Source organism: Streptomyces sp. NPDC093018 (assembly GCF_040684035.1).
GTDB lineage: Bacteria > Actinomycetota > Actinomycetes > Streptomycetales > Streptomycetaceae > Streptomyces > Streptomyces murinus.
In genome coordinates this window covers 516679-571560 of the sequence record NZ_JBFBFF010000001.1, presented here as the reverse complement: position 1 = coordinate 571560, position 54882 = coordinate 516679, and the positions used below count along the sequence as shown (strand labels likewise).

Here is a 54882-nt window from a genome sequence, read left to right as displayed (position 1 = left end):
GGCAAGGACCGGCCCGTGACCGATCTGTCGGTGCTCAGTGTGACCGAGCTGTTCCCCGGGTGTCTGCATCTGCTGGTGCACGCCTCGCACGCGCCGGTGCCCACCCCCGGCGGCACTCCCCCGCCGGGCGACTGCTACCAGCTGCTGCTCGGGGTGCGCGAGCAGCTCGCGCCGCGTCTGGAGCGGGCGTTCATCGGGCGGGCCACCGCGGGCCCGCTGGCCGGACTCGCGGTCTACGACGCGCTCTACGACCCGCGCGCGGCGAGCCTGCTCCTGGAGCGGCTGCGCCGGCCGGGCAGCGCGGGCCCGCTGCGCTTCGCGGCGGACCCCGCCGCCCCGGTGCCCGGGGGCCTGCCGCCGCGGCTGCTGGACGCCGAGCAGTCCAACACCTCGCTGGTGTACGGCGACGCGTACATCCTCAAGCTGTTCCGCCGTATCCAGCCGGGCGTCAACCCCGATCTGGAGGTGTCGGCGGCGCTCGCCGCGCAGGGTTGCACCCGGGTGCCCGCGCCGGTCGCCTGGTTCACCACCAGCGCACCGCGTCCGGCCACACTCGGGGTGCTCCAGCCGTTCCTGCCGGACGCCACCGACGGCTGGACGCTGGCGCTGGGCGCGCTCGCCGCGGGCGACGACTTCACCGCCGAGGCCCGCGAGCTGGGCCGCGCCATGGCCGAGGTGCACCTCGCGCTGGCCGAGGCGTTCCCGTCGGCCGGGCCCGGCGAGAACGGCCGTACCGCCGACGCCATGTGCGCGCGCCTGGAGGCCGCCGCGCACGCCGTGCCGGGGCTCAAGCCCTTCGTGCCCGGGCTGCGGGCCGCGTTCGGGGCGCTCGCCACCTGCGACACCGGGCCGCCCGCCCAGCGCATCCACGGCGATCTGCACCTCGGACAGGTGCTGCGGGCCGGCCGCGACTGGTTCGTCATCGACTTCGAGGGCGAGCCGTCCCGGCCGCTGACCGAGCGGCGGGCCCCGCAGTCCCCGGTGCGGGACGTGGCGGGGATGCTGCGCTCCTTCGACTACGCGGCCCGGCAGCGCCGCCCCTGGCGACCCGAGTGGGCGCGCCGCTGCCGGGAGGCGTTCTGCGCGGGCTACGCGGCCCGCGCGGGCTGGGATCCACGCAAGAAGCACGCGCTGCTGCGCGCGCACGAGACGGACAGGGCGGTGTACGAGGTGCTGTACGAGGCGAGACACCGGCCGGACTGGCTGCCGGTACCGATGGCGGCGATCAAGCGGCTCGCGGTGTGGGGAGGCTGAGGGCATGGCACTGCGCGACACGTCGCCGCCCGAGACCGCGGGCCCGGGGCAGGCCGCGGCCACCGCACTGGACCCCGCCGAGCGCGACCGGCTGCTGGCCGGGGCGCACCACGATCCGCACGCCCTGCTGGGCGCCCACCCGGTGCCCGGCGGCACCCTGTTCCGGGCGCTGCGCCCGAACGCGCGGGCGGTGAGCGTCCTGGTCGACGGGATGGCCAACCCGCTCGTCTCCGAGGGCGGCGGGCTGTTCGCGGCCGTGCTGCCCTACCCCGAGATCCCGCCGTACACGCTGCTGGTGACGTACGACGAGGAAGAGCGGGAGGTGCACGACCCGTACCGCTTCCTGCCCGCCCTCGGCGAGCTGGACCTGCATCTGATCCGCGAGGGCCGGCACGAGCAGCTGTGGCAGGCGCTCGGCGCCGAGCCGATGACCCATGAGGGCGTGGCCGGCACCCGGTTCACGGTGTGGGCGCCCAACGCCCGAGGGGTGCGGGTGGCCGGGGACTTCACGTACTGGGACGGCACGCAGTACCCGATGCGCTCGCTCGGCGCGTCCGGGGTGTGGGAGCTGTTCCTGCCCGGGATCGGCGAGGGCGACCGCTACAAGTTCGAGATCACCTCCCGCTACGGCCACCGGTTCCTCAAGGCGGACCCGATGGCCAGGCGCACCGAGGTGCCGCCGGACACCGCCTCGGTGGTGACGGTCTCGCACTACGCGTGGGGCGACGAGCGATGGATGGCGCACCGCGGCGACATCCCGGTGCACGAGGCGCCGTTCTCCGTGTACGAGGTGCATCTGCCTTCCTGGCGACCAGGGTTGACGTACCGTCAACTGGCGGACGAACTGCCCGCGTACGTCGAGGAGATGGGCTTCACGCATGTGGAGCTCATGCCGGTGGCCGGGCATCCGTTCAGCGGCTCCTGGGGCTACCAGGTCACCTCGTACTACGCGCCGACCCCCCGGCTCGGCTCGCCGGACGACTTCAAGTACCTGGTGGACGCGCTGCACCGGGCGGGCATCGGCGTGATCATGGACTGGGTGCCGGCGCACTTCCCCAAGGACGACTGGGCGCTGGCCCGGTTCGACGGGGATCCGCTGTACGAGCCCGGGAACGCGAAGCGCGCCGAGCACCCCGACTGGGGGACGTACGAGTTCGACTACGGCCGTATCGAGGTGCGCAACTTCCTTGTCGCCAACGCCGTCTACTGGTGCGAGGAGTTCCACATCGACGGGCTGCGGGTGGACGCGGTCGCCTCCATGCTCTACCTCGACTACTCCCGGGACTCCGGGCAGTGGGAGCCGAATGTGTTCGGCGGGCGCGAGGACCTGGACGCGGTGGCGTTCCTCCAGGAGATGAACGCCACCGTCTACCGGCGCTGCCCGGGGGTGGTGACCATCGCCGAGGAGTCCACCGCCTGGGACGGGGTGACCCGGCCGACCGACAGTGGCGGGCTCGGGTTCGGGCTGAAGTGGAACATGGGCTGGATGCACGACTCGCTCCAGTACATCCAGAAGGAGCCCGTGCACCGCAAGTACCACCACAACGAGATGACCTTCTCGATGGTGTACGCCTACAGCGAGAACTACGTGCTGCCCATCTCGCACGACGAGGTGGTGCACGGCAAGCAGGCGCTGGTGTCGAAGATGCCGGGCGACTGGTGGCAGCGGCGGGCCAACCACCGCGCCTATCTGGGCTTCATGTGGGCCCACCCGGGCAAGCAACTGCTGTTCATGGGACAGGAGTTCGCGCAGGGCGCCGAGTGGGCGGAGCAGCAGGGTCCCGAGTGGTGGCTGCTCGCGGACGACTACCACTCCGCCGGTGACCACCGGGGCGTCAAGGCGCTGGTGCGGGATCTGAACGCGCTGTACCGGGCGACGCCCGCGCTGTGGCAGCGGGACACCGACCCGGACGGCTTTCGCTGGGTGCTGTGCGACGCGGCGGAGGACAACGTCTTCGCGTTCCTGCGCCACGCCGCCGACGGCACCCCGCTGCTCGCGGTGTCGAACTTCTCGCCCGTGGTCCGCGAGGACTACCGGCTGGCCGTCCCGGCGGAGGTCCCGGCCTGGCGGGAGCTGCTGAACACCGACGACATCGGCTACGGGGGCGGCGGCATCCCGGTCGGCGCGCCGGGGGCGCTGAAGCCGGCCGACGGCGGGCTGCGGCTCACGCTGCCGCCGCTGGCCACGGTGTTCCTGGGCCCGCTGCGCTGAAGGCGCAGGTGTCGGCGCCCGCCGCAGGGGCAGTCGGGGTGCATACACAACCCTGGCTGCCCCTGGTCACAGGGCGGAGAGGCGGCATCGAGTGCGCACCGTCGGAGTGGAGGAGGAGCTCCTCCTGGTCGATCCGGACAGCGGCGATCCAAAGGCGCTGGCGGCGCCCGTGCTCGCGCGGGCCGACCGGGACGATCCCGGGCAGGACGTGTTCGAGAAGGAACTGTTCGGGCAGATGCTGGAGTTCGCCACCCATCCGCAATCGGACATGGCGGACCTCGGCGACGAGATCGTGCGCTGCCGCAAGGAGGCGGCCCGGCACGCCGGGCAGATCGGCTGCGCGGTCGCCGCGCTGGCCACCTCGCCGCTGCCGGTGAGCCCCTCGCTCACCGTGAACGAGCGCTATCAGTGGCTGTCCGAGCGCTATGGCATCGGCACCCGGGACCAGTTGGTCTGCGGCTGCCATGTGCATGTGTCGGTGGAGTCCGACGAGGAGGGCGCGGCGGTGCTGGACCGGCTGCGGCCCTGGCTCCCGGTGCTCACCGCGATCAGCGCCAACTCCCCTTTCTGGCAAGGCCATGACAGCGGCTACGAGAGCTATCGCAGCCGGGTGTGGTCGCGCTGGCCGTCGGCCGGACCGACCGAGCTGTTCGGCTCGCCCGAGCGCTATCACCGGCGGGTGGCGGACATGGTGGCCACCGGGGTGATCCTGGACGAGGCGATGGTGTACTTCGACGCGCGGCTCTCCGCGCGCTATCCGACGGTCGAGGTGCGGGTCTCGGACGTATGTCTGTCCGCGGACACCGCGCTGCTCGTCGCGACCCTGGCCCGGGGCCTGGTGGAGACGGCCGCCCGCGACTGGCGGGCCGACCGGCCGGCGCCCGAGCACAGCGTGAGCCTGCTCCGGCTCGCCTCCTGGCAGGCGGCGCGTTCGGGGCTCGAAGAGAAGCTGCTCGACCCCGTGAGCCTGCGGCCCCGGCCCGCCGCGCGGGTGCTGTACTCACTGCTCGACACGGTCGGGGACGCGCTCGACGCCTGCGGGGACACGGACCGCGCCGAGAAGGGCATCGAGGATCTGCTCCGGCACGGCAACGGCGCGCGCGAGCAGCGGCGGATCGTGGAGGGCGGCGGCACCCTGCGGGACGTCGTCACGGAGTGCGTGCGGCACACGCAGGGGTGACCCGGCCCACCGCGAGGCGGGCTGTCGATACCGGAATGTCGATGGGGCCGGATCGGTCAGTGGATCAGGACCAGGGCGTACACCAGGAAGAACGCGGCGAACAACACCACGAGGACCAGGATCAGCGCCAGCGGCGCCTTCCCCCAGCCGCGCTGTGTCGCCCCCGGCTCGCGGACCGCGGCCTGGGGCATGCTGCTCTCCGCGGGCGGGGTCTCGCCGGGCGGCACCGAGCCGCCGGGTTCGAGTCCGGTGGTGCTCTCGGGTTCCGGATCGGGGCTCACATGGCTCATGTCTGGACTCATGTCCCCCGAGTCCCCAGCGTGCGCCCACCTCACCGGTCTTTCCCGCGGGCGGCCGAATCGGCCGACAGGGCGGTGTGCCGCGCCGGGTGTCCCAGGGTCTACGGTGTCCTGCGGAGCCGTTCGCGCCGCGCGACGGGCTGCTCGCAGCCGGTGAGGCCGTGCCATGAGGCGATCAGTCGGACGGATATCCGGCCCGGCTGTGGGAACCCGCAGCACAGCGAGAGATCAGCGACGACGACCGTCCTGGCCGCACGGGGCAGCACAGGGGCCCCTCGTGGCCGAGGCCGGGGGATGCGGAGATGGCGACGGAGCCGCGTGGGGACGAGACACCGCCTTCGGAGGAGACGTACGAGCGTGAGTTCTCCTTCGCGGGGGAGCTGCGCAACGTCACGGAGGCGCGGCTCGCCGCGGAGGACTTCCTGGGCGCACTGGCCCGGGTCGCGCCGCCCGGCGAGCACGAGTACTGGGACGACATCCTGCTGGTGGTGACCGAGCTGGCGGCGAACGTCATCCAGTACGCGCCCGGCCCGTTCGACCTGCGGATGCGACGCACCTTCGACGGGGTGCACGTGACGATGCGCGACACCAGCACCACCAGGCCGGAGCCCCGGCCCTTCCATCCGCGCACGGGCGGCGGCGGCATCGGCTGGCATCTGGTGCACACACTGTGCAGCCAGGTCAGTGTGGTGGTGCACGGCGAGGGCAAGGACATCCATGTGTTCCTGCCCTGGTGAGGGCGGCGAGGTGTAACCCGGCACGGACCGGTTACTCCACCGCGTGCCGCACCCGGCTGGCGCAGCGGCCCGGGTCGCGGTGGTATCGGAGTTGGTGCGCAGCGCTGCGGGGTATGCGAACGGCGTCGAGCCGGATCACCGCCCGCAACCGCGGAAAGGGATGGACACCGTGACACGACCCAGGATCCTCGTGGTCGGCGCCGGCTTCGCCGGAGTCGAGTGCGTCCGCCGTCTGGAGCGGAAACTCGCCCCCGACGAGGCCGACGTCACCCTGGTGACGCCCGTCTCCTACCAGCTCTATCTGCCACTGCTGCCCCAGGTCGCCTCCGGTGTGCTGACACCGCAGTCGATCGCGCTCTCCCTGCGCCGCAGCAGGCGGTACCGCACCCGGATCCTGCCGGGCGGTGCGATCGGCGTGGATCTAAAGGCCAAGGTCTGTGTCGTACGCACCATCACCGGCAAGGTCGTCAACGAGCCGTACGACTACATCGTGCTGGCCCCGGGCAGCGTGACCCGCACCTTCGACATCCCGGGCCTGACCGAGCACGCCTTCGGCATGAAGACGCTCGCCGAGGCGGCGTACATCCGCGATCACGTCATCTCCCAGCTGGACCTCGCCGACGCCAGCGACGACCCGGCCGAACGGGCCGCGCGGCTCCAGTTCGTGGTGGTCGGCGGCGGATACGCCGGCACCGAGACCGCCGCCTGCCTCCAACGGCTCACGCACGCCGCGGTACGACGCTATCCGCGCCTGGACCCCGGGCTGATCCGCTGGCATCTGATCGACATCGCGCCCAAGCTGATGCCCGAACTGGGCGAGAAGCTCGGCCGGAGCGCGCAGGACATCCTGCGGCGGCGCGGCATCGACGTGTCCCTCGGGGTATCGATCGAGAAGGCCGGTGCGGAGGAGGTCACCTTCACCGACGGCCGGGTGGTGCCGACGCACACTCTGATCTGGACCGCGGGTGTGGTGGCCAGTCCGCTGATCGCCACGCTGGGCGCGGAGACGGTCCGCGGCCGGCTCCTCGTCGATCCCGAGCTGACCGTGCCGGGGCAGGACGGGGTGTTCGCGCTCGGCGACTCGGCCGCCGTGCCCGATCTCGCCAAGGAGCAGGAGGGCGCGGTCTGCCCGCCGACCGCGCAGCACGCCTCGCGCCAGGGCAAGCGGGTCGCCGAGAACGTCATCGCGACCCTGCGCGGTGCGCCCCTCCAGCCGTACCACCACAAGGATCTGGGCCTGGTCGTGGACCTCGGCGGCAAGGACGCGGTGTCCAAGCCGCTCGGCATCGAGCTGCGCGGGATGCCGGCGCAGGCGGTGGCCCGCGGCTACCACTGGTCGGCGCTGCGCACGGGCGTGGCCAAGGCCCGGGTGATGACCAACTGGACGCTGAACGCGCTGGCCGGGGACGACTTCGTGCGCACCGGCTTCCAGGCCCGCAAGCCCGCCCGGCTGAAGGACTTCGAGTTCACGGACTCGTATCTGACGCCGGAGCAGGTGCGGGCCCGGGCGGAGAGCGGCGTCAACAGCCCCTGACGTGACCCGGATCACCGAGGGCCGCCGACGCGCTGCCGGCCGCGACCCCGGCCGAGAGCGGGTGAACCGGACCCACGTGCGATGCTGGAGCAAAGATCGGTTTCTGGCACGGGTTCACGGACGGGAGAGCGCGGCGGCGTGAGGGCAGCGGGACGGTCGGGGCGGGTAAGGATCTGGGACCGGGTCGCGGCATGGGATCCCGGACTGCTCAGGCTGACCGCGGGGCTGCGCACGGTCGTCTCGATCGCCCTGACCCTCGCCGTGCTCGCCGCGCTGGGCGCCCCGGTGCCGCTGCTGGTGGCCGGGGCGATCGCGGCGATGGTCGCGACGTTCGCGATCCGCGAGAAGCAACGCCACCGGCAGGCCCTGACCCTCGCGATCGGGCTGCCGGTGGCGCTCGTCTCGGTCACCCTGGGCACGCTGCTGAGCCAGTACGTCGTCGCGGGTGACCTGTTCTTCGTGGCGCTCATGTTCAGCGCGGTCTACAGCCGGCGGTTCGGCGACCGCGGCCATGCGCTCGGGCTGATCGGCTTCCAGACGTACTTCCTCTCGCTGTTCGTGCACGCGACCCCGGCCCTGCTGCCGAAGCTGTACGGCGTCGTCATGGTCGCGTTCGGCTGCGCCGCCCTGGCCCGGTTCGTGCTGCTGCCGCAGACCCCGGCGGGCACCCTGGACCGGCTGCGGCAGGCGTTCCGGGCCCGGCTCGCGCAGCTGATCGACACTCAGATCGAGCTGCTGGACGCGGGGCCCGAGGACGCGGAGAAGGTGCTGGAGGAGCTGCGCACCGGCACCGCGCGGCTGCACGAGACGGCGCTCCTGATCCAGGGCCGGCTGGAGGACGGCACCTCCGACGAGGCGGTGGCCCGGCTGCTCCAGCGCCGGATCGCGGACGCGGAGATCGCCGCCGAGCGGCTCGGTCTGCTGTTGCTCACGGCGCGCAGCGCCGAGCGCACCGACACCCTCACACTGCATCTGCCGGGCGCCCCGCTGCCCTCGGGCGGCGAGCTGCCGGTGCGCGACGAGGCCAGGGCCGAACTGCGCCGGGACCTCAAGGCGCTGCGGCTGCTGGCGCTGCGCCCGGCCGGCGAGGCCGCGGGCACCGCGCTCGCGCATGTGCGCAACCGGCTGCTCGGCTATCGCGAGGAGGAGAACCTGCCGCAGGCCGCCCCGGCGGTGCAGGACGTCTTCCGCGGTCTCGGTGAGACGGCACGCGCCGCGCTCGGCCTGCGGCTCGCGCTCGACGGGCCGCAGGACGAGTCCGAGGACTCCCCCGCCACCGCCCGCTCACGCGAGGAGCTGGACGCGGAGGACGCCGCGATCGAGGTCAGCGAGGAGACCGAGCCGGAGGACACGGAGCCGGGCGGGCTGCGCCGGCCCACCACCCGGGCCGCCGTGCAGATCGCCGTCGGCTCCTCGCTGGCCATCCTCGGCGGCGAGCTGCTGTCCAGCCAGCGCTGGTACTGGGCGGTGCTGACCTGCTGGATCGTGTTCATCAACACCGCGTCCACCGGGGAGATCCTGGTCAAGGGCTATCGGCGGCTCCTCGGCACGGTGCTCGGTGTGATCGCCGGTATCGGGCTCGCCGGGCTGGTCGGACACCACACCTGGACGGCGTTCGCGCTGGTGCTGCTGCTGGTGTTCGCGATGTTCTACACCGCGCCGCTGTCGTACACGCTGATGTCGTTCTTCGTGACGGCCGCGCTGGGACTGCTGTACACCCTGCTCAACACCTACACCGCGGCCGTGCTGGTGCTGCGGATCGAGGAGACGGCGCTGGGCGCGGCCTGCGGGGTGATCGCGGCCGCGGTGGTGCTGCCGATCCACACGGACCGCCGTACGAACGAGCTGCTGGTCACGGTTCTCGACCGGCTCGCGGAGGTCACCCGGGGCGCGGTCGACCAGCTCAGTGGCGGCTTCGGCGGCGATCTGGTGGAGCAGGCGCGGGAGTTGGACCAGGCGCTGGCCGATCTGCGCTCCGCCACGCAGCCGCTGACCCATCCGATCACCCCGATGCGGGCCCGCCGCAACACCGCCCGCTATGTGGTGGCGCTGCTGGAGACCTGCGCGTACCACGGGCGGTCCCTCGCGGCGACGGCGGAACTGCTGCCCACGCACCCCTCGATCGCGGCGGATCCCCGGCTGCGCGGGGCGGGCGCGCGGATCGTGCGGAACATCGAGACGATCGCCGCGCAGGTGGCGGACCCGCGCGCGGAGGGGGAGATCGAGACCGGCCCCAGCATCGCCTCGATGCTGGAGCCGGGAACCCTGCGCACCCCGCGCTACGGCCGGGTCACCGACCGCGTGCTGCGGCATCTGCAACGCCTCGACGAGGCGGTCTCGGGTCTCGCCCGCCCCCTCGGGCTGCGGCCGGAGGCGTCACCGGCGAAGAAGCGGTGACGGGTCGCCCGGCGGACGTCGACGCGGCGGGCACTCATGCGGCGCCACCGGGGCGGCGGCCCACCGCCTCGTCGCGGACGCGGGCGCAGCTGCGGCTGATCAGCCGGGAGACATGCATCTGGGAGATGCCCAGCTGATCGGCGATGCGGCTCTGCGTCATGTCCTCGAAGAAGCGCATGTAGAGGATGGCCCGTTCGCGCTCGGGCAGCCGGCGCAGGCCCTCCTTGGCGGCCTCGCGGTCGACCACGACGTCGTACGACGTGTCGGTGGCGCCGAGGGTGTCGGCGAGGCTGTAGCCGTCGTCGCCGCCGGCCAGTTCGGCGTCCAGCGACAGCGTGCTGAAGCTCTCCAGCGCCTCCAGGCCCGCGGCGACCTCCTCCTCGGTGAGTCCGGTGTGGGCCGCGAGGGCGGCGTTGGTGGGCTCGGGACTGCCCGGGTTCTGGGTCAGCTCGCGGCGGGCCACGCGCACCCGGTTGCGCAGTTCCTGCACCCGGCGGGGCACCCGAAGCGCCCACATCCGGTCCCGGAAGTGGCGCTTGACCTCGCCGGTGATGGTCGGCACGGCGTAGCTCTCGAACGCGCCGCGCGAGGGGTCGTACCGGTCGACGGCCTTCACCAGGCCCAGCGCGGCCACCTGGCGCAGGTCCTCCACGGACTCGCCGCGGTCACGGAAGCGGCCCGCGATGCGGTGCGCCATGGGGAGCCAGGCGGCGACCAGTTCATCGCGTACGGCGTCGCGTTCGGGACCCTCCTCCAGGTCCGCGAGCCGGGTGAACAGTTCCGCGGTCTCCGGGGCGTCGTCGTGGCTCCGGCGTGCGGTGTGGGTGGCGGGGTCGGGTGTGCCGGGACGGCCTGTCGACATGTCGGTCAGCATGCGGAATCGCTCCTGAACGTGGTGTCTGGGCGCGGTCGGAAGCGAGATTCCGACGTGCGGCCCGAACGGTGCTTGTCAGGGTTCGCCGCGGGAATGCCGGGGCCCGCCGGAGGGGGCCCCAGCGGTTGATCTACCCGCTGGGCCTGCGCCTCCGGTCCGAAGCACGAGATTCCGTCTGCCCGCCGCCCCGGTGGGCAAACACCCTTGCCGGAAGGAATCCGGTGAGCGGGGTGAAAGCCGAGGTCACGGGGGTGTGCAAGCGACAAGTGGGGGTGCTCGGGCCGGCTCACGCCAGCGGGATCACCGCGGTGATGCGTTTGCCGCCGCAGGGCAGTTCGCTGACCCGGACGTCGCGGGCGAGGTGGCAGACGATCGGCCAGCCCCGGCCGTGGCGCTGGGAGTGGTCGGGCGGGGCGGTCCGCATGACCGGGAGTTCGGTGCTGCGGTCGCTCACCGAGACGCGGACACCGGCGGAGTCGACGTCGACGTCGAAGCCGGTGATGCCGCCACCGTGCAGGATCGCGTTGGTGGTCAGCTCGGAGGCGACCAGGAGTGCGTCGTCCATGGCCCCCGGCCCGAGCGGCTGGTGACGGGACCGGCAGCGTTCGGCGACCACGCGTCGTACGGTGCTGCGGGCGTCGGCCGGGCGGCGCGGCGGCCGACGGTGGGGTTGATCTATGGACATGGAGTACGTTTCTGGCATCCCTGCCCTCCCTGGACGGTGCCGGAGTCGCGCTCTCTCCCCCTTCGGCTGACCGCGAGCGGCGCCCTCAAACACCGTGTGTGCGGAAGTCATCACCGCGGCCGGTGGAGCATCCGGCGGCGGAAGGCGGCGTGAGACGGGTCACCTGGACCACTGTCCGACTACCGGATCAGACATTGAATGGTTTATCGTTCATCCATACGTGATGACGGCGTGGGCCTCGGAGCCTGCCTCATCACCCTCAGCGGCCCTGGCTGGTTTCCCCCGTCCAGCCAGGGCTTTTTCCTGCCCGGACGACGGCCGTTCCGAAGAAATCCGCCTCCTTCGAGGTGCCCTGCCCGCCGCCAGCGGCTGAAATAGGGGTACGCAACGTACCCGCCCACAGAAGAGGCACCGCAGCACCCGAACCGTCGCCGGCGAGGAGCCCGCGCCATGACCAAAGCGATAAAACTGCTGACCGCCCTGCCCCAGGCGCAGCGCGAACGCCTGATGGAGCTGGCCAAGGAGGTGTCCTTCGCGGAGGACAGCCGCATCTTCGAGGCGGGCGGCACGGCCGACCGGTTCTGGGTGATCCGCTCGGGCGCGGTCCATCTGGATCAGCAGGTCACCTCGCGGCAGCGGGTGACCGTGGCCACGCTGGGCGCGGGCGACCTGCTCGGCTGGTCCTGGCTCTTCCCGCCGTACCAGTGGGACTTCGGCTCGGTGGCCTTCAGCAACGTACGGGCCTACGAGTTCGACGGGCCCTCCGTGCTCGCGCTGTGCGTGGAGGACCCGCTGCTCGGGCTCTCCCTGGTGCGCTCGGTGGCCGAGATCCTCGCCCACCGTCTGGAGACCACCCGCGGCAAGCTGATGGACCAGTACGCGCTGGGCCGCCGCAGCCCGCTGTAGCCCGCGGGGCACGGCGGCCTTCGCGCCCCGTCAGATCCGGTAGCGCCGCAGCGCCGGCACCGCCGCCGCCAGGGCCAGCATCAGTACGACGACCAGCACACCGCCGCCCGCCACCGCCGCGCGCGGGCCGAACACGGCGCCTGCGGTGCCGTGCAGCACGTCCGCGAGGCGGGGGCCGCCGGCCACCACGACCGTGAACACGCCCTGCATCCGGCCGCGCATCTCGTCGGTCGCGGCGGACAGCAGGATCGCGCCGCGGAACACCATCGAGACCATGTCGGCGACACCGGCCGCGGCGAGGAAGGCGAGGGCGAGCCAGAGGTTGCCGCTGAGCCCGAACCCGGCGATGGCCACACCCCAGGCGACGACGGCCCCGATGACCATCCAGCCGTGCCGCCGGGCGCGGGAGAACGCGCCCGAGAACAGCCCGCCGAGCACCGCGCCGACCGGGATGCCGGCGAACAGCACGCCGAGCGCGAGCCCCTCGCCCCAGGAGTGGTAGGTCTGGGCGGCCAGCTGCGGGAACAGGGCGCGGGGCATGCCGAACACCATGGCGACGATGTCGGCGAGGAAGGACAGCAGCAGCACCTTGTGCCGGGATATGTAGCGGAAACCCTCGGCTATCTCGCGCACCCCGGCGCGGCGCGTGGGGGCGTCGCCGAGCGGGGGCAGCGCGGGCAGCCGGAAGACGGCCCACACGGTGACGCACAGCGCGAGGGCGTCGATGAGGTACAGCTCGGGCAGGCCGATGACCGGGATGAGCACACCGGCGAGCAGCGGGCCCGCCACCAGGCCGGTCTGCATCACGGTGGAGCTGAGCGCGTTGGCCGCGGGCAGTTCCCTGACCGGGACCAGCCGGGCGATGGAGGCGCTGCGGGCCGGGGAGTTGAGGCCGAAGAACGCCTGCTGGAGCGCGAGCAGCACCATCAGGACCACGACGGAGTCCAGCTCGGTGACGGCCTGCGCCCAGAACAGCAGCGAGGTGACCGCGATCCCGATGTTGGTCCACAGCAGCAGCTTGCGCCGGTCCACGGTGTCCGCGACCGCGCCGCCCCACAGCGCGAACAGCACCATGGGCACGAGCCCGGCGAGGCTGGCGTAGCCGACCCAGGCGGAGGAGTGCGTGATGTCGTAGATCTGCTTGGGCACGGCGACGGCGGTGAGCTGGCTGCCGACGGAGGTCACGATGGTCGAGGACCACAGGCGCCGGTAGGCGGGGATGCGCAGCGGGCGGGTGTCCATCGCCCAGCGGCGCCAGCCGCGATGGGGCGGTGGGTCGGCCGCCGGGGCGTCGTCGCCGGTCTCGGTACTGCTCTCGCTGGTGTTCACGGATGTCCTGGTTGCTCGTTACATCTTTTCGATTCGAGAGCCTAACTATCTCATCGCACCGGCGGGGGAACGTCTCGCTTCGAGAGACCTGTCTCAGCCTCCGACGAGCAGGGAGACACCCAGGACGAGCATGGTGAGGGCGACCAGGCCGTCCAGGAGGCGCCAGGCGCCGGGCCGGGCCAGAGGGCGGCCGAGCAGCCGGGCGCCGAAGCCGAGCGCGGTGAACCAGCACAGGCTGGCGAGCGCGGCCCCGAGCCCGAACGTCCAGCGCAGCGGGCCCCGGTCGGCGGCGAGCGAGCCCAGCAGGAAGACGGTGTCCAGATAGACATGCGGATTGAGCCAGGTCATGGCGAGGCAGGTGAGCACGGCCCGGCGCCGGGACCCGGCCGCCTCGCCCGTCACGGTCAGTCCGGTCCCGCTGGGCCGTACGACGCGGCGGGCGGCCAGCGCGCCGTAGCAGAGCAGGAAGACGCCGCCGACGATGCCGACCGCCCGGACCGCGCCCGGCCAGGCCACCACGACGGCGCCGACGCCGCCCACGCCGAGCGCGATGAGCACCGCGTCGGACAGGGCGCAGATGCCGACCACGGCGAGTACGGCGTCCCGGCGCACCCCCTGGCGCAGGACGAAGGCGTTCTGGGCACCGATGGCGACGATCAGGGACAGGCCGGTGCCGAAGCCGGCGACCGCGGCGGTCAGGGCGGTGTGGTTCATGGCTCGAAACTAAGGACACCCGGCCCCTCAAGTACAGCTAAAGATTCTTACGTATCCTTAGCGCTTGTGATGGACCTTCCCCTGGATCAGGTGCGGACGCTGCTCGCGGTGGTGGACGAGGGCACCTTCGACGCGGCGGCCGCCGCCCTGCATGTGACGCCGTCGGCGGTGAGCCAGCGGGTCAAGGCCCTCGAACAGCGCACCGGGCGGGTGCTGCTCCAGCGCACCAAGCCGGTACGGCCCACGGAGTCGGGCGCGGTGCTGGTGCGCTACGCCCGTCAGCTCGCCCGGCTGGAGCGGGACGCGTGGGGCGAGCTGGGGCTCAGCGGCGCGGGGGAGCCGACCCGGGTGTCGGTCGCGGTGAACGCGGACTCGCTGGCGACCTGGTTCCTGCCCGCGCTGAGCCGGGCGCCGGGGCTCTGCTTCGAGCTGCACCGCGAGGACGAGGGGCATACGGCGGTCCTGCTGCGCGAGGGCCTGGTGATGGCGGCGGTGACCTCCTCGCCGGACCCGGTGCCCGGCTGCACGGCGCGGCCGCTCGGCCGGATGCGCTATCTCCCGGTAGCGGAACCGGAGTTCGCCCGCACCCGGGTCGCCGGGCGCCCCCTACCGGACGCCCTCGCCACGGAGCCCGTGATCGTCTTCGACCGCAAGGACGATTTCCAGGACGGCTATGTCCGCCGGCTGGGCGGCACTTCGGCGGCCCCGCTGCGCCACTACGTGCCCACCTCGGAGGGCTTCCTCGACGCCGTCGCCGCGGGCCTCGGCTGGGGCATGGTCCCGGAGGTCCAGGCCCACCCCCTGCTGGCCGACGGCCGGCTGTCCCTCCTCGCACCCGGCGAGTGGATGGACGTCACCCTGTACTGGCAGCAGTGGAAGCTCGACTCCCCGGCGCTGGCCGCGCTGGCCGCGGCGGTGACGGCGACGGCGGCCGGGGCGCTGCGCGGCTGAGACCGAAGGGTGGCCGAAGCCCAGTGAGTCATGGCCGAAGTCCGTTGGGCCGTGGCCGAATTCCCCTGGCTTGTCGGCGGGCGCCGTTTCATGCCGCGCCGACCGGTCACCCGCTTCGGAGACACGCGTCCGCCGCGGCGCGGACGACCCCGATCCGAGCGGGAGACTTCCATGGAGAACTGGCGCGAACACGCCGAGTGCCGTTACGAGGACCCCGACTTGTTCTTCCCCATCGGCAGTACCGGGCCCGCGCAGGTGCAGGCCGAGCGGGCCAAGAAGATCTGCGAGCGGTGCCCGGTGCAACAGCAGTGCCTCGACTGGGCGTTGGACACCGGTCAGGGCATCGGCATCTGGGGCGGCACCACCGAACTGGAACGCCGCAAGCTCCGCCGCCGGGCCCGCTCCCGCCCGCGCTCGGGCTGAAGGAGGCTCAGGGCGCTACGACTTCTCGACCGGCTCCTCCCCCGGTGCCCGCGTCGCGGGGAGCCGGAGGGTGAACACCGCGCCCTCGCCGGACTCGCTCGTGGCATGTGCCGTGCCCCCGTGGGCGGCGAGCAGCTGGCGGACGATCGGGAGGCCGAGGCCGCTGCCTCCGGTGCGGCGGCTGCGGGACTTCTCGGCGCGCCAGAACCGTTCGAAGACATGCGGCAGGTCCTCGGCGGCGATGCCGGCGCCGGTGTCCGCGACAGTGAGCACGGCTTCGGTGTCGTCCCGGCGGGCCCGTAGGGTGACGGCGCCCCCGGCCGGGGTGTGCCGCAGTGCGTTGGAGACGAGGTTGCCGAGCACCTGCCGCATCCGTACCGGGTCGGCGTCCAGCCAGACCGCCGGGTCGGCCTCGGTCACCAGTGCGACCCCGGCCGCGTCGGCGGCCACCCGGTGGGCGGCGGCGACCTGGTCGAACAGCTCGCCCGCGGACAGCGGTTCGCGGTGCAGGCGCAGGGTGCCCGCGTCGGCGGCGGCCAGGTCCTGGAGGTCGTCGATGATCCGCTGGAGGACGAGCGCCTCCTCGTGCAGGGAGTCCAGCAGGCCCGGGTCCGGGTCGACGACGCCGTCGCGCATCACCTCCAGCCAGCCGCGGATATTGGTGAGCGGGCTGCGCAGTTCGTGCGCGATGTCGCTGACCATGGCCTTGCGCTGGGCCTCCAGGCGTTCGCGGCGCTCGGTGAGTTCGTTGAACGCCTCCGCGAGGATGCCGGTCTCGTCCCGGGTGGTCACGGGCACCCGGACATGCCGCTCGGGCGGCGCCTGCGCGGCCTCGGTCAGCGCGCGCAGCGGCCGTACCAGCCGGATGGCGACGGCGGCGGTCACCGCGACGGTGACGGCGAGGACCAGTCCGGCCGCGGAGACCACCTTGGACTTGTTCGCCGGCGATATGTCGAAGCGGGACGGGTTCTGGTCGCCGATGCCGAGGAACAGGTCGGCGGCCGGGGCGACATAGGGCTCCAGCTGGGCGCGGCGCGCGCTGAGCACACAGCTCTGGGCCGTACGCACGGTGGCCTCCTGGTCCTTGCCCGCGACCTTGGCGAGCAGCGGACCGCCGCCGAAGTGGTCCTCGGCCCCCGGGTCGAAGGCGAGGAACAGCGGGCCGCCGCCGACGTCGAGGCCCGCCTGCCGCAGACAGGGGCGGGCGAGCCCGGACAGCGTGTCCAGGGCCCGGGTCTCGGTGGGCGTCGGGGCGTCGAGCCCGTCGGTCCCGCAGTCCGCCACGCCGTAGCGGGACGGGTCGGAGCCGTCGGACCCGGTGAGCACGGGACGTCCGCTGGGCGTGCGCCGCACGGTGGTGCGAAGGCCGTAGCGGGCGTAGCACTGCCGGTCCCGGGTGGCCTGCGACTCCAGTGCGGCGCTTTCCTTCGCGGGCAGCTTGTAGGGGCCGACGGCGCGCGGGTCGATGCCGCTGAGCTGGGCGCCGGTCTCGCTGTAGGTGTCGGTGCGCAGCGGGTCGACGCTCGCGGCGGGCCGGGGCGGCAGCGGGGTGCCGCGCGGCGCGGAGTCAGCGACGAGGGCCCGGTCGGGGGTGGTGAGCGCGATCCGCCGGCCGGTCCGCTCCGCCAGGTCCCGTACCGAGCGCTGGACCCCGGACCAGTCGGAATGGGTGGCCGCGTAGCCGCTGAGCTGGGCGAGGATGCTGTTGTCGGCGGCAAGGTCCTGGCCCTGCTCCTCCTTGAGGGCGCTGGTGGTGGTGGTCACCGCGAGCCAGGCGGTGGCCGCCACCGAGCAGACGGCGATCAGGGCGGAGACGGACAGCAGCCGGACCAGGAGCCGCTTGCGCAGCGGGATCCGGCGCCGGGCGCCCTGCCCCCGACTCCCCCGTCCCGTGCGGGACTTCACGGTCGGCCGCTGAGCTTGTAGCCGACGCCGAACACGGTGAGCAGCCGTACCGGACGCCGGGAGTCGGCCTCTATCTTGCGGCGCAGGTTCATGATGTGGACGTCCACGGCCCGTTCGGTCGAGGAACGGTCGAATCCCCGTGTGTACTGGAGGAGTTGGCGCCGGGTGAACACCCGCTCCGGCTCCGCCGCCATCGCCAGCAGGATCTGGAACTCGGCCGGGGTGACGTCCACCGGCGCGCCCTCGCAGCGCACTTCGTGCCGTACCGGGTCGACGCTGAGCCCGGCGGCCCGCACCGCCGGGTCGTCGCCACGCGCGCCGGTGCCCCGTCCGCTGCGCCGCAGCACGGTGCGGATGCGGGCCATCAGCTCGCGCGGGCTGTACGGCTTGGTGAGGTAGTCGTCGGCGCCCAGTTCGAGGCCGAGCAGCAGATCGTCCTCGCCGGAGCGGGCGGTGAGCATCACCACGGGGACGTCCAGCTCACCGTCGTCGCCGCGCAGTTCACGGCAGACGCCGAAGCCGTCGAGGACCGGCAGCATCAGGTCGAGGACGAGGAGGTCGGGCCGCAGCCGGCGGGCCGTGGCGAGCGCGGCCGCGCCGTCGTGCACCACCGTCGCGATGTGTCCCTCGGCCAGCAGGGAGCGACGGATCAGTTCGGCCTGCTTCTCGTCGTCCTCGGCGACCAGCACATGTGCGCACACAGTTGCGGATCCTAAACGGCTCAGACCGCGAGCCAGTCGGCGTACCCCATCGCGACGATCGGATGCCGGGCCGGGTCGAGGGTGCGCAGCAGGTCCTTCATATGGGCCTTGGCGACGCTGACGCAGCCATGGGTGGGGCCGCCGTGGTCGACGTGCAGCCACACTCCTCCGCCGCGCTTGGGGCCGAGGGGGCGGGTCCAGTCCAGCGGGGAGGTACCGGGCCTGCGGTTGTAGTCGATGGCGATGACGTAGTCGAAGCAGCCGTCCAGGGGTTCGCCCTCGAAGCCGGTGCCGGGCGAGCGGAATCCGGCGGACTCGTGGTACGGCAGTCTGCTGCCGGGATCGGGCAGCAGTCCCCCGGCGTCGGAGAGGGTGTACACGCCGAGCGGGGAGCGCAGGTCGCCCAGCATGTGGTGGGAGCTCCAGCCGTGCAGCGCGTTGTGGGCCGGCCAACTCGGGCCCGGCTGCCAGCCGTCGGCGGTGCGCTGGTGCAGGACGACCGTGCACTGGGGGGAGTTGGGCCCGCGCCCGGTGGCGACGACGGCCTGGGTGCACTGCTCCGGTATCGCCGCGGTCCGGGTGGGGCCGAGCCCGGGTATGCCGCGGGGAGCCTGTTCGGCCTGCGAGGTGGTGCCGGTCGCGGGCGCGGGCCGGGTGGGCGGCGTCCGGTGCCCGGCCTCCCCGCCGCTCCCGCCGCAGCCGGTGAGCAGCAGCGGGGAGGCGAGGAGGGGAAGAGCGGTTCTGCGGTTGATCATGCTGTCGAGCTTGGCCGACAGTTATGTGGAATTGGTAAGAACTCAGGCCTTGTTCGGCTTGCCCTTCGTGAACAGCCAGGTGTGGAAGAGGGAGTCCAGCGGCTTTCCGGACTTCTTCTCGGCGAGCCGGACGAACTGCGCGGTGGTGCCGTGTCCGTCCCGGTGCTCGGCGGCCCAGGCGCGCAGGATCGCGAAGAACTCCCGGTCGCCGACCGCCTTGCGCAGCTCGTGCAGGGCCATGGCGCCGCGGTCGTAGACGGGAGTGCCGAAGATGTTCTCGCCGCTGCCCGGGTCGCCGGGCGGGTAGGCCCACAGCTCGTTGCCCGCCGGGCGGGCGTAGAGCTCGTCGAAGGTCTTCTGGGCGCTCGCGCCGCCGTGCTGCTCGGAGTAGAGCCACTCGGCGTAGGTCGCGAAGCCCTCGTTGAGCCAGATGTCCTTCCAGGAGGTCAGCGACACCGAGTCGCCGAACCACTGGTGGGCGCTCTCGTGCACGAGGGTGAGGATGTCGGGCGCGGAGTCGTAGAGCGGGCGGGTCTGCGTCTCCAGGGCGTAGCCGACCTTCGCGTGGTCCACGATGGCTCCGGCGGACGTGAACGGGTAGGGCCCGAACAGCTTGCTCTCCCACTCCAGGACCGAGGGCAGCTGCTTGAGCACCGGGGTCGCGGCCTTGGCCTCGCGGGGGTCGACGGCGTCGTAGACCCGGATGCCGTCACGGGTGGTGTACCGCGTGACCTTGAAGTCGCCGATGGTGGCGGTGGCGAGGTAGGCGGCCATGGGCCGGCTCTCGCGCCAGCGGAAGGTGGTCTCGTCCTTGACGGTGCGCTGTCCGAGCAGGTCCCCGTTGGCGACGGCGGTACGGCCCTTGGGCACGGTGATCGTGAAGTCGTACGACGACTTGTCCTTGGGGTGGGCGTTCGCCGGGAACCAGGTCATGGCGCCCTGGGGCTCATTGGCGACGAACGCGCCGTCGTCGGTGGGGATCCAGCCGTCCGCCGAGCCGTCGGGGTCGGTGACGGGCTTGGGCGTGCCGTGGTAGGTGACGGTGACCTTGAAGTCCTGGCCCGCGCGCAGGGCGTGGCGCGGGGTGATGACGAGTTCCTGGCCGGAGCGCTTGACGCCCGCGGCGGTGCGGTCGACCTTGACGCCGCCGACCGTCAGTCCCTTGAGGTCCAGGTCGAAGCGGGTGAGCGGCTGGGTGGCGCGGGCGGTGAGGACCGCGGTGCCGTCCAGGCGGCCGTCGCTCTGGTAGCGCAGCGTCAGGTCGTAGTGGCGCACGTGGTACCCGCCGTTGCCGCTGAGCGGGAAGTAGGGGTCGCCCGCGCCGGCCGCGCCGGTGGTGCCCGCGCCGGCCGGTCCTGCGGCACCGACGAGCGCGGCCACGGCGACGGGCACGGTGGCGAGCACCGCCCTGCGGCCGAGGACCGTGGTACGACGGCGTGCGGGCTGTCTGCGGGGTGACGTCACGTGCGCTCCTCGGAAGGTGGTCGGCTGGCCCACAGACTAGAGGCGCCGGTGTCTTCGGGTCTCCCCTTTCATTCTGGCCACCTGGTGGCCGGATCGCTGCTCGGCGGGGGTGGACCGGAGCCGCACACCGAAGGACGGGGTCCGGGCCGCCGACCGGCGCCCCCGTGGCCCGCGCAGTACGCTCGCCGGAAGTGGCCGCCGAGGTGGAGGAAGGGCCCGATCGTGAGCGTGCGCGTGCGCCGGATCTATGAATCGCCCGAGCCCGACGACGGACTGCGGGTCCTGGTCGACCGGCTGTGGCCGCGGGGCGTGGCCAAGGAGGCCGCACACGTGGACGAGTGGCCCAAGGGGCTCACCCCCTCGGCGGAGCTGCGCACCTGGTTCCACGGCGGCGGGTCGTACGAGGAGTTCCGTGCCCGGTACGAGGCGGAGCTGGACGCCCCCGAGGCCGCCGGGCTGCTCGACGGCCTGCGGGAGTCGGTCCGTAAGGGCCCGGTGACCCTGCTGACGGCGACGAAGACACCGGAGCGCAGCCATGCCCAGGTGCTCCTGGAGCTGCTCGGCGGCTGAGCTCAGCCGGTGTGCCGGGCCGCGTGCCGGCCCGCGGCGCGACCCGAGAAGAGGCAGCCGCCGAGGAAGGTGCCCTCCAGGGAGTTGTAGCCGTGCACCCCGCCACCGCCGAACCCGGCCACCTCACCGGCCGCGTACAGCCCCTCGATCGGCGCCCCGCCTGCGCCGAGGGCGCGTGAGTCGAGGTCGGTCTGGATGCCGCCGAGCGTCTTGCGGGTCAGCACATGCATCCGTACGCCGATCAGCGGGCCCGCGGCCGGGTCCAGGAGGCGGTGCGGCGCGGCCACCCGGCCGAGCCGGTCGCCGAGGTAGCGGCGGGCGTTGCGGATGCCCTGGACCTGGGAGTCCTTGCTGTACGGGTTGGCCATCTGGAGATCGCGGGCCTCGATCTGCCGGCGCACCTCGGCCGCGTCCAGCAGCGGCTTCCCGGCGAGGCCGTTCATCTTCTCGACCAGCCGCTCCAGGCTGTCCGCCGTCACGAAGTCGGCGCCCTTGTCGAGGAACGCCTGCACCGGTGCGGGCGCGCCCTTGCCGACGAGCCGGTTGCGCACCACGGCCCTGCGGTCCTTGGCGGTGATGTCGGGGTTCTGTTCGGAGCCGGAGAGCGCGAACTCCTTCTCGATGATCTTCCGGGTGAGGATGAACCAGGAGTGGTCGTAGCCCGCGATGTCCTCGGTGGTGCGCAGGTACTTGAGCGTGCTGAGGGTGTCGTAGCCGGGCAGGCAGGGGTCGGGCAGCCGGCGGCCGAGGGCGTCGAGCCAGATGGAGGAGGGGCCGGGCAGGATGCGGATGCCGTGGCCGGGCCAGACGGGGTCCCAGTTCTTGAGCCCCTCCGTGTAGTGCCACATCCGGTCGCGGTTGACCAGGCGGACGCCCGCCGCCGCGCTGATGTCGAGCATGCGGCCGTCCACATGGGCGGGGACGCCGGTGACCATCTGGGCGGGGGGCGTGCCGAGCCGCTCGGGCCAGTAGCGGCGCACGATGTCGTGGTCGGCGCCGATGCCGCCGGTGGTGACGACGACGGCCTGGGCGGTGAGTTCGAAGTCGCCGACGCGCTCGCGGTTCGAGGCGACGCCGCGCGGGGCGTCGTCGGGGGCGAGCACCGTGCCGCGCACGCCCCGCGCGGTGCCGTCCTCGATGATCAGGTCGTCCACCTGGTGGCGGTGGTAGAAGGTCAGCAGTCCGTCCCGGGCGGCCCCCCGGGCGTACCGTACGAACGGCTCGACCACTCCGGTGCCGGTGCCCCAGGCGATGTGGAAGCGGGGCACGGAGTTGCCGTGCCCGTCGGCCCTGAGGTCGCCGCGCTCGGCCCAGCCGACGGTGGGCAGCAGGTCGATGCCGTGCCCCTGGAGCCAGGACCGCTTCTCGCCGGCCGCGAACTCCACATAGGCGCGGGCCCAGCGCACCGCCCAGGAGTCCTCGTCCTCGATCCGGTCGAAGCGCGCGCTGCCGCGCCAGTCGCTCCAGGCCAGTTCGAAGGAGTCCTTGATGCCGATGCGGCGCTGTTCGGGCGAGTCCACGAGGAAGAGGCCGCCGAAGGACCAGTAGGCCTGGCCGCCGAGGTTGGCGGCGTTCTCCTGGTCGACCAGGGCCACCCGGCGTCCCTGGCGGTTGAGTTCATGAGCCGCGACCAGACCGGCGAGGCCCGCTCCGACGACGATGACGTCCGCGTCCATGGCGTGGAGTTTCCTTCCTCAGTGCGTTGTCGAGGGGTCGGTTCGTTGTCGAGGGGTCAGTGCGTTGTCGAGGGGTCAGTGCGTTGTCGAGGCAGCGGCCGGCGCGCCGCCGCCGTCCGTGAGCAGCGCGGTGAGCAGCTGCTTGAGCCAGCTCCGCGCGTGCTCGACGTCCCTGTCCAGCAGCAGCTGGGTGGTGACGCCGTCGTAGGCAGCGACCACGGCGTGCGCGGCGCCGGCCGTGTCGCCGAGCACGGCGGGGAGTTCGGTGTGACCCCGGGCCCGGAAGAGGCGGTCGGCGACGGCCTCCCGGAGCCGGGCGCGGTGGCCGAGCAGGGCGCGGGCGACCTCCGGGTCGCGGGCCGCGTGCACCAGGAAGTCGGTCTTCACCAGCAGCCAGTCCACGTCGAGCAGCAGCACCTCGGTGACGCGGTCCACGGCGGCCGGTACGTCGAGGCCGGGGCCGTCCTCGGCGAGGGCGTCCGCGACCTGGGCGGCGATGAGGTCGGCGCGCTCCTGGTAGAGGGCGAAGAACAGCTCGTCCAGGGTGGCGAAGTTCGAGTAGAAGGCGCCCCGGCTGTACCCGGCCGCCTCGCAGACCTCCTCGATGGAGACCCGCCCGAACCCCTTGGCGGCGAACACCCCGAACGCGGCGTCGAGCAGCCGGGCACGGGTCTCAGCGCGGCGCCGGGTGACGCGTTTGGCGGTGTCCTGCGTGACCATGACGGCACCTCCGTTCGATACATGAATGTATCGGATACGCCGATGTATCGAAAGACCTCGGCGAGCCGACCCGGGCCGGGCCGACCCGGGCCGGTGATCATATTGGAACGTATTTTCGAATACGAGTTACGCTGGCCCCATGGCCACGCACCTCCAGGGCTCCCTGTTCGACCAGACCGACGAGCTGCGCCTGGGCGCCCTGCGCGGGCTGCGCCGGACCGTGCTCGGCGCCGGTGCCTGGATCGATGTCCTGCCCGGCTGGCTGACCGGCGCCGACGCCCTGTTCGAACGGCTCGCGGCGGAGGTCCCCTGGCGCGCGGAGCGGCGGAAGATGTACGACAACGTCGTCGCCGTACCCCGCCTGCTGGCCTTCTACGGCGCCGCGGACCCGCTCCCCCACCCCGTCCTGGACGAGGCTCGCGCCGCCCTGTCCCGGCATTACGCGAAGGAGCTGGGCGAGCCGTTCACCACCGCCGGGCTGTGCTACTACCGCGACGGCCGGGACAGCGTGGCCTGGCACGGCGACCGGATCGGGAAGGGCGCCCGCGAGGACACCATGGTCGCGATCCTCTCCGTGGGCGAGCCCCGCGATCTGCTGCTGCGCCCGGCCGGCGGGGGCGGCGGGACGGTACGGCGGCCGCTCGGGCACGGCGATCTGATCGTGATGGGCGGCTCCTGCCAGCGCACCTGGGAGCACTGCGTGCCCAAGACGGCACGGGCGGCGGGGCCTCGGATCAGCGTGCAGTTCCGCCCGCACGGCGTGCGCTGAGCCATCTCGCCGCCCCCTTGCGCCGCACGGTGGCGGATCTGGTTGGCTGTCCCCCCGAAGATCACTGGCACTCGGGCGCGGAGAAACCATGCGGGCAGAGGTACATCAAGTCGCCGACGGCACCTACCTGGTGCACGGCAACAACGTCAACTGGGTGATCCTGAAGGACGGGGACGACCTCACCCTGATCGACACGGGGTATCCCGGGGACCGGCCGGGAATCCTGGAGTCCCTTGCGGCGGTGGGCGGTTCGCCCGAGGCGGTCTCCGCGGTGCTGATCACCCACGCGCACAACGACCATCTGGGTTCGGCCGAGTACCTGCGCTCGGCCTACGGCACGCCCGTCTACCTCCACCCGGCCGAAGTCCCGCACGCCCGGCGGGAGTTCCTGCACCAGGCCACCCTCGGCGATGTCGTCCGCAACGTCTGGCGGCCGGGCATGCTGCCCTGGGCCGCGCATGTCATCAAGGCGGGCGGCATGGAGCACAACCCGGTCACCGCGCCCGAGCCGTTCCCCGGCGAGGGCGCGCTCGACCTGCCGGGCCGCCCGGTTCCCGTGCACACCCCCGGCCACACCGACGGGCACTGCGTCTACCATCTGCCCGCGACCGGCATCGTGATCTCCGGGGACGCCCTGGTCAGCGGGCACGCCGTCTCCTGGACCAAGGGGCCGCAGCTGCTGCCCGGCCTCTTCGACCACGACCGCGGCCGGGTCGTGGCCTCCCTCGATCTGATCGCGGCGCTCGACGGCGACACCCTGCTGCCCGGTCACGGCCCGGTCCACCGGGGCGCGGTGCGCGCCGCCGCCGAACAGGCCCGGGACCGGGCCACCCGCAAATCCCGTACGCCGAAGGCGAGTTGACGCCGGTCAGTCGTGCGGGACCACCGCCACCGGGCAGTCCGCGTGGTGCAGCACCCCGTGCGCGACCGAGCCGATGCGGGCGCCCACGGCGGTGCGGCGGGCCCGGCGGCCGACGACCATCAGCTGGGCGCGGCCGACGAGCGACAGCAGCACCTGTCCCGCGCTGCCCATCTCCACCTGCTCGGCCACCGGCACCCCGGGGAACCGCTCGCGCCAGGGCCGCAGCGCGTCGGCCAGCGCCTGCTTCTCGTACGGCTCCAGGCCCCCGGCCTCGTCCAGCAGCCTGAGCGAGCCGGGGCTGTAGGCGAAGACCGGCGGCAGGGTCCAGGCCCGTACGGCACGCACGGTGGCGCCGCGGGCCGCGGCCGTCTCGAAGGCGAAGCGCAGCGCGGCCGCGCTGTCCTCGGCGTCGCCGTGCTGGCCGACCACCACCTCGCGCCCGGCGGCCTCCAGGGCGGGGCGGTCCCCGGCGCGCACCAGCACCACGGGCCGGGTGGCCTCGGCGATCACATGCTGGCCCACCGACCCCAGCAGGAAGCCGACCACCGGCCCGTGCCCGCGCGAGCCCAGCACCAGCATCTCCGCGTCCCGCGCCGCGCGGCCCAGCGCCGGGGCGGCGTCCTCCTCGACCACGTCGACGCTCACCGTGAGCTCCGGATGCCGCTCGGCGACCTCGCGCACCGCCTGTGCGACGCCCTCCTCGGCCCACCCCCGCTGGGTGTCGCGGTCGGACCCGGCGAGCTTCTCGGCGTGGTGCCACGCGTGCAGGACCCGCAGGGGCAGCCCCCGGCGTACGGCCTCCCTGGCCGCCCAGTCCAGCGCGGCCAGGCTCTCCTCCGTGCCGTCGAGCCCTGCCGTGATCGCCCGTGTCATCCGTGGCCTCCTCGTCGTACCGACCGTTCATGCTGCTGATGCCCACTATCGGACACGGTGTGCCCCGGCCGGACCCCGGCCCTCCGCGTCGTTCGGCGGACCCGGACGCCGGGGCGAAGCCGGGCGATCGAACATACGATGGGCGCGTACCGGTGCGGTGGCGCCCGTGCCACCGCGCCTCGGGATTCCGGCGCTCGGGGTGGGAGATCCATGACACAGGCCGCGCCCAGGACACCGGCCCCGTCGGCTCCGGCCGCCGACGCGGCGCGGACCGTCATCCTGACCGTGGACGACGACCCGGGGGTCTCCCGCGCCGTCGCCCGTGATCTCAGACGCCGCTACGGAGCCTCGTACCGGATCGTGCGCGCGGAGTCCGGGCCGTCCGCGCTGGAGGCGCTGCGGGAGCTGAAGCTGCGCGGTGATCTGGTGGCGGTGATCCTGGCCGACTACCGGATGCCGCAGATGAACGGCATCGAGTTCCTTGAACAGGCGCTCGATGTGTATCCGGGGGCGCGGCGGGTGCTGCTGACCGCGTACGCGGACACCAACGCGGCGATCGACGCGATCAATGTGGTGGACCTCGATCATTATCTGCTCAAGCCGTGGGATCCGCCGGAGGAGAAGCTCTACCCGGTGCTGGACGATCTTCTGACGGCGTGGCGGGCCGGCGATCACAAGCCGGTGCCGAGCACCAAGGTGGTGGGGCACCGCTGGTCGGCGCCGTCCTCGGCCGTGCGGGAGTTCCTGGCCCGCAACCAGGTGCCCTACCGCTGGTACTCGGTGGAGGAGCCGGAGGGGCGGCGGCTGCTGGCGGCGGCCGGGCAGGACGGGCAGCGGCTGCCGGTGGTGGTCACCCCGGACGGCTCGGCGCTGGTCGAGCCCGAGGCGCCCGAACTGGCCGCGCGGGTGGGCCTGGCCACGACGCCGACGGCCGACTTCTACGACCTGGTGGTGATCGGCGGCGGCCCGGCCGGGCTCGGCGCGGCCGTCTACGGGGCCTCGGAGGGGCTGCGCACGGTGCTGGTGGAGCGCTCGGCGACCGGCGGGCAGGCCGGGCAGAGTTCCCGGATCGAGAACTACCTGGGCTTCCCGGACGGCGTCTCCGGCGCCCAGCTCACCGACCGGGCGCGGCGGCAGGCGGGCCGGTTCGGCGCCGAGATCCTGACCGCGCGCGAGGTGACGGCCCTGGAGACGGGCGGCGCCGCCCGGGTCGTACGGTTCGCGGACGGCACGGCGATCGCCGCGCACAGCGTGATCCTGGCGACCGGCGTGCAGTACCGGCAGCTTGAGGCCGAGGGCTGCACGGATCTGACCGGCTGCGGGGTGTACTACGGTTCGGCGCTGACCGAGGCGGCCGGCTGCCAGGGCCAGGACGTCTATGTCGTCGGCGGCGCCAACTCGGCGGGCCAGGCGGCGATGTACCTCGCCCGGGGTGCCAAGTCGGTGACGCTGCTGGTGCGCGGCGCGGATCTGTCGGCGTCGATGTCGTACTACCTGATCCAGCAGATCACTGAGGCGCCGAACATCGAGGTGCGCTGCCGCACGGTGGTGGACGCGGCCCATGGCGCGGGGCATCTGGAGCAGCTGACGCTGCGTCATACCGGGACCGGGGAGACCGAACGGGTCGACGCCCAGTGGATGTTCGTGTTCATCGGCGCGGCCCCGCTGACCGACTGGCTCGGCGAGGGCGTGCTGCGCGACGAGCGCGGCTTCATCCTGGCCGGCCCCGATCTGACCCCCGACGGCACACCACCGGCCGGGTGGGAGCTGGACCGGCCGCCGTACCACCTGGAGACCAGCGTGCCCGGGGTGTTCGTGGCGGGCGACGCGCGCGCCGAGTCCGCGAAGCGCGTCGCGTCCGCCGTCGGCGAGGGCGCGATGGCCGTCATGCTCGTCCACCGGTATCTGGAGCAGTCATGAGCGGGCAGATCATGCCGTGCGACCCGAAAGAGATCCGGTCGCTGTTCCTCTTCGAGAAGCTCGCCCCCGAGCAGTTGGGGCGGCTGTGCGCCGAGGGCCGGGTGGAGCTCTTCCCGCCGGGCCCGGTGTACACCGAGGGCGACCCGGCGACCTGCTTCTTCGTGATGGTCGAGGGGACGGCGGTGATCTCGCGCCGGGTCGGCGGGGACGACGTGGAGGTCGCCCGGACCTCGCAGCGCGGGGTGTACGGCGGCGCGATGCAGGCGTATCTGGGCGACCGGGTGCGGCAGGTGTACACCAACTCGCTGCGGGTCACGGAGCCGACGCGGTTCTTCGTGCTGCCGGCCGACCTGTTCGCGGAGGTGATGCACGAGTGGTTCCCGATGGCGGTGCATCTGCTGGAGGGCCTGTTCTTCGGGTCCAAGAACACCCAGGCGGCGGTCGGGCAGCGGGAGCGGCTGCTGGCGCTCGGCTCGCTGTCGGCGGGGCTCACCCATGAGCTGAACAATCCGGCGGCCGCGGCGGTGCGGGCCACCGCCACGCTGCGGGAGCGGGTGGCGAAGATGCGGCGCAAGCTGGCCGTGATCGCCGAAGGGCCGTTCTCCCGGGACGCGTTGGCGAGCCTGGTCGAGATCCAGGAGCGCACCGCCGAGCGGGTGGCGAAGGCCCCGGCGCTCAGTCCGCTGGAGGCCGCCGACCGGGAGGATCTGCTCGGGGACTGGCTGGACGACCATGGCATCGCGGACGGCTGGCAGCTGGCACCGACCTTCGTCCAGGCGGGACTCGACGTCGACTGGCTGGAGCAGGTCGCGGCGGCCGTGGACGAGGAGATCCTGCCGGGCGCGGTCGGCTGGCTCAACTACACCGTCGAGACCGAGCTGTTGATGACCGAGATCGAGGACTCCACCACCCGTGTCTCGCATCTGGTGGACGCGGCCAAGCAGTACGCGCAGCTGGACCGGGCGCCGTACCGCGCGGTGGACGTGCACGAACTCCTGGAGAGCACGCTGCTGATGCTGTCGGTCAAATTCGGGTCCGGCATCCGGGTGGTCAAGGAGTACGACCGGACGCTCCCGTCGGTGCCCGCCTGCCCGGCGGAGCTGAACCAGGTGTGGACCAACCTCATCGACAACGCGGTCTCGGCGATGCGGAGTTCGGGAGGTGAGGGCACTCTGACGGTGCGCACCGCGCGGGACCACGACCGGGTGCTGGTGGAGTTCCGGGACACCGGGCCGGGGATCCCGGCGGAGATCAGGGGCCGGATCTTCGACCCGTTCTTCACCACCAAGCCGGTCGGCGAGGGCACCGGGCTCGGTCTTGACATCTCCTGGCGGATCGTCGTCAACAAGCACCACGGCACGCTGCGGGTCGACTCGGAGCCCGGCGACACCCGCTTCCAGGTGCTGCTGCCGCTGACCGCCGAACAGCCCGAGGGGGCCGAATCGGCCGAATCAGCCGACTCGGCCGGGGAACGAACGGAGGAGGCCGTATGAGCGGCGTCGAGGGCATCGAACCGAACGTTTCGCCGAGCGGCACCGGTTGCCTGGAGTGCGAGGCGGCGGGCGGGTGGTGGTTCCATCTGCGGCGCTGCGCCCAGTGCGGGCACATCGGCTGCTGCGACGACTCGCCCGCCAAGCACGCCACCGCGCACTACCGGGCCACCGGGCATCCGGTGATCCGCAGCTTCGAGCCGGACGAGGCGTGGTTCTGGAACTTCGCCACCGGGGAGTTGTTCGCCGAGGGGCCCGAACTCGCCCCTCCGGCCGGGCATCCCGCCGATCAGCCGGTGCCGGGCCCGGCGGGGCGGGTGCCGCAGGACTGGGCGCGGAACCTGGGGTGAGCCTCGGGACGTGAGTCTCAGCGCGGAAGCCCCGGCGCGGAAGCCCCGGCGGGGAAACCTCAGCGCGCGCAGTCCAGCCGCTTCAGGTCGAGGCTGTCGGCGAGGGCCCGCATGCCCCGGTCACCGGGGTGCAGATGGTCGCCGCCGTCGTACCGGGGCCGCAGGCGCTCGGGGTCGCGGGGGTCGCGCAAGGTGCGGTCGAAGTCGGCGACGGCGTCGAACTCCCCGCGGCCGCGGAGGTAGTGGTTGACCTCCCGGCGTACGGCCTCCGCGTCGCGGTCCCACTCCGGCCAGCCCTTGAAGGGGCTGATGGTGGCGGCCACCACGCACAGGTGGGCCGCGTGCGCCCGGTGCGCCAACCGCCGGTATCCGGCGATGAGTTCGGCCGCCGTGACGCCGGTGTGCGCCTTGAGGTCGTTGACGCCCGCGAAGAGCACGACGGTGCGCACCCCGGGCTGGGACAGCACATCCCGGTCCAGGCGGTGCGGGATGCTCTGCCCGGCGCCGTCCCCGGCGCTGTCGGCGAGCAGCTTGTCGCCGGATATGCCCTCGTCGGCCACGCCCTGGAGGGCGCCTTGGGCCGTGTGCAGGCGCCGGGCCAGGTAGTCGGGCCAGCGGCGGTTGCGGTCGGCGGTGGACTGCCAGCCGTCGGTGAGGGAGTCGCCGAGCGCGGCCACGGCGCCGGTGGCCGGGCGGTCGGGGCGTACGGCGACGGCGTCGACGTACCACCAGGCGCCGGTGGTCCGTGTCCAGTGGGCGCCGCCGTCCTCGGCGGTGAGGTCGCCGCCCAGCCCCGTGTACGACGTCTGCAGTGCCAGCTCATGGCCGCTGGCCGGGCCCCCGGCCCCCGGGGTGCGCAGGCTCACCGCGAGGTCGGCACCGGCGGGCACCCGGCCGGGCAGCGGATCGCTCCAGGCCACGGAGCCGGCCGGGACGGTGATGCGGTGGGCGCCGCCGAAGGTCAGGGCGTGGTTGCCGCCGGGGCGCAGGGCGGCACCCCGGGCGCGCAGGCCCGCGTAGACATGGTCGAGGGTCAGCGGGCGGTCGCCGAAGGCGTTGGTGAAGCGGATCCGCGGCGCGCTGCCGCCGACACTGGCGTGCACGATCATCCGGTACTGCGCGCCCGCGACGCCCGCGCCCATGCGTTCCGCGCTCGCCGCCCAGGTCAGCACTCCGGAGGGGCGGCCCGGGGCGCCGGGCGGATGGAGGACCGCGCGGGCGGCGGGGCCGGCCTGGCAGGCGGCGACCGTCAGCAGGGCGGCGGCAAGGCGGCAGCCGCGCCCGAACCGGCCGTTCACGAGGCGCCCGGCCCGTCGGAACCCGGCCGGACCCCCGCGGCCGTACCCGCGTATCCCACGCACGACATGGTCCCGCCGCGGGCCCGGATCCGCACCTCGGTGGGCGGTCATCGATTCCCCTCCCTCGTCGGCTCGCCACCGTCCATGGGTGCGGCGGCGTCGGGAGGTCCGGTTGCCCCGCACGGGCCCGGACATGCGGATGCCCCGCGCGAGGCGGGGCATCCGGTCGTACGCGAAGCCGTCAGTGCTTGGCGGCCGGCGTGTTCGCGACGGTCACATTGACCGCCCCCCACGCCTGGTTCACCGTCTTGTACTCGGTGCTGTTCGCGCCGTACAGGTCCTTGGCCGCCTGGAGCGTCGCGAGGCGCGCGCCGTGGAAGTCGGTCGTGGACACCATGTAGCGGGTCAGCGCACGGTAGAAGATGGCGGTGGCCTTGGTGCGGCCGATGCCCTTCACCGTGGACTTGTTGTACGTCGGCGAGTTGTATGCCACGCCGTTGATCGTCTTCTTGCCGCTGCCCTCCGCGAGGAGGTAGTAGGCGTGCGACGAGACACCGGAACCGGCGTGCACCTCGGTGTAGTAGGTGTCCGGAGTCCAGTAGTCGATCGTGCCCTCGAGCTTGTCCAGCGAGGGGTGGTCCAGGCGGCGCAGGAACTTCTGCGAAAGGCCCAGCTTCTCGCCGATCAGGTAGTCGGGCGTGTCCTGCTTGTTGTTGGCGTAGAACTCGACGTTGGAGCCGAAGATGTCCGCCAGCGACTCGTTGAGCGCGCCCGGCTCGCCGTACTGGTTGCCGTCCGCGTCGACGTAGGTCGGCTCCAGCTTGGCGGTCGAGTCCACCACGCCGTGGGTCAGCTCGTGACCGGTGACGTCGAGGACGACCAGCGGCTTCTTGAAGGTCTGGCCGTCACCGTCGCCGTAGAGCATGCAGTTGCAGGTCGGGTCCCAGAAGGCGTTGGCGACCTTGTTGCCCCAGTGCACCAGGCCGTGGGCGGCCTTGCTGTTGTCGGCGATGCCCTTGCGGCCGAAGGTCTTCTTGTAGAAGTCCAGCGTCTTGGTGATGCCGTACTGGGCGTCGGCGGCGGCGCTGGCGCGGTTGGAGGTCGCGCCGTTGCCCCACACGTTGCTGGTGCCGGTGAACTTCGTACCGGCGGTGAAGCTCTCCGTGCTCTTGCCCTTGGCGTCGCGCACCTCGGTGCCGTACCGGCTCGGGTCGGCGAGCTGGTAGTGGCCGCGCGAGGTCTGCGTGGTGGTGAGACCGACGCTGCCGACGTAGAGGGTCTTGCCCGTGCCGTTCGCGGCGGACGGGAAGGCCGTCTTGGCGCCGGTGGGGGCGTCGGCGCGGCCCAGGGCCGCGGCGCGGGCGTCACCCGTGGACGGGGTGGCCGTCACGCCGCTCTTCTGGAGGCTCTTGACGAGCTTCGGCGACAGGAACTGGTCGCTGTCGGGCGTGTTGCTGCGCACCTTGCCGGTGACGGCGTCGACCACGACGGTGTTGGTGCCGTCCTGGTCGGTCACGGTCACCTGGTAGGCGAGCGCGGAGGCGCCGTCGCGGGCGTCCACGACGAGCTGGGCGGTGCCGGCCTCGCCCTTGGCCGCCTGGGCGGCCTTGGCGGCGGCCTGACCCGCGGTCAGCTTGGCCTTGGTGGCGGCGGCCGGCTTGACGGTCTGGCCGGCGGCGCGGGTCACGCCCGTGTAGGCGAGCTTGTGGTCGAGGTGGACCACGAGGTCGCCGCCGAGCACCGGCATGCCGTTGTGGGTGCGCTCGAAGCGGACGTGCCGGGCGCCCTCGGGGTCCAGCATGACGTCCTGGGCCCGGAGTTCGTCACCCGTGGAGACGCCGGTCGCGGACGCGTGCGCGAAGGCCGCGGTGCGGGCCGCGGTCACCACGGCGGCGGAGTCGGTGACGGACGCGACGGAGCGCGCCTCCCCCGTCGTGGGGCCCGCGAAGGCCGTACCGGCCAGGCCCGTTGCGGCGGTCGCCACCGCGACCGCGACCGCCACTGAGCGTATGTGCGGTTTACGCAATCTGATCAGGGTTCCTTCTGTGAAGGGCGGCGGAACGTCAACCGCCCTGTGACATGGCGCCCTTCGGCACCAGGGGGCTGGTCGGGCCCCCGAGGGCTCACCCTTACGGATCAGTCATGTGCACGTAAACCAGGAATGATCCATTTCGCGATCTTCTAGGGCAATCCTTTGCAAATCGGCGCCAGAGAGTGATCGGGAAATGACCAACTGTGTGTCGGCTGTGGAGACGTGGCCTCGATCCCCTAGGTTCCCAGGCCGGAATGTGACCGATGTCGCATCGGCAGTCGTACGGATGGGAGTGGATGCCCGATGGTGTCAGCCATGGTGAGCAGAGGCGCGGTCCTCGGAGCGGTCGCGCTGTCGCTGCTCGCGGTACCGGCGGTGGAATCGGCTGCGGCGGACGGACTTCCGGCACCCGACACCGCGGGCCTGACCGCGGTGCTGCGGTCGGCGGTGGCCCAGGGCGCGCCGGGCGCGCTGGCCCGGGTCGACGACCACGGCACGATGTACCGGACGACGTACGGGTACGCCGACCGCGGCACCCGGCGGGCCATGGACGCCGGGGACCGGTTCCGCGTCGGCAGCGTCACCAAGTCCTTCTCGGCGGTCGTCCTGCTGCAACTCGTCGACGAGCACCGGCTGGAGCTGGACGCGCCGGTGAACCGCTATCTGCCGGGGCTGCTGCCGGACGACGCGATCACGGTGCGCCAGGTCCTCGGCCACCGCAGCGGGCTGTACGACTTCACGAACGACATGTTCGCGAACAGCGTCCCCGGGTTCGAGGCGGTCCGCAACAGGGTCTTCACCTACCGGGAGTTGGTGGCGCTGTCCCTGAAGCACCCCCGCACCAACGCGCCCGGCGCCGCGTACTCGTACTCGAACACCAACTTCGTGGTCGCCGGCATGCTCATCGAGAAGATCACCGGGCACTCGGTGCGGACCGAGTACCAGAACCGGATCTTCGGGCCGCTGAAGCTCCAGGACACCTTCTACGTCCACCCCGACACCGCGATCCCCGGTCCCCACGCGCACGGCTACCTCACCCCCGACAAGGCGGGCGATCCGCTGGTGGACGCCACCGAGCAGACGGTGTCGTGGGCGCAGAGCGCGGGCGCGATCATCTCCAGCGCGCGGGACCTGAACACCTTCTACAGCGCGCTGCTCGGCGGCCGGCTGATGTCGGCGGCGCGGCTCGCCGAGATGGAGAAGATGAACCGCGTCAACGCCACCACGGCGTACGGGCTCGGGCTGCGGCGCCGCGATCTGTCGTGCGGGATCTCGGTGTACGGACACACCGGGACGGTGCAGGGCTACTACACGTACGCGTTCGCGACGAAGGACGGCGGCCGGAGCATGACGGCCGTCGCCACCACGTCCAACAACGGTGAAGTGCTCAACACGCTCGCGGGGACGCTGGATTCAGCGTTCTGCGGCAAGCAGGGCAAGCGCTGGCCCCCGGCCGCGGGCAAGGACTAGGAGCGGGACGGCGGGCGTCCTGATCTTGGCAGAAGGTGTGCCCTCGGGTCAGGATGCCCGCATGAAGGGTGATCTTTTTTCCAGTCGGCACATGGTACGGGCGGCCACCGAACCCGGGATGTCCGCCGAGAACGCCAAGTGCCTGCGGTACACGGTGGACGGCGAGATGTACGCCCGGCAGGGCGCGATGGTCGCCCACCGCGGTGACCTGCGGTTCGAGCGCAAGGGTCAGGGCGTCGGCGGCATGCTCAAGCGCGCGGTCACCGGAGAGGGGCTGCCCTTGATGGCGGTGCGCGGGCGGGGCGAGGTCTGGCTCGCGCACGAGGCGCAGAACTGCTTCGTCGTGGAGCTGGAGCCCGGCGACCGGTTCACCGTGGGCGGCCGGCATGTGCTGTGCTTCGACCCGTCGCTGTCGTACGAGATCCGGACGGTCAAGGGCTCGGGCATCACCGCAGGCGGCCTGTTCAACAGCGTGTTCAGCGGCAGCGGCCGACTCGGTCTGGTCTGCGACGGCGAGCCGCTGGTCATCCCGGTCTCGGCGGAGCAGCCGGTGTACGTCGACACGGACGCGGTGGTCGGCTGGAGCGAGGCGCTGGAGACCTCGCTGCACCGCTCGCAGTCGATAGGGTCGATGCTGCGCGGCGGTTCCGGCGAGGCCGTACAGCTGATGCTGCGGGGCGAGGGCGTGGTCGTCGTACGTCCGAGCGAGCTGACCCAGCACAAGCCGCAGCAGCACTGAACGGAAAGGGTGGCACACCGTGATCGGCATCTCCGAGATCGAAGCCGCGGCCGAGCTGATCGCCCCGCATGTGGTGCGGACGCCGACCGTGGCGAGCCCCGGGCTCGGCGCGCTGCTCGGCGCCCCGGTCACCGTCAAGCTCGAACTGCTCCAGCGCACCGGCTCGTTCAAGGCGCGCGGGGCGGCGGCGAAGCTGCTGTCGCTGAGCGAGGCGGAGCGGGCGGCGGGCGTGGTCGCGGTCAGCGGCGGCAACCACGGGATCGCGCTCGCGGTGATGGCGGCGGCCCTCGATGTGAAGGCGACGGTGGTGATGCCCCGCACCGCGCCCGCGCGTTCGCGCGCGCTCGCGGAGGAGGCCGGGGCGTCGCTGCGGCTGACCGACGGCATGGACGGCGCCTTCGAGCTGGGGATGCGGCTCGCGGACGAGGGGCTGACGCTGGTCCACCCGTTCGACGACCCGGCCGTGATCGCCGGGCAGGGCACGGTCGGCCTCGAACTGGCCGAGGACGCCGCCGAGGACCTGACGGACGTCGTCGTCAGCATCGGCGGGGGCGGGCTGATCTCGGGCATCGCGGCGGCGCTGCGGGCCCGGCGGCCCGGGGTGCGGGTGTGGGGCGTGGAGACGGCGGGCGCCGAGGCGATGTCGGCCGCGCTCACGGCGGGCGGCCCGGTGCCGGTCCCGCTCTCCTCCCTGGTCACCACCCTCAGCGCGCCCACGGTGTCCCGGCTGACCTACGACCACGCGGCCAAGCTGGTCGAGGACGTCCTGGTGGTTCCCGACCACGAGGCCGTCCGGGGCTGTCTGGACCTCGCCACCCACGCCAAACTCTGGGCGGAACCGGCCGCGGGCTGTCTGCTCCCGGCCGCCCGCGAGATCCTCTCCCGCGTCGGCCCCGGCGCCCGGCTGGGCCTCGTGGTGTGCGGCGGCAACACGACACTGGCAGAGGTGACGGGCTGGGCGGAGCGTTTCGGGTTGGGGTGAGGCCCCCGGGCCCCCGTCCGTTCCCCGCCTGCCCGCGGAGCCCGGCCGCCCCTGTCGTTTTCAGGGGCGGCGAGCCGGGGACTCGGCACCTATGGCGCGAATCGGATACACGATGATGACCGAGCAGGCCGGGCCCCGGGAGCTGGTGGAGCATGTGGTGGGAGCCGAGGAGAGCGGGTTCGACTTCTCGGTGATCTCGGACCACTACTTTCCCTGGCTGCGTGCGCAGGGGCACTCCTCGTACGCGTGGAGCGTGCTGGGCGCCGCCGCGCAGGCCACCTCGCGGATCCCGCTGATGACCTATGTGACCTGTCCCATTCGGCGCTACCACCCGGCCGTCGTGGCCCAGAAGGCGACGACCGTGCAGCTGCTGTCCGAGGGCCGGTTCCGGCTCGGGCTCGGCGCCGGTGAGAATCTGAACGAGCATGTGGTGGGCGGCGGTTGGCCCCCGGTCGACGTGCGCCACGAGATGCTGGAAGAGGCCGTGGACATCATCCGCGCGCTGTTCGGGGGCGAGCACGTCACCCGCCACGGCCGGCACTACCAGGTGGAGTCGGCCAAGCTGTGGGACGTGCCGGAACAGCCCCCGCCGATCGGCATCGCGGTCTCCGGCGAGCAGTCCTGCCGGCTCGCGGGGCGGCTCGGCGACCTGGTGATCGCGACCGAGCCGAAGCCCGGACTGCTCTCGGCGTTCGACCGCCACGGCGGCCGCGGCAAGCCCCGCGTCGGCCAGCTGCCGGTGAGCTACGACCCCGACCGGGACACGGCCGTCAAGCGCGCCCACGCCCAGTTCCGCTGGTTCGGCCTCGGCTGGAAGGTGAACGCCGAGCTGCCCCACCCCGACTCCTTCGAGTCCGCGACCCAATTCGTCACCCCCGACGACGTGGCCGCCTCCATTCCGTGCGGCGACGACCCGGACGCCTTCCTGGAGGCCGTACGACCGTACGCGCGGGCGAGGTTCGAGGAGATCGCCCTGGTGCAGATCGGGGGCGACACCCAGCCCGAGTTCCTTCGCTGGTCGGCGAAGACCCTGCTGCCCGCGCTGCGGGAGGCGTTCGGCTGACGGGGCCTCGACCGGGGCGAACGGGGTACATGGAGGCACATACGCCGATCGTCCCGGGAGGTTCCCAGCGTGAACACCTTCGTGCACAAGACCCTGGTGGTGCAGCTCCACGCCCCCGGCACCGGCCGCTTCCCGGTCCTCGCCCATCTCGGCTACGACGCCGAGGACCCCTTCGCCGTCACCGCCGTCTTCGCCCACGACGGCCATGTGCTGGCCCAGTGGCGCCTGGAGCGGGAGATGCTCGCCGAGGGACTGGACAGGCCGGTCGGCGTCGGCGACGTACGGCTGCGGCCCGCCGACACCGGGATGTGGCACGAACTGCGCCTGGAGTTCCTCGGGGAGACGCGTCCGGACGGCGGGCGGCAGCGGGCGGTGGTGCACGCCTGGGCGCCGGCCGTGGCCATGTTCCTGCGCGAGACCCGGGAGATCGTGCCGCCGGGCCGTGAACGGGCCCCGGTGGACGAGCTGTTGGCGGACATCCTCGCCACCGGATGAGCGGCTGCCGTCACGGGGCGGCCGTCAGCGCGCGCCGGTACGTGAGGCCCGGCAGACCGGACAGCCGGGTCTCGCCGACCACGGTGAAACCGGTGCGCGCCAGCACGGCCCGCGAGGCCAGGTTCTCCACCCTGCTCGCGGCCGTCAGGAAGGTCAGCCCGTACGAGTCGGCGGCCCGTGCGCACAGCTCCCGTACGGCCCAGGTCGCCAGGCCCCGGCCGGTGGCGCGCTCGGCGATCCGGTAGCCGAGGGCGGCGCCGCCGTCCGCCATGTCCACGAGGTTGACCCGGCCGAGGATCTCCCCGTCCGGGCCGGCCACGACATGGAAGCGGCAGCCGCCCGCCTCCTGTTCGGCGAGCAGCGCCCGGTGCCGCTCGGCGAACCGGGCGAAGTACTCGTCGCCCCGGTCGGGGACGGCGCGGGCGAAGTACGCCCGGTTCTCCCGCTCGAAGGCGAGCAGTGCGGGGGCGTGGTCGGGGCGCAGCGGTTGCAGCTCGGGCATGGCGGGACCCTACGCGTCCCGCTCGCCGGGCCGTCACCGGTTTTCCGGGGCGGTGGTGTGCCGGCGCCCGGCCCACAGCGGAAGGCCGAACCAGCACACCAGGTACCAGGCGACGACGGCCGCGACCAGCCAGGGCACATAGCTGTCGTGCGTGGCCACCCGCAGGATGAGCAGCAGGGCCGAGGTCATGGTGGCCAGCAGCAGCACCAGGCCGAGGAAGGTCAGCCGGGCGGCGAGCCGCACCGCCCGGGGCTTGACCCGGCGCCCGGAGACCAGGCGGTGCAGCGAGACCGGTCCGATCAGGGCGCCGGTGGTGCAGGCGCCGAGCACCACGGTGACGATGTAGATGTGCTGGTCGGTGTCGGGCAGTTGGCCGTACTTCGGGTAGAAGACGACGGTCAGCAGGAAGCCGAACAGGATCTGCACGCCCGTCTGGGCGACGCGGACCTCCTGGATGAGTTCACCCCACATCCGGTCGGCCCGCTCCTCCTCGGTCTCATGGCGCCCCCGGTGGCGGTCGTCCTCGGTCATGCGATCCAGGTAACCGCCCGGCCGCGCCTTCAAACGGTGCGCACCCGCGCGGCTACCAGCGGTGCTCGACCTGCTCCGCGATCCGCCGCTCGTACAGGTCCCGGATCGCGGTGAACGTCCCGGGCGGCAGCGGGGGCAGCTTCGCGGCGGCCGCGTTGGCGCGGGCCTGCTCGGGGTTGCGGGCGCCGGGGATGACCGTGGTGACGCCGTCCTGCTCGATGATCCAGCGCAGCGCCAGCTGGGCCGGGGTGTAGCCCTCGGGGGCGAGCGCCGCGAACTCGGCGGCCGCCTCCACACCGGTCTCGTAGTCGACGCCGGAGAAGGTCTCGCCCTGGTCGAACGCCTCGCCGTGCCGGTTGAAGGTGCGGTGGTCGTTCGCGGCGAAGACGGTGTCCTTGGTGTACTTGCCGGACAGCAGCCCGGAGGCGAGCGGCACCCGGGCGATGATGCCGACACCGGCCGCGCGGGCGGCGGGCAGCACCTCGCGCAGCGGCTTCATCCGGAACGGGTTGAGGATGATCTGCACACTGGCCACGTTCGGCCGGGCGATCGCGGCCAGCGCCTCAGCGCAGGTCTCCACGCTCACGCCGTACGCGGCGATACGCCCCTCCTCGACCAGGGTGTCCAGCGCGTCGTACACCGCGTCGGTGGAGTAGACGGGGGTGGGCGGGCAGTGCAGCTGCACCAGGTCGATCCGGTCGACACCGAGGTTGCGCCGCGAACGGTCGTTCCAGGCGCGGAAGTTGTCGAGGACGTAGTTCTCGGGGAGCTGGTCGACGCGGCGGCCCATCTTGGTGGCCACCAGCACATGCAGATCGGGGCGGCCGCTCAGGAAGGCGGCGATGGTCTGCTCGCTGCGCCCGTCGCCGTAGACGTCGGCGGTGTCGAAGAAGGTGACCCCGGACTCGGCGGCGGCCTCCAGGACGGCCAGCGCGTCCTTGTCGGCCACATCGCCCCAGTCCGCGCCCAGCTGCCAGGTGCCGAGCCCGACCGCCGACGCCCACTGACCCGACCTGTCGATTACACGTTCGTCCATGGCGACAGTCTGTCACCCGGCGCCCGCTGCCACGGGAGGCCGGGTCGCTCGGGGCGGCGGCCCGCTCAGGCCTCGGCGGTGCGGCACTCCGGATGGCCCCAGCCCTGCGCGTTCTTGGCGATGGACTCGCCCGCCGCGTAGGAGCGGCCGCACAGGCAGCGCCCGGGGAACTTCGCCTTGATGGTGCGCGACGAGGAGGACGCGGCGGACGCGCCCCCGGTGCGGCGGGCCGTCTTCTTGCGCGGGGCGCCCGACTTGGGCGTGTCGGGCGAGGGCGGCGGCACCGGCGAGCCCAGCTCGCTGCCCGCCGGTTCCTGTACGACGGCGGCCTGGCTGGCCGCGCGGTCGGCGAAGTCGTTGAGCGGGTCGCCGTCGACCTGGTGGGCCGGGACGTAGCGGAACTCCACCGAGCGGCCCTCCAGGAGCGCGTCGATGCTGACCACCAGCTCCTGGTTGGCGACCGGCTTGCCGCCGGAGGTCTTCCAGCCGTTGCGCTTCCAGCCGGGCAGCCAGGTGGTGACGGCCTTCATCGCGTACTGGGAGTCCATCCGGATCTCCAGTTCGACGGCGGGGTCGACGGAGCTCAACAGCCGCTCCAGGGCGGTGAGTTCGGCGACGTTGTTGGTGGCCCGGCCCAGTGGGCCCGCCGCCCAGCGAGCGGGCGTCCGCTCGTCGTCGTCCGAGACCACCCATGCCCATCCGGCCGGTCCGGGGTTTCCCTTCGAAGCCCCGTCGCACGCGGCCACCACTCGTTCACGCATGCGCACGATCATCCCATGACGGCGCCGGTGCCCCGACCGAGCCGGGGAGGCCCTCGCTCAGGCGTCCTCGATCCGGGGCGGCTCGCCCTCGGTGGTGGTGATGTCGATCACCGAGAAGTCGGCGCCCTGGGGGTCGCTGATCGTCGCGAACCGGCCGAAGGGGCTGCTCATCGGCCCGAAGCGGACGGTGCCGCCGAGCCGGGTCGCCGCGGCGACGGCCGCGTCGCAGTCGGCGACGGTGAAGTAGACATTGAGGTAGGAGGGCACCTCGGGCGGGAAGTCGTCGGTCATCCGCATCCGTCCGAGCACGGTGTCCTCCCCCACCGCGAACATCCGGAAGTCCACCGCGTCGTCCACGATGTCCTTGGTGCGGTACGGGAAGACCGCGCGGAAGAACGCGTCCGCCTTCTCGGGTTCGCGGGTGAACACCTCGGCCCAGCAGTAGGCGCCCGGAACCGCCGTCGCCTCGAAGCCCTCGTGGGTGCCCGCCTGCCACACACCGAACACGGCCCCGCTGGGCTCCCGGGCCAGGCACAGGGTGCCGAGGTCGCCGACCCGCATGGGCTCCATCAGTACGTCACCGCCGTGCCGCCGTACCTTCTCGGCCGTGGCGGCGGCGTCCGGCGAGGCGAAGTACAGACACCACCGGGACTGGCCCTCCTGGCCGGGCATCGGCGGGACCACGGCGGCGACGGCCCTGCCGTCGACGGATGCCTGCGTGTAGTGGCCGTACTCCGCCGTGGAGTCGGCGAAGGTCCAGCCGAGGACCTCGCCGTAGAACTTCCTGGCGCTCTCCAGGTCGGTGAACATCGCATCGGCCCAGCAGGGCGTTCCCTCGGGATGTACGGCCATGCTCGCGGCCCTCCTGGAGTCGTCGGGGCCCCCGCCTGCTCACGCTAGCCAGCCCCCGGCCGGGCCGCGCGCCGAGCGGATCGCTGTCGGACACTGGACGGGGGCCGTCTGCGGAAGGGCTTGGGCGATGACGATGCGGGCGTGGTCGGTGGTGGCGCCGGGGCCGGTCGAGGGCGAGCCGCTGGAGCTGGTGGAGCGGCCGGTGCCCGCCCCGGGTCCGGACGAGCTGCTGGTGCGGGTGCGGGCGTGCGGGGTGTGCCGGACCGATCTGCATGTCACCGAGGGCGAGCTGCCGCTGCGCCGGGCCGGGGTGACGCCCGGACACGAGGTGGTCGGCGAGGTGGCGGGGCTCGGCTCGCAGGTGTTCGGCTTCGCGCCGGGCGACCGGGTGGGCGTGGCCTGGCTGCGCCGCACCGACGGGGTGTGCGCCTACTGCGCGCGGGGCGCCGAGAATCTGTGCCCGCGCTCCCAGTACACCGGGTGGGACGCGGACGGTGGCTACGCCGAGTACACGACGGTGCCGGCCGCCTTCGCCTACCGGCTGCCCGAGGCGCTGGACGATGTGTCGGCGGCGCCGCTGCTGTGCGCCGGGATCATCGGCTTCCGCGCGCTGCGCCGGTCCGCGCTGCCGCGGGGCGGGCGCCTTGGCCTGTACGGCTTCGGGGGCAGCGCCCATCTGTGCGCGCAGGTCGCGCTCGCCGAGGGCGCCACCGTGCATGTGATCACCCGGGACGAGGTCTCGCGGCGGCTCGCCCTGGAGCTGGGCGCGGCCTCCGCGCGGGATCTGGACGAGGAGCCGCCGGAGCCGCTGGACGCGGCGATCCTCTTCGCGCCGGTCGGCGATCTGGTGCCGGTCGCGCTGCGCGCCCTGGACCGGGGCGGGGTGCTGGCGGTGGCGGGCATCCATCTCAGTGACGTACCGCCGCTGCACTACGAGACGGACCTGTTCTACGAGAAGGAGTTGCGCAGCGTCACCGCCAACACCCGTGCGAACGGGCGGGAGTTCCTCACCCTTGCGGCCCGCTACGGGGTCCGCGCGACCACCCACCCCTATCCGCTCGACCGGGCCCTTGAGGCGCTGCGCGATCTGAAGGCGGGCCGCTTCGACGGCGCCGCGGTGCTGGTGCCGGGGCGCTGAAATTCCCTCGACAGCGGGGGCGTCGGCGCGCTCGGATGGCCACTGTGAACACACCGAGGATGCACGCCGACGAACTGGATCTCGGCGCCCCGCTGGTCCGGCGCCTGATCGCCCGCCGCTTTCCGCAGTGGTCCGCGCTGCCGGTACGACGGCTCGCCTCCTCCGGCACCGAGAACGCCATGTTCCGGCTGGGCGGCGAGCTGGTGGTACGGCTCCCCCGGCGTCCCGGGGCAGTCCCGGACCTGGCGCACGAGCGGCGCTGGCTGCCGGTGCTGGGACCGCGGCTCCCGGTGGCCGTACCCGAGCCGGTGGGCGCGGGTGAGCCGGACGCGGACTTTCCCTGGCCCTGGTCCGTCTACCGCTGGCTCGCGGGGACGAATCCGGTGGCGGGAGCGGTGGAGCGACCGGAGCAACTGGCCGAGGAGTTGGGGCTGTTCGTACGGGCGCTGCGCCGTGTCGAGGCGGACGGCGCGCCGACCGGTTACCGGGGCGGTCCCCTGCCCGAGCGGGACGAGCCGACCCGCGCGGCGGTCGCCGAGCTGGGCGACCGGGTGGACGCGCGGGCGGTCACGGAGCTGTGGGAGCGGGCGGTGGCCGCCCCGGCACACGGCGGGCCGCCGCGGTGGGCCCACGGCGATCTGTCCCCCGGCAATGTGCTGGTCGACGGCGGGCGGCTCGGCGCGGTCATCGACTTCGGCTGTGCGGGGGCGGGCGATCCGGCGGTGGACCTCATGCCGGCGTGGAACCTGCTGCCCGCCTGCGTGCGGGGCGTCTTCCGGGAGGCGGCCGGCGCGGACGAGGCCGAGTGGGCGCGGGGGCGGGGCTGGGCGCTGTCGGTCGCGCTGATCCAGCTGCCGTACTACTGGGACACCAACCCGGCCCTGGCAAAGAACTCCCGGCATGTGATCGCCGAGATCCTCACCGAGGCCGGGTGAGTCCGGTCCTCCGTGAGAGCTTTCCGTGTCAGTCCCCCGCGTAGGCCTTCTCCAGGGCGGCGACGTCCAGCTTGCCCATGCTCATCATGGCGCGGGCCACGCGGGCGGACTTCTTTGGGTCGGGGTCGTTCAACAGGTCGAGCAGCCGGTCGTAGACGACCTGCCAGGACACGCCGTACTTGTCCTTGAGCCAGCTGCACGAGCCGCCCTCGCCGCCGTTCTCGGTGAGCCGGTTCCAGTAGTGGTCGATCTCCTGCTGGTCGGAGCAGAAGATCTGGAAGGAGACCGACTCGTTGAAGGTGAACTGGGGGCCGCCGTTGAGCGCCATGAACCGCTGGCCGTTGGCGGTGAACTCGACGGCCAGCACGGAGCCCGCTGGGCCGGGTCCCGCGTCGGTGTGGCGGCCGACGCGCTCCACTCGGGAGTTCTTGAAGATCGACACGTAGTAGTGCGCGGCCTCCTCCGCCCGGCCGTCGAACCAGAGGCATGTGGTGAATCCGTCGGTGGTCATGAGCACCTCCTGGATAAGGGAAATCCGGTCGGGGTACAGACCGGCGCGCGGCCGAAAACTCATCGGTGCGGCCTGTCGCGCCGGCCGGGGACGTACGGGCGTTCTTCCCTGAGCTACGGGGAAATATCGCACGGCCGGGGAGAGGCCGCTCCCGCGCCCGGGCCCGACCGGAACGGCTGTTTCCAGCCAGTGCCGTACGAGGTGAGCATGCGCCGAGTCACCGGGGGTACCCGCGCCGTGAACGACCCCACCGGCAGGAATGATCTACCGGATCCGGGGTACACGCCGAGGACACAGCAGTGCAGGGACCGGACGCAGAGGCCGAAAAGGGCAGACGTCGAACCGTGACTTTCGTGGGAGAGGTAATGGATACCGCCGGGATGCGGTCGCAGACAGTGGTCGTCGAGAGGACCGAGCAGGACGGGACGGACACGGGGACACTGCCCGGCATCGGGGACCCCACGTCCGTGGCCCCGCGGGACGCGCGTCAGCTGTCCCGCCAGTTCTTCCGCCGGCTGACCGAGCTGGAGGAGGGGACCCACGAGTACCAGTACGCGCGCAACACCCTCATCGAGATGAACATGTCGCTGGTGCGGTTCGCGGCCGGCCGTTTCCGGGGCCGCGGCGACGACATGGAGGACATCGTCCAGACCGGCATGATCGGCCTGATCAAGGCCATCGACCGGTTCGAGCTGTCCCGGGAGGTGGAGTTCACCTCCTTCGCACTGCCGTACATCGTCGGTGAGATCAAGCGGTTCTTCCGCGACACCACCTGGGCGGTGCACGTCCCGCGGCGGCTCCAGGAGCTGCGGGTGGAGCTGGCCAAGGCGCGCGAGGAGCTGTCCAGCCGTCTCGACCGGGATCCGACGGTCGCCGAGCTGGCCACCTTGATGAACCTCTCCGAGGAGCAGGTGCTGGAGGGGCAGCTCGCCGCCAACGGCTACAACTCCTCCTCGCTGGACGCCGCGCTCACGGGTGACGGTCCCGAGGACGGCGAGGCGGTGCTCGCCGACTTCATCGGAGTGGAGGAGGAGGGGCTGCGCCTGGTGGAGGACTTCCACGCGCTGGCGCCGCTGATGGCGGAGCTGAGCGAGCGGGACCGGCAGATCATCCATCTGCGGTTCGTGGAGGAGGCCACCCAGGCGGAGATCGGGGAACGGCTCGGCTGTTCCCAGATGCATGTCTCACGGCTGATCAAGCGGATCATCACCCGGTTGCGGCAGGGCATGCTGGGCGAGCTGGGCTGCGCCTGAGCCGCGAGGCGAACGAGACAAGAGGGTTTCCCGCACGCTGATCGCACGTTGAACGCCCGGCACCGAGACGGTCCGGGCGTTCAGCGTGGCAGCGCGAAGCGGGCGATCACCCGCTTGCCGACCGGGACCCGCTCGACGGCGACCTCGGTGGCGAGCGCGTGCACGATCTCCAGGCCGTGCCGCCCGATGCGCTGCGGGTTCTTGGGGAAGAGCTGGGGCAGCGCCGTACTGCTGTCGCACACGGACACCGTGACGGCGGTGTCGGTGCCCTCCAGCTCCAGGATGTAGGGGCCGTCGCTGTGCCGGTCGGCGTTGGTGACCAGCTCGCTCACCAGCAGGAGCAGTTCCCCGTCCGCGCCGCGGTCGATGTCGGCGCACCACTCGGTGCGCAGCTGTTCCAGGAACTGGGCCGCGAAGGCCCGCGCCTCGGCGATGCAGCCGGGTTCGCCGGTGAAATGCGTCGCGCGTCTCAGCGGCTCGACGGGTACGTCGAAGCCGGTCGGTATCACTGCCCCGCCCAGATGCTCGGTCATGCTGTCTCTCTCGCGGGCCACGGGCCCGGTCCGTTCGGCCGTATTCGCACCAGTCCTCTTACCCCGAGCCGCGCCCCGCAGTCCAGGCGTTCACCGACCGCGCACCGTGGCGAGCGTCACGGTCCCGCCCGGCCCGCGGCGCGGACGGACCACCCGGCGGGCGGGGTGCCCGGCCGCTGCTTAGCGTGGCAGGCGTGAGCCCCCTGACCGTCTGCGCGCGGCCCGTCGCCCGGCACGGCTGGCCCCAGGCGCTGGCCCTGGTGCTGACCGGGCTCGCGGTGATGGTGCTGGTGGCCGCGGCCGGGCTGTGGGCGGCGGGTGCGGCGGGACTGCCGGACGGCGCGTTCCCCCGGGTGCTCGCGGCGACCGTGGTGACGGCGGTCGGCGGCAGCATCAAGCTCGCCGGCGACGCGGGCGCCCTGGCCAGGACCGAGGCCGGGATCACCGTACTCCCCCTGTCGGTGGCGCTGGCCGGTGCGCTGGTGCTCGGCGCGGGCTTTCTGCGCCCGCTGCGGCGGCGGACGGTCGCCTCGGCCGGGGAACTGGCCCGGTGGGCCGCGCGGATCGCCGTCCTGTGGCTGCCGGCGCTGACCGGGCTCGCCTTCGCGGCCCGGGAGACGTTCGCGGTGGACGTGGGCAGCGGCACGCTCAACGATCTGACCTCGCTGTTCGAGGCGGAGCCCCGGATCGGGTTCGCCGCGGACGTGCCGACCACCGTGCTGTTCGCGCTGCTGTGGCTGGCCGGGGTGCTGGTGGTGGCGCTGCTGGTGGCGCGCCGGGTGCCGCTGCCGGGACGGCTGCCGCGGTGGCGGGAGCGGGCGCGTCCCGTCGCCCGCGCGATGGTGGAGCTGCTGCTGGCCGCGGTCGTCGTGGGCCTCGTGGCCGCGCTCGTCACGGCGGCCTCCCGGGGACATGCGCGGACGACGTTCGCGCTGATCCTGCTCGGCCTGCCCAACCTGGTCTGGCCCGCGCTGACCGTCGGCCTCGGCGCGACCTGGAACGGCCGGGTGGACGGCCCGTTCGGGCTGCCGGCCCCGCACATCCTGGACGTGCTGCTGCGCACCCCCGATGTCTCGGAGGTCAATCTGCGCACGCTGACGGAGTACGACGGCCGGATGGTCTGGCTGCCGGTGGCGGCCGGAGTGCTGCTGCTCGGGGTCGCCGTCCGGGCGGCCCTGCGCTCACCGCCCCGCACCCCGCCGTGGCTGCACGCCGTGCGCCTCGCCGTCGCGCTCGCCCTCACCCTGCTCGCGATCTGCCTGCTGTGCCGGATCTCCGCGCACTACGGGCTGTCCCTGCTCGGCATCGGCGACCTGGGCGGCGGGCTGTCCGGGGAGCTGCTGCTGCGGCCGCGGACCTGGCAGGCGGTGGGTCTGGGCGCGCTGTGGGGGCTGGTCGCCGGGTTCCTCGGCGCGCTGCTCGTCCCGGTGGTGCGCCGCGGGCGGCGGTCACCCGATGGGCACCACGAGCGCGGGAACGGTGCGCTGCATCCGTAGGGCGTCGACGGACTCGGCGAGCAGTTCGTACTCGGTGGTGTCGTCGTTCGCGGCGATCCGCACCAGCCGCCCTTCCGCCAACTCCTCGGCCACGCGCTCCTGTTGGCCGTCGTCGGCGCACCAGGCACGCAGCAGCGCGGGTACGTCGGCGACCGTCTCCGCGACCGGCACCAGCGCCCCCGCCGGAAAGGGGACGGCCTCCGGACTGGGGTCGAGCCGCTCGGCGATCCAGGACGCGCGGTCGCGCAGCCACCACAGAGCCAGTGCCAGGGTCGGCGCACGGTAGGTGCCGAGCGGTACGCCGATACGCCGGCCGCCGCACACCCCGTATGCCGTGACATGGCACAGGAATTCGTCGTGCACGTATCACTCCCCCGTCGCCTCGTCCGGTGTGCCGGGCGGACCTCGCTCTCCGTGCGGCTCCGTGCGGTGAAGTGCCCCTCGATGTTCGAGTATCGCCACGGCCGAAACACTGTCACCACGACTTTCCGGCCACTCTGTTGGCATATTCCCCACCCTTTTTGGTCGAAATGATGGGGTCCTGCGGGGCGCCGCGGGCATGACCCCGGAGGTAATCGACCCGTCGGGCACCCCTCGGGCATGGTGGTTCCACCGGGTCGGCGAAACCCCGATCCGGGGTCCGACCAGCACAGACGACTTTGACGGAGGCTGATTCACCATGTCCGTGAACACCGAACGCTACGAGACCGCCGCCGCGCGTTACTTCGAGGCCTGGAACGCCACCGAGCCGGAGGCGCTGCGCAAGGCGGTCGCCGCCGCCTGGGCCGCGGACGGCTCCTACACCGACCCGCTCGCCGACGTCCGCGGGCACGAGGGCGTGGCGGCCGTGATCGCCGCGGCCCACGAGCAGTTCCCCGGGTTCGCCTTCCGCCCGCTCGGCGCGGTGGACGGGCACCACGACGTGGTGCGCTTCGGCTGGGAGCTGGTGAACGAGGCGGACGGTTCGGCGCCGGTCGCCGGGTTCGACGTCGTCACCCTGGACGGCGAGGGCCGTATCCGCCAGGTGATGGGGTTCCTGGACCGGGTCCCCGAGGGTGCGTGACGGCACGCGGCCCGGCTTCCCCGCCCCGGGTGGGGCGAAGGCCGGGCCGCGTGCGGGGGTCGGCGCGAGGGGTGCGGTGCTACGGCCGTACGATCGCGTCGATCCGCTTCAGTTCCGCCGCGTCGAAGTCCAGGTTGCGCAGGGCGCCGACGCTGTCCTCCAGCTGGCGGGCGCTGCTCGCGCCGACCAGGGCGGAGGTGACCCTGCCGCCGCGCAGCACCCAGGCGAGGGCCAGCTGGGCGAGGCTCTGGCCGCGGGACTCGGCGATCTCCTGGAGCGCGCGCAGCCGTCCGACGAGGTCCTCGGTGACCGCCTCGGGCCTGAGGAAGGGGCTGTCGCCGGCGGCGCGGGAGCCCTCCGGGATGCCCTTCAGATAGCGGCCGGTGAGCAGGCCCTGCTCCAGCGGGGAGTAGACGATGGAGCCGACCCGCAGTTCGTCCAGGGCGTCGAGCAGGCCCTCGTCCTCGGGGCGCCGGTCGAGCATCGAGTAGCGCGGCTGGTGGATGAGGAGCGGGGTGCCGAGGTCGGCGAGGATGCGGGCGGCCTCCCGGGTCTGCTCGGCGGAGTAGTTGGAGATGCCGACGTAGAGCGCCTTGCCCTGCTGGACCGCCGTGTGCAGGGCGCCCATCGTCTCCTCCAGCGGAGTGTCCGGGTCGGGGCGGTGCGAGTAGAAGATGTCGACGTACTCCAGGCCCATCCGCTTCAGGCTCTGGTCGAGCGAGGCGAGCAGGTACTTGCGCGAGCCCCATTCGCCGTGCGGGCCCGGCCACATGAGATAGCCGGCCTTGGTGGAGATGACCAGCTCGTCGCGGTAGGGCGCGAGGTCCGCGGCGAGGGCGGCGCCGAGCGCGGACTCGGCGGCGCCGGGCGGCGGGCCGTAGTTGTTGGCCAGGTCGAAGTGGGTGACACCGAGGTCGAGGGCGCGGCGCAGGATGGCCCGCTGGGTCTCCACGGGGCGGTCGGGTCCGAAGTTGTGCCACAGGCCGAGCGACAGCGCGGGGAGCTTGAGGCCGCTGCGTCCGGTGCGCCGGTAGGGCATCTCGGCGTAACGGTCGGGGGATGCGGTGTACAACGCGACTCCAGGGGGTGGGCACGGATCTTCCGGTCCAGGATTCCCCGGCGGCGGCCGACGGTCCAATGGGAGAATCGGATGGAATTGAGCGGTTAGGCTGCTCAATCATGGAACTGCGTCATCTCCAGCACTTCGTCGCGGTCGCCGAGGACCAGCACTTCACCCGGGCCGCCGAGCGGCTGATGGTGTCCCAGTCGGGCCTGTCCGCGTCCATCCGGGCGCTGGAACGGGAGCTGCGGGCACCGCTGTTCGTGCGCACCACCCGGCGGGTGACGCTGACCGAGGCGGGACGCGCGCTGCTGACGGAGGCCGAGCGGATCCTCGCGCAGGTGCGCGCGGCGCACGAGGCGGTCGCGGCGGTGCAGGGCGTGCTGCGCGGCACGCTGGCGCTGGGCACCGAGCAGTGCATCGCCGGGGTGCATGTGGCCCGGCTGCTGGCCGCGTTCCGGCGCGAGCACCCGGACGTGGAGATCCGGCTGCGGCAGGCGGGCTCGGGCGCGCTGGCCGAGGAGGTCGCGGCGGGGCGCCTCGACCTGGCCTTCGCGTACCGCACCCGCGCGGACGGCGACCAGTTGCGCTCGGTGTCGCTGACCAGCGAGCCGATGACCGTGCTGTGCCATCCCCGGCACCGGCTCGCCGCGACCGGGGCCCTGCTGTGCCCGGACGACCTCACCGGTGAGGTCTTCGTCGACTTCCATCCGGACTGGGGCCCGCGCCGCGCCACCGACGCCGCCTTCGCCGCGGCGGGGGTACGGCGCACGGTCGCGCTGGAGGTCAACGACGTGCACACGCTGCTGGACCTGGTGGACGAGAACCTGGGCATCGCGGTCGTGCCCCGGCACTTCCGGCACAAGCGGCCCACGCTGACCGCGCTGCCGCTCAAGGGGACGGGCGAGGCCGCGTACGAGACGGTGGCCCTGCTGCCGCACGAGCACTCCACCAGCCCCGCGGCCCGCGCCCTCGTCGCCCTGCTGGAGTCGGAGGGCCTGGCGCCGTACCGGTCGTCCTGAATTGCGGACGCGGGCGCGCCGTCCATCTGTGATGGTGGACGGTATGCATGCCAAGGACATCCTCATCGACGGCTACGGCCGCATCCAGGAAGAAGTCCACGACACCGTCGACGGCCTCGGACCGGACGAGCTGCACCACAGCCCGGCCCCGGGCGCCAACACCATCGCCTGGCTGGTCTGGCATCTCACCCGGGTGCAGGACGATCACATCGCCGACGCCTTCGGCCTCGACCAGGTGTGGCTCTCCGACGGCTGGGAGAAGCGGTTCGGGCTCGATCTGCCGCGCGCCGACACCGGCTACGGGCACACCCCGGCCAAGGTCGCGAAGGTGCGGGTGGACAGCGCCGAGCTGCTGACCGGGTACTACGACGCGGTGCACGAGCGGACGCTGGGCGCGCTGCGCTCGCTGGCCGCCAAGGACCTCGAAGGCGTCGTGGACGAGCGCTGGGACCCGCCGGTCACGCTCGGCGTCCGCCTGGTGAGCGTCCTGTCCGACGATCTCCAGCACATCGGACAGGCCGCCTACCTCAAGGGGCTGGTTCAGAGCGCGGCGGCGTAGCCGGGCAGGACCACGTCCTCGATGAGGGCCGTGCGCTCGTCGAACGGGATGAACGCGCTCTTGAGCGCGTTCACCGTGACGGTCCGCAGGTCCTCGACGCCCCAGCCGGCCTCCTCGACCAGCAGCGCCATCTCCCGGGTCATGGTGGTGCCCGACACCAGCCGGTTGTCGGTGTTCAGGGTGACCCGGAAGCCGAGGTCCTTCATCGCGGTGATCGGGTGCTCGGCGATCGAGGTGGCGCAGCCGGTCTGGAGGTTGGAGGTGGGGCACATCTCCAGGGCGATCCGGCGGTCGCGCACCCAGGAGGCGAGCCGGCCGAGCTTGCCGTCCACGATGTCCTCGGTCAGCCGCACGCCGTGCCCGATGCGCTGGGCGCCGCACACCTGGACCGCCTGGTGGATGCTGGGCAGGCCGTACGCCTCACCGGCGTGAATGGTGAAGGGCACGCTCTCGCGGCGCAGGTGCTCGAAGGCGGCCAGGTGGTCGGCGGGCGGGAAGCCGTCCTCGGCACCGGCGATGTCGAAGCCGACGACACCGGCGTCCCGGTAGGCCACGGCCAGGCCGGCGGCCTCGGCGACGCGGTCGAACATCCGCATGCCGCACAGCAGGGTGCCGACGCGCACCGGGGTGCCCGCGGCGGCGGCCTTCGCCATACCGGCGGCCAGGCCCTCCTGCACGCTCTCCACGACCTCGGCGAGGCTCAGCCCGCCCTGGGTGTTCAGCTCGGGGGCGTAGCGCACCTCGCCGTAGACCACGCCGTCGGCGGCGAGGTCCAGGACGTACTCCTCGGCGGTGCGCAGCAGGCCCTCGCGGGTCTGCATCACGGCGAGGGTGTGCTCGAAGGTGGCGATGTAGCGCACCAGGTCACCGGAGTTGGCGGCCTCGACGTACCAGGCGGCCAGCTCGTCCGGGTCCGTGGTGGGCAGCCGGTGCCCGACCTCGGCGGCCAGCTCCACCAGGGTGGCGGGGCGCAGGCCGCCGTCGAGGTGGTCGTGCAGCACGGCCTTGGGGAGGCGGCGGAGGGTGTCGGTGTCGATGCGGGGGGCGGTCATGGCAGGGCGTTCCTCAGCAGGGTTGTACCGGGGTCGATCAGGCGGCCGACGGTGCCGACGGGGTTGGTTAGCCGGTGAGGTTATACGTAAAACCAGATCCTTGTCTACGCGCGTTGCCAGGGAGTTGTCTACGCGCGTCGCGAAGACGTCGGACGGGTGTCGTGACAAGGCCGTTCAGGGGGCCACGCAGGGCCGTTCACGAGGGTCACGCCAGGGGCCCCCGCGGGTTTCGCGCCGAGGAAGCGTCCCGGCCCTGCCGCGTCAGGGCGCTTCCTCGCCCTGCGCCACCTCCACCCGGTGGTGGAAGTCCACCAGCCCGGCCGCCGCGGTCATCCCGGACAGGGCGGTGCAGGCGATGAGCAGCGCGGCGACGGCCCGGCCCGCGCGGGGCCTGCCGGGCGCGCCCAGGAGGGCCTGCACCCGCTGCGGGACCGGGCCCGTGGTCGCCGCGGCCGCGAAGTCCGGCCGCGGGGTGCCTGCGGCATGCCCGGCGAGGGCGGCACGGGCGATGGCCCGCGCGGTCAGCCGCCGGTCCCCCACCCGCGCGGCGGCGGCCTCGTCGGCGGCCCGCTCGGCGGCCAGCCGGATGGTCGTACGGACCGGTCGCAGCGCCGGATGGCAGTGCGCGGCGAGTTCGGCGGCGGCGAGGAAGTAGTGGTGGCCGCCCTCGTTGTGCGCCCGCTCGTGCGCGAACAGCGCCTCCCGCTCGGGCCCGTCCAGGCTGCGCAGCATCGCCGTGGTGACCACGATGCGGTGCGGGCGGCCAGGCAGCGCGTAGGCGTCGGGGCGGGGCGAGTCCACCACGCACAGATCACCGGCGGCGGGCCGCCGCCCGGCCTCGGTGCGGGCGATCCGGAAGGCCCGGCTCTGGCGCAGCACCGAGCGGACGAGGGTCCAGCAGCAGACGGCGAGGACACCGACCGAGGTGGCGGCGGCCGGCACCACGATCAGGGCGGAGGCGGTGTGCAGGGGGTGGATGAACTCGCCGAACGCGGCGAACAGGGACAGCCTGAGCAGCCCGATCAGCACGAAGGCGCCGAGCGCGGCCAGCGAACAGCCGGCGAGGACCACCGCGCAGCCCGTCACGGCCCACAGCGCGGCGGCCGGGGCCAGCCGGGCGAGGGCCCGCCGGGCCAGCACCGGCAGGGCGCAGGGCAGCAGCAGGGGCAGCAGGAGCAGGGCGGTCATCGGCCGGGGGCTCTCATCGGCCGTCGGATTCGAGGAGATCCCGCAGGATGCGCTCGTCGTCGGGGTTGAGCTGGGCGACGAAGCGGGCGAGCACGGTCTCGCGGTCGCTGTCCCGGTCCAGCTCGGTGTGCATCCGCCGGGCGGTGAGGCCGTGGGCGTCCTGGACCTCCTGGACGGGGAAGTACACGAAGCCGCGGCCCCTGCGCTGCCGTTCGACGACGCCCTTGTCGTGCAGGCGGCTGAGGATCGTCGTCACCGTCGTACGCGCCAGGTCCGCGCCCAGGCTCGACTGGACCTGCCCGGGGGTCAGGGGACCGCCGGCGGCCCAGAGCGCGGCCATGACGCTCGCCTCCAGTCCACCGGCCGGCCGGCGTTCGTCCTTGCCGTCGTCGGTCATGGAAATGTCCTCACCCTCCTCGTCGTCCGTGTGCGGACCGTCTACACGATGGTAGTCATACGGGCGCGCGGGGCGGCCCCGCCGGTCGGCCGCGGGGGCCGCGGTACGGCGTGTCGCCCACCTGGACGCGGTGCGGGCGTGTCCGGTGACCGCGCGGACGCGGCGCGGGTCGCTCACGGGCGGCCGACGCGGCGCGGGTCGCCCACGGCGGTCGCCCGGGGCGGCCCGGTTCCGTACGGCCGGGCCGGATCCGCAGGGAGCGGGTGAGCGCCTCGAAGGTCAGCGCGCCCGACGACGGACGAGGGCGAGAACCCCGACGACGACCCCGGCCAGGGCGGCGGCGCCCGCCGCGACGGCCCATGCGGGCGGGCCCGGTTCGTCCGCCGCGCCGATCACCCCCGCGCTGATCGCGCCCGGGGTGATGGGCGCGATGCTGTTGCCGGGGTCGGCGTCCTCCCGCAGCCGCTGCTCGGGCGCGTCGACACGGATCGCCCCGCGGTGTGCTGGGACGGATCGTCGATCCGTACCGTGAAGGGGAAGTCCCGGTGGAAGCCGTCCCGGAGCATCGGCACGTCGAAGCCGGTGGTGTAGAGCCCGTACTCGCACAGGTAAGAGGCGGGCCTCGACCGGACATCGGTGGGCCCGCAGCCCTCCGGAACGCTCAGCACGGTCACGCCCTCGGGGAACCGCACCTCGACCCGGGCGAACGGGATGCTGTTCTCGGCGTCCAACTGGGCCTGAACCGGGCCACCGTGGAAATCCAGGGCCAGAGCGGCCGTGACCGTCTCCCCCACCCCGCCCAGCCGGACTCGCCTGTTCATGTCCCCCTCTCGTCGGCGCGTCGCTCGCGCCCACGAAGACCCGTCCGACCGATTGAAGGTTGTACCAGCCCCTGCGGAACAACCCCATACATGACAACCAGCTCCTCCGCTACACATAAGCCGCGAACAGGCGCAAAATAGGTAGTGCGGTGCTCGCTGAACACCGCATCCACCATTGGTCTGGCCTGCGCATTCGAAGGAGACCAAAGTCATGGCCAACGTCTCGCACAGGGGTGACATGTCGACCCACCCCGATGTCTCCGAAATGCGGGAACGCTACGACCGCATGCTCGGCGGTCGCGATGTGGCACTCGTGGACGGCCCGGTGTTCCTGCTCGGTCTGTACTGCGCGGCATCGCCCTGGATCCTGCACTACTCCGCCGGCCAGCCGGCGCTCATGACCCACAATCTGATCATGGGCATCGCGATCGGGCTGCTGGCGCTGGGATTCACCAGGGCCCCCGAGCGGATGTACGGCCTCAGTTGGGCGATGTGCGCGCTGGGCATCTGGATGATCATCGCCCCGTGGATCGTGGGGAGCGC

The 54882-nt window shown here is 72.7% G+C and carries 55 protein-coding genes (2 of these 55 cut by a window edge); 28 read left to right on the top strand and 27 right to left on the bottom strand.

Annotated features, from left to right (window positions below):
- From AB0N90_RS02415 to AB0N90_RS02405, 3 genes are all read left to right on the top strand, one after another.
- On the top strand, nt 1-1254 hold the 3' portion of the coding sequence (locus AB0N90_RS02415; RefSeq protein ID WP_365192387.1) for a maltokinase. 111 nt of this gene lie to the left of the window's left edge; only the last 1254 of its 1365 coding nucleotides appear in the window; its start codon lies beyond the left edge, outside the window; its stop codon occupies nt 1252-1254.
- 4 nt (nt 1255-1258) lie between these two features.
- The gene (glgB, locus tag AB0N90_RS02410; protein WP_365192385.1) at nt 1259-3466 is read left to right on the top strand and encodes a 1,4-alpha-glucan branching enzyme; all 2208 of its coding nucleotides are present in this window, start codon (nt 1259-1261) and stop codon (nt 3464-3466) included.
- 91 nt (nt 3467-3557) lie between these two features.
- Nucleotides 3558-4646, top strand: coding sequence for a glutamate--cysteine ligase (locus AB0N90_RS02405; protein WP_365192383.1), 1089 nt, complete (start codon nt 3558-3560; stop codon nt 4644-4646).
- Nucleotides 4647-4702: 56 nt separating this feature from the next.
- On the opposite strand, the gene AB0N90_RS02400 is transcribed toward AB0N90_RS02405, so the two are convergent.
- Nucleotides 4703-4936, bottom strand: a complete 234-nt coding sequence (locus AB0N90_RS02400; protein WP_037655556.1) for a DUF6480 family protein — start codon at nt 4934-4936, stop codon at nt 4703-4705.
- 311 nt (nt 4937-5247) lie between these two features.
- Here AB0N90_RS02400 and AB0N90_RS02395 point away from each other — a divergent pair, with 311 nt between their 5' ends.
- The 3 genes from AB0N90_RS02395 (at nt 5248) to AB0N90_RS02385 (ending at nt 9613) form a co-directional block, all read left to right on the top strand.
- Complete coding sequence (locus tag AB0N90_RS02395; protein WP_365192381.1) at nt 5248-5682, top strand: ATP-binding protein; 435 nt, start codon at nt 5248-5250, stop codon at nt 5680-5682.
- A 160-nt stretch (nt 5683-5842) separates the two neighbouring features.
- Nucleotides 5843-7216, top strand: coding sequence for an NAD(P)/FAD-dependent oxidoreductase (locus AB0N90_RS02390; protein ID WP_361670278.1), 1374 nt, complete (start codon nt 5843-5845; stop codon nt 7214-7216).
- A 171-nt stretch (nt 7217-7387) separates the two neighbouring features.
- Complete coding sequence (locus AB0N90_RS02385; protein WP_365192790.1) at nt 7388-9613, top strand: FUSC family protein; 2226 nt, start codon at nt 7388-7390, stop codon at nt 9611-9613.
- Between the two features lie 34 nt (nt 9614-9647).
- Here AB0N90_RS02385 and AB0N90_RS02380 read toward each other — a convergent pair whose 3' ends face one another.
- Entirely contained in the window at nt 9648-10487 is an 840-nt protein-coding gene (locus AB0N90_RS02380) for a SigB/SigF/SigG family RNA polymerase sigma factor (protein WP_361670275.1), read from the bottom strand.
- Between the two features lie 286 nt (nt 10488-10773).
- Nucleotides 10774-11172: an ATP-binding protein gene (locus tag AB0N90_RS02375; protein ID WP_365192379.1), complete on the bottom strand. Its 399-nt coding sequence runs from the start codon at nt 11170-11172 to the stop codon at nt 10774-10776.
- A gap of 450 nt (nt 11173-11622) precedes the next feature.
- Here AB0N90_RS02375 and AB0N90_RS02370 point away from each other — a divergent pair, with 450 nt between their 5' ends.
- On the top strand, nt 11623-12078 hold the full coding sequence (locus AB0N90_RS02370; protein WP_365192377.1) for a cyclic nucleotide-binding domain-containing protein: 456 nt from the start codon (nt 11623-11625) through the stop codon (nt 12076-12078).
- A gap of 30 nt (nt 12079-12108) precedes the next feature.
- Here the strand turns inward: AB0N90_RS02370 and AB0N90_RS02365 are convergent, their stop codons facing one another.
- Nucleotides 12109-13407, bottom strand: a complete 1299-nt coding sequence (locus AB0N90_RS02365; protein WP_365192375.1) for an MFS transporter — start codon at nt 13405-13407, stop codon at nt 12109-12111.
- 93 nt (nt 13408-13500) lie between these two features.
- Nucleotides 13501-14121 carry a LysE/ArgO family amino acid transporter gene (locus AB0N90_RS02360; protein WP_365192373.1) on the bottom strand — a complete coding sequence of 207 codons (621 nt, stop codon included), beginning with the start codon at nt 14119-14121 and terminating at the stop codon, nt 13501-13503.
- A gap of 69 nt (nt 14122-14190) precedes the next feature.
- Here AB0N90_RS02360 and AB0N90_RS02355 point away from each other — a divergent pair, with 69 nt between their 5' ends.
- Both AB0N90_RS02355 and AB0N90_RS02350 read left to right on the top strand, forming a co-directional pair.
- Complete coding sequence (locus tag AB0N90_RS02355; protein WP_365192371.1) at nt 14191-15072, top strand: LysR family transcriptional regulator ArgP; 882 nt, start codon at nt 14191-14193, stop codon at nt 15070-15072.
- Nucleotides 15073-15243: 171 nt separating this feature from the next.
- Nucleotides 15244-15495: a WhiB family transcriptional regulator gene (locus tag AB0N90_RS02350; RefSeq protein WP_365192369.1), complete on the top strand. Its 252-nt coding sequence runs from the start codon at nt 15244-15246 to the stop codon at nt 15493-15495.
- A 15-nt stretch (nt 15496-15510) separates the two neighbouring features.
- Here AB0N90_RS02350 and AB0N90_RS02345 read toward each other — a convergent pair whose 3' ends face one another.
- The 4 genes from AB0N90_RS02345 to AB0N90_RS02330 are packed head-to-tail and all read right to left on the bottom strand — an operon-like array spanning nt 15511 to nt 20320.
- On the bottom strand, nt 15511-17400 hold the full coding sequence (locus AB0N90_RS02345; protein WP_365192367.1) for a HAMP domain-containing sensor histidine kinase: 1890 nt from the start codon (nt 17398-17400) through the stop codon (nt 15511-15513).
- Complete coding sequence (locus AB0N90_RS02340; protein WP_361670254.1) at nt 17397-18101, bottom strand: response regulator transcription factor; 705 nt, start codon at nt 18099-18101, stop codon at nt 17397-17399. The genes AB0N90_RS02345 and AB0N90_RS02340 overlap by 4 nt, the downstream gene beginning before the upstream one ends.
- Before the next feature lie 20 nt (nt 18102-18121).
- Nucleotides 18122-18856, bottom strand: coding sequence for a L,D-transpeptidase family protein (locus AB0N90_RS02335; protein WP_365192365.1), 735 nt, complete (start codon nt 18854-18856; stop codon nt 18122-18124).
- 42 nt (nt 18857-18898) lie between these two features.
- Complete coding sequence (locus tag AB0N90_RS02330) at nt 18899-20320, bottom strand: M1 family metallopeptidase (RefSeq protein ID WP_365192363.1); 1422 nt, start codon at nt 20318-20320, stop codon at nt 18899-18901.
- 222 nt (nt 20321-20542) lie between these two features.
- Between AB0N90_RS02330 and AB0N90_RS02325 the strand changes: the two genes are divergently transcribed.
- Complete coding sequence (locus tag AB0N90_RS02325; protein ID WP_365192361.1) at nt 20543-20890, top strand: DUF488 family protein; 348 nt, start codon at nt 20543-20545, stop codon at nt 20888-20890.
- Nucleotides 20891-20892: 2 nt separating this feature from the next.
- On the opposite strand, the gene AB0N90_RS02320 is transcribed toward AB0N90_RS02325, so the two are convergent.
- Complete coding sequence (locus AB0N90_RS02320; RefSeq protein ID WP_365192360.1) at nt 20893-22566, bottom strand: FAD-binding dehydrogenase; 1674 nt, start codon at nt 22564-22566, stop codon at nt 20893-20895.
- 75 nt (nt 22567-22641) lie between these two features.
- Nucleotides 22642-23286, bottom strand: coding sequence for a helix-turn-helix domain-containing protein (locus AB0N90_RS02315; protein WP_365192358.1), 645 nt, complete (start codon nt 23284-23286; stop codon nt 22642-22644).
- Nucleotides 23287-23425: 139 nt separating this feature from the next.
- On the opposite strand from AB0N90_RS02315, the gene AB0N90_RS02310 reads away from it, so the two are divergent.
- Entirely contained in the window at nt 23426-24055 is a 630-nt protein-coding gene (locus AB0N90_RS02310) for an alpha-ketoglutarate-dependent dioxygenase AlkB (protein ID WP_365192356.1), read from the top strand.
- Between the two features lie 88 nt (nt 24056-24143).
- Complete coding sequence (locus AB0N90_RS02305) at nt 24144-24917, top strand: MBL fold metallo-hydrolase (protein WP_365192355.1); 774 nt, start codon at nt 24144-24146, stop codon at nt 24915-24917.
- A 6-nt stretch (nt 24918-24923) separates the two neighbouring features.
- Here the strand turns inward: AB0N90_RS02305 and AB0N90_RS02300 are convergent, their stop codons facing one another.
- Nucleotides 24924-25790 (bottom strand): universal stress protein, encoded by an 867-nt coding sequence (locus AB0N90_RS02300; protein ID WP_361670230.1) that lies wholly within the window; start codon nt 25788-25790, stop codon nt 24924-24926.
- Nucleotides 25791-26000: 210 nt separating this feature from the next.
- Between AB0N90_RS02300 and AB0N90_RS02295 the strand changes: the two genes are divergently transcribed.
- From AB0N90_RS02295 to AB0N90_RS02285, 3 genes are read left to right on the top strand one after another with little or no spacing between them, the layout of a single operon-like run.
- Nucleotides 26001-27710, top strand: coding sequence for an FAD-dependent oxidoreductase (locus AB0N90_RS02295; protein ID WP_365192354.1), 1710 nt, complete (start codon nt 26001-26003; stop codon nt 27708-27710).
- Nucleotides 27707-29203, top strand: coding sequence for an ATP-binding protein (locus AB0N90_RS02290; protein ID WP_365192353.1), 1497 nt, complete (start codon nt 27707-27709; stop codon nt 29201-29203). Before AB0N90_RS02295 ends, AB0N90_RS02290 begins: the two co-directional genes overlap by 4 nt.
- Nucleotides 29200-29550 (top strand): UBP-type zinc finger domain-containing protein, encoded by a 351-nt coding sequence (locus tag AB0N90_RS02285; protein WP_365192351.1) that lies wholly within the window; start codon nt 29200-29202, stop codon nt 29548-29550. The genes AB0N90_RS02290 and AB0N90_RS02285 overlap by 4 nt, the downstream gene beginning before the upstream one ends.
- A 59-nt stretch (nt 29551-29609) precedes the next feature.
- Here the strand turns inward: AB0N90_RS02285 and AB0N90_RS02280 are convergent, their stop codons facing one another.
- Nucleotides 29610-30959 (bottom strand): SGNH/GDSL hydrolase family protein, encoded by a 1350-nt coding sequence (locus tag AB0N90_RS02280; protein ID WP_365192349.1) that lies wholly within the window; start codon nt 30957-30959, stop codon nt 29610-29612.
- 130 nt (nt 30960-31089) lie between these two features.
- Nucleotides 31090-32850 (bottom strand): M4 family metallopeptidase, encoded by a 1761-nt coding sequence (locus tag AB0N90_RS02275; protein WP_365192347.1) that lies wholly within the window; start codon nt 32848-32850, stop codon nt 31090-31092.
- 333 nt (nt 32851-33183) lie between these two features.
- Here AB0N90_RS02275 and AB0N90_RS02270 point away from each other — a divergent pair, with 333 nt between their 5' ends.
- The 5 genes from AB0N90_RS02270 to AB0N90_RS02250 all read left to right on the top strand — a co-directional run bounded on the left by AB0N90_RS02270 (nt 33184) and on the right by AB0N90_RS02250 (nt 37629).
- On the top strand, nt 33184-34350 hold the full coding sequence (locus AB0N90_RS02270; protein WP_365192346.1) for a serine hydrolase domain-containing protein: 1167 nt from the start codon (nt 33184-33186) through the stop codon (nt 34348-34350).
- 61 nt (nt 34351-34411) lie between these two features.
- Nucleotides 34412-35089, top strand: coding sequence for an AIM24 family protein (locus AB0N90_RS02265; RefSeq protein WP_365192344.1), 678 nt, complete (start codon nt 34412-34414; stop codon nt 35087-35089).
- Nucleotides 35090-35108: 19 nt separating this feature from the next.
- A complete protein-coding gene (locus AB0N90_RS02260) occupies nt 35109-36071 on the top strand; it encodes a threonine/serine dehydratase (RefSeq protein ID WP_365192342.1) in 963 nt (320 codons plus the stop codon).
- Nucleotides 36072-36162: 91 nt separating this feature from the next.
- Nucleotides 36163-37134: an LLM class F420-dependent oxidoreductase gene (locus AB0N90_RS02255; protein ID WP_365192340.1), complete on the top strand. Its 972-nt coding sequence runs from the start codon at nt 36163-36165 to the stop codon at nt 37132-37134.
- A 69-nt stretch (nt 37135-37203) separates the two neighbouring features.
- Nucleotides 37204-37629 carry an SsgA family sporulation/cell division regulator gene (locus AB0N90_RS02250; protein ID WP_365192339.1) on the top strand — a complete coding sequence of 142 codons (426 nt, stop codon included), beginning with the start codon at nt 37204-37206 and terminating at the stop codon, nt 37627-37629.
- A 10-nt stretch (nt 37630-37639) separates the two neighbouring features.
- Here the strand turns inward: AB0N90_RS02250 and AB0N90_RS02245 are convergent, their stop codons facing one another.
- From AB0N90_RS02245 to AB0N90_RS02225, 5 genes are all read right to left on the bottom strand, one after another.
- The gene (locus AB0N90_RS02245) at nt 37640-38131 is read right to left on the bottom strand and encodes a GNAT family N-acetyltransferase (protein WP_365192338.1); all 492 of its coding nucleotides are present in this window, start codon (nt 38129-38131) and stop codon (nt 37640-37642) included.
- A gap of 33 nt (nt 38132-38164) precedes the next feature.
- Nucleotides 38165-38662 (bottom strand): DUF6328 family protein, encoded by a 498-nt coding sequence (locus AB0N90_RS02240; protein ID WP_365192336.1) that lies wholly within the window; start codon nt 38660-38662, stop codon nt 38165-38167.
- A gap of 52 nt (nt 38663-38714) precedes the next feature.
- On the bottom strand, nt 38715-39698 hold the full coding sequence (locus AB0N90_RS02235; protein WP_361670192.1) for an aldo/keto reductase: 984 nt from the start codon (nt 39696-39698) through the stop codon (nt 38715-38717).
- A 65-nt stretch (nt 39699-39763) separates the two neighbouring features.
- Nucleotides 39764-40471, bottom strand: coding sequence for a ribonuclease H (locus AB0N90_RS02230; RefSeq protein ID WP_365192334.1), 708 nt, complete (start codon nt 40469-40471; stop codon nt 39764-39766).
- A gap of 45 nt (nt 40472-40516) precedes the next feature.
- Nucleotides 40517-41311: a VOC family protein gene (locus AB0N90_RS02225; protein WP_365192332.1), complete on the bottom strand. Its 795-nt coding sequence runs from the start codon at nt 41309-41311 to the stop codon at nt 40517-40519.
- Between the two features lie 133 nt (nt 41312-41444).
- Between AB0N90_RS02225 and AB0N90_RS02220 the strand changes: the two genes are divergently transcribed.
- Complete coding sequence (locus tag AB0N90_RS02220; RefSeq protein ID WP_365192788.1) at nt 41445-42449, top strand: zinc-binding alcohol dehydrogenase family protein; 1005 nt, start codon at nt 41445-41447, stop codon at nt 42447-42449.
- A 35-nt stretch (nt 42450-42484) separates the two neighbouring features.
- Nucleotides 42485-43384, top strand: a complete 900-nt coding sequence (locus AB0N90_RS02215; RefSeq protein ID WP_365192331.1) for an aminoglycoside phosphotransferase family protein — start codon at nt 42485-42487, stop codon at nt 43382-43384.
- Between the two features lie 28 nt (nt 43385-43412).
- On the opposite strand, the gene AB0N90_RS02210 is transcribed toward AB0N90_RS02215, so the two are convergent.
- Nucleotides 43413-43895 (bottom strand): VOC family protein, encoded by a 483-nt coding sequence (locus tag AB0N90_RS02210; RefSeq protein ID WP_361670180.1) that lies wholly within the window; start codon nt 43893-43895, stop codon nt 43413-43415.
- Between the two features lie 365 nt (nt 43896-44260).
- Here AB0N90_RS02210 and AB0N90_RS02205 point away from each other — a divergent pair, with 365 nt between their 5' ends.
- Complete coding sequence (locus tag AB0N90_RS02205; RefSeq protein WP_232984199.1) at nt 44261-45148, top strand: RNA polymerase sigma factor SigF; 888 nt, start codon at nt 44261-44263, stop codon at nt 45146-45148.
- Between the two features lie 80 nt (nt 45149-45228).
- Here the strand turns inward: AB0N90_RS02205 and AB0N90_RS02200 are convergent, their stop codons facing one another.
- On the bottom strand, nt 45229-45681 hold the full coding sequence (locus tag AB0N90_RS02200; RefSeq protein WP_365192330.1) for an ATP-binding protein: 453 nt from the start codon (nt 45679-45681) through the stop codon (nt 45229-45231).
- Nucleotides 45682-45875: 194 nt separating this feature from the next.
- Between AB0N90_RS02200 and AB0N90_RS02195 the strand changes: the two genes are divergently transcribed.
- Nucleotides 45876-47177 (top strand): streptophobe family protein, encoded by a 1302-nt coding sequence (locus tag AB0N90_RS02195; RefSeq protein WP_365192328.1) that lies wholly within the window; start codon nt 45876-45878, stop codon nt 47175-47177.
- Here the strand turns inward: AB0N90_RS02195 and AB0N90_RS02190 are convergent.
- Nucleotides 47130-47540, bottom strand: coding sequence for a hypothetical protein (locus tag AB0N90_RS02190; RefSeq protein WP_361670175.1), 411 nt, complete (start codon nt 47538-47540; stop codon nt 47130-47132). The genes AB0N90_RS02195 and AB0N90_RS02190 overlap by 48 nt on opposite strands.
- Before the next feature lie 316 nt (nt 47541-47856).
- On the opposite strand from AB0N90_RS02190, the gene AB0N90_RS02185 reads away from it, so the two are divergent.
- Nucleotides 47857-48240, top strand: coding sequence for a nuclear transport factor 2 family protein (locus tag AB0N90_RS02185; protein WP_365192326.1), 384 nt, complete (start codon nt 47857-47859; stop codon nt 48238-48240).
- A gap of 79 nt (nt 48241-48319) precedes the next feature.
- Here AB0N90_RS02185 and mgrA read toward each other — a convergent pair whose 3' ends face one another.
- A complete protein-coding gene (gene mgrA, locus AB0N90_RS02180) occupies nt 48320-49312 on the bottom strand; it encodes an L-glyceraldehyde 3-phosphate reductase (RefSeq protein WP_365192324.1) in 993 nt (330 codons plus the stop codon).
- A 107-nt stretch (nt 49313-49419) separates the two neighbouring features.
- On the opposite strand from mgrA, the gene AB0N90_RS02175 reads away from it, so the two are divergent.
- On the top strand, nt 49420-50322 hold the full coding sequence (locus AB0N90_RS02175) for a LysR substrate-binding domain-containing protein (RefSeq protein ID WP_365192323.1): 903 nt from the start codon (nt 49420-49422) through the stop codon (nt 50320-50322).
- A 43-nt stretch (nt 50323-50365) separates the two neighbouring features.
- Nucleotides 50366-50881: a DinB family protein gene (locus AB0N90_RS02170; RefSeq protein WP_361670165.1), complete on the top strand. Its 516-nt coding sequence runs from the start codon at nt 50366-50368 to the stop codon at nt 50879-50881.
- On the opposite strand, the gene AB0N90_RS02165 is transcribed toward AB0N90_RS02170, so the two are convergent.
- The 4 genes from AB0N90_RS02165 to AB0N90_RS02150 form a co-directional block, all read right to left on the bottom strand.
- Nucleotides 50863-51933, bottom strand: a complete 1071-nt coding sequence (locus tag AB0N90_RS02165; protein ID WP_365192321.1) for an adenosine deaminase — start codon at nt 51931-51933, stop codon at nt 50863-50865. The two genes, AB0N90_RS02170 and AB0N90_RS02165, sit on opposite strands and share 19 nt — an antisense overlap.
- A gap of 261 nt (nt 51934-52194) precedes the next feature.
- Nucleotides 52195-53121, bottom strand: coding sequence for a M48 family metalloprotease (locus AB0N90_RS02160; protein ID WP_365192319.1), 927 nt, complete (start codon nt 53119-53121; stop codon nt 52195-52197).
- Between the two features lie 13 nt (nt 53122-53134).
- Entirely contained in the window at nt 53135-53518 is a 384-nt protein-coding gene (locus tag AB0N90_RS02155; protein ID WP_365192318.1) for a BlaI/MecI/CopY family transcriptional regulator, read from the bottom strand.
- A 392-nt stretch (nt 53519-53910) separates the two neighbouring features.
- Nucleotides 53911-54339: a hypothetical protein gene (locus tag AB0N90_RS02150; protein ID WP_365192316.1), complete on the bottom strand. Its 429-nt coding sequence runs from the start codon at nt 54337-54339 to the stop codon at nt 53911-53913.
- A gap of 211 nt (nt 54340-54550) precedes the next feature.
- Here AB0N90_RS02150 and AB0N90_RS02145 point away from each other — a divergent pair, with 211 nt between their 5' ends.
- A protein-coding gene (locus AB0N90_RS02145) for an SPW repeat protein (RefSeq protein WP_361670150.1) crosses the window boundary here: on the top strand, nt 54551-54882 show its 5' portion. Its footprint extends 124 nt past the window's final position; 332 of the gene's 456 nt are visible here — the first part of the coding sequence; it begins with the start codon at nt 54551-54553; its stop codon lies beyond the right edge, outside the window.

Coding starts and splice junctions, on each gene's coding strand:
- AB0N90_RS02270 (WP_365192346.1), top strand. CDS start 33,184: ATGGTGTCAGCCATGGTGAGCAGAGGCGCGGTCCTCGGAGCGGTCGCG.
- AB0N90_RS02200 (WP_365192330.1), bottom strand. CDS start 45,681: ATGACCGAGCATCTGGGCGGGGCAGTGATACCGACCGGCTTCGACGTA.
- AB0N90_RS02175 (WP_365192323.1), top strand. CDS start 49,420: ATGGAACTGCGTCATCTCCAGCACTTCGTCGCGGTCGCCGAGGACCAG.
- AB0N90_RS02205 (WP_232984199.1), top strand. CDS start 44,261: ATGGATACCGCCGGGATGCGGTCGCAGACAGTGGTCGTCGAGAGGACC.
- AB0N90_RS02375 (WP_365192379.1), bottom strand. CDS start 11,172: ATGTCCATAGATCAACCCCACCGTCGGCCGCCGCGCCGCCCGGCCGAC.
- AB0N90_RS02185 (WP_365192326.1), top strand. CDS start 47,857: ATGTCCGTGAACACCGAACGCTACGAGACCGCCGCCGCGCGTTACTTC.
- AB0N90_RS02350 (WP_365192369.1), top strand. CDS start 15,244: ATGGAGAACTGGCGCGAACACGCCGAGTGCCGTTACGAGGACCCCGAC.
- AB0N90_RS02170 (WP_361670165.1), top strand. CDS start 50,366: ATGCATGCCAAGGACATCCTCATCGACGGCTACGGCCGCATCCAGGAA.
- AB0N90_RS02235 (WP_361670192.1), bottom strand. CDS start 39,698: ATGGACGAACGTGTAATCGACAGGTCGGGTCAGTGGGCGTCGGCGGTC.
- AB0N90_RS02370 (WP_365192377.1), top strand. CDS start 11,623: ATGACCAAAGCGATAAAACTGCTGACCGCCCTGCCCCAGGCGCAGCGC.
- AB0N90_RS02245 (WP_365192338.1), bottom strand. CDS start 38,131: ATGCCCGAGCTGCAACCGCTGCGCCCCGACCACGCCCCCGCACTGCTC.
- AB0N90_RS02155 (WP_365192318.1), bottom strand. CDS start 53,518: ATGACCGACGACGGCAAGGACGAACGCCGGCCGGCCGGTGGACTGGAG.
- AB0N90_RS02310 (WP_365192356.1), top strand. CDS start 23,426: ATGGCCACGCACCTCCAGGGCTCCCTGTTCGACCAGACCGACGAGCTG.
- AB0N90_RS02315 (WP_365192358.1), bottom strand. CDS start 23,286: ATGGTCACGCAGGACACCGCCAAACGCGTCACCCGGCGCCGCGCTGAG.
- AB0N90_RS02225 (WP_365192332.1), bottom strand. CDS start 41,311: ATGGCCGTACATCCCGAGGGAACGCCCTGCTGGGCCGATGCGATGTTC.
- AB0N90_RS02380 (WP_361670275.1), bottom strand. CDS start 10,487: ATGCTGACCGACATGTCGACAGGCCGTCCCGGCACACCCGACCCCGCC.
- AB0N90_RS02210 (WP_361670180.1), bottom strand. CDS start 43,895: ATGACCACCGACGGATTCACCACATGCCTCTGGTTCGACGGCCGGGCG.
- AB0N90_RS02150 (WP_365192316.1), bottom strand. CDS start 54,339: ATGAACAGGCGAGTCCGGCTGGGCGGGGTGGGGGAGACGGTCACGGCC.
- AB0N90_RS02390 (WP_361670278.1), top strand. CDS start 5,843: ATGGACACCGTGACACGACCCAGGATCCTCGTGGTCGGCGCCGGCTTC.
- glgB (WP_365192385.1), top strand. CDS start 1,259: ATGGCACTGCGCGACACGTCGCCGCCCGAGACCGCGGGCCCGGGGCAG.
- AB0N90_RS02335 (WP_365192365.1), bottom strand. CDS start 18,856: ATGATCAACCGCAGAACCGCTCTTCCCCTCCTCGCCTCCCCGCTGCTG.
- AB0N90_RS02280 (WP_365192349.1), bottom strand. CDS start 30,959: ATGACCGCCCACCGAGGTGCGGATCCGGGCCCGCGGCGGGACCATGTC.
- AB0N90_RS02300 (WP_361670230.1), bottom strand. CDS start 25,790: ATGACACGGGCGATCACGGCAGGGCTCGACGGCACGGAGGAGAGCCTG.
- AB0N90_RS02220 (WP_365192788.1), top strand. CDS start 41,445: ATGCGGGCGTGGTCGGTGGTGGCGCCGGGGCCGGTCGAGGGCGAGCCG.
- AB0N90_RS02305 (WP_365192355.1), top strand. CDS start 24,144: ATGCGGGCAGAGGTACATCAAGTCGCCGACGGCACCTACCTGGTGCAC.
- AB0N90_RS02360 (WP_365192373.1), bottom strand. CDS start 14,121: ATGAACCACACCGCCCTGACCGCCGCGGTCGCCGGCTTCGGCACCGGC.
- AB0N90_RS02160 (WP_365192319.1), bottom strand. CDS start 53,121: ATGACCGCCCTGCTCCTGCTGCCCCTGCTGCTGCCCTGCGCCCTGCCG.
- AB0N90_RS02395 (WP_365192381.1), top strand. CDS start 5,248: ATGGCGACGGAGCCGCGTGGGGACGAGACACCGCCTTCGGAGGAGACG.
- AB0N90_RS02240 (WP_365192336.1), bottom strand. CDS start 38,662: ATGACCGAGGACGACCGCCACCGGGGGCGCCATGAGACCGAGGAGGAG.
- AB0N90_RS02255 (WP_365192340.1), top strand. CDS start 36,163: ATGGCGCGAATCGGATACACGATGATGACCGAGCAGGCCGGGCCCCGG.
- AB0N90_RS02320 (WP_365192360.1), bottom strand. CDS start 22,566: ATGGACGCGGACGTCATCGTCGTCGGAGCGGGCCTCGCCGGTCTGGTC.
- AB0N90_RS02290 (WP_365192353.1), top strand. CDS start 27,707: ATGAGCGGGCAGATCATGCCGTGCGACCCGAAAGAGATCCGGTCGCTG.
- AB0N90_RS02265 (WP_365192344.1), top strand. CDS start 34,412: ATGAAGGGTGATCTTTTTTCCAGTCGGCACATGGTACGGGCGGCCACC.
- AB0N90_RS02295 (WP_365192354.1), top strand. CDS start 26,001: ATGACACAGGCCGCGCCCAGGACACCGGCCCCGTCGGCTCCGGCCGCC.
- AB0N90_RS02230 (WP_365192334.1), bottom strand. CDS start 40,471: ATGATCGTGCGCATGCGTGAACGAGTGGTGGCCGCGTGCGACGGGGCT.
- AB0N90_RS02165 (WP_365192321.1), bottom strand. CDS start 51,933: ATGACCGCCCCCCGCATCGACACCGACACCCTCCGCCGCCTCCCCAAG.
- AB0N90_RS02355 (WP_365192371.1), top strand. CDS start 14,191: ATGGACCTTCCCCTGGATCAGGTGCGGACGCTGCTCGCGGTGGTGGAC.
- AB0N90_RS02400 (WP_037655556.1), bottom strand. CDS start 4,936: ATGAGCCATGTGAGCCCCGATCCGGAACCCGAGAGCACCACCGGACTC.
- AB0N90_RS02285 (WP_365192351.1), top strand. CDS start 29,200: ATGAGCGGCGTCGAGGGCATCGAACCGAACGTTTCGCCGAGCGGCACC.
- AB0N90_RS02215 (WP_365192331.1), top strand. CDS start 42,485: ATGGCCACTGTGAACACACCGAGGATGCACGCCGACGAACTGGATCTC.